The 55,549-nt window shown below is 71.5% G+C and carries 52 protein-coding genes (1 of these 52 cut by a window edge); 22 read left to right on the forward strand and 30 right to left on the reverse strand.

What is annotated here, in order from left to right; all coding sequences use genetic code 11:
* The coding region (locus tag H566_RS25595) for a hypothetical protein (RefSeq protein WP_034410132.1) at positions 1-200 on the reverse strand (200 nt) is incomplete at its 3' end.
* A gap of 160 nt (positions 201-360) precedes the next feature.
* On the opposite strand from H566_RS25595, the gene nikR reads away from it, so the two are divergent.
* Positions 361-879, forward strand: a complete 519-nt coding sequence (gene nikR, locus H566_RS25600) for a nickel-responsive transcriptional regulator NikR (protein ID WP_034411991.1) — start codon at positions 361-363, stop codon at positions 877-879.
* Positions 880-882: 3 nt separating this feature from the next.
* Positions 883-1,155: a hypothetical protein gene (locus H566_RS0115505; RefSeq protein WP_028312149.1), complete on the forward strand. Its 273-nt coding sequence runs from the start codon at positions 883-885 to the stop codon at positions 1,153-1,155.
* Between the two features lie 2 nt (positions 1,156-1,157).
* Here the strand turns inward: H566_RS0115505 and arsC are convergent, their stop codons facing one another.
* The 4 genes from arsC to H566_RS0115525 all read right to left on the reverse strand — a co-directional run bounded on the left by arsC (position 1,158) and on the right by H566_RS0115525 (position 3,726).
* Positions 1,158-1,574: an arsenate reductase (glutaredoxin) gene (gene arsC, locus H566_RS0115510; RefSeq protein ID WP_028312150.1), complete on the reverse strand. Its 417-nt coding sequence runs from the start codon at positions 1,572-1,574 to the stop codon at positions 1,158-1,160.
* A 117-nt stretch (positions 1,575-1,691) separates the two neighbouring features.
* Positions 1,692-2,717 carry an ACR3 family arsenite efflux transporter gene (gene arsB / locus H566_RS25605; RefSeq protein ID WP_034412009.1) on the reverse strand — a complete coding sequence of 342 codons (1,026 nt, stop codon included), beginning with the start codon at positions 2,715-2,717 and terminating at the stop codon, positions 1,692-1,694.
* Between the two features lie 102 nt (positions 2,718-2,819).
* Complete coding sequence (locus H566_RS0115520) at positions 2,820-3,380, reverse strand: ArsI/CadI family heavy metal resistance metalloenzyme (protein WP_028312151.1); 561 nt, start codon at positions 3,378-3,380, stop codon at positions 2,820-2,822.
* 22 nt (positions 3,381-3,402) lie between these two features.
* Complete coding sequence (locus H566_RS0115525) at positions 3,403-3,726, reverse strand: ArsR/SmtB family transcription factor (protein WP_028312152.1); 324 nt, start codon at positions 3,724-3,726, stop codon at positions 3,403-3,405.
* Between the two features lie 203 nt (positions 3,727-3,929).
* Here H566_RS0115525 and H566_RS0115530 point away from each other — a divergent pair, with 203 nt between their 5' ends.
* From H566_RS0115530 to H566_RS25610, 3 genes are all read left to right on the forward strand, one after another.
* Positions 3,930-4,364: a YybH family protein gene (locus H566_RS0115530; protein ID WP_028312153.1), complete on the forward strand. Its 435-nt coding sequence runs from the start codon at positions 3,930-3,932 to the stop codon at positions 4,362-4,364.
* Between the two features lie 90 nt (positions 4,365-4,454).
* On the forward strand, positions 4,455-5,006 hold the full coding sequence (locus H566_RS0115535) for an RNA polymerase sigma factor (RefSeq protein ID WP_028312154.1): 552 nt from the start codon (positions 4,455-4,457) through the stop codon (positions 5,004-5,006).
* A gap of 55 nt (positions 5,007-5,061) precedes the next feature.
* A complete protein-coding gene (locus H566_RS25610) occupies positions 5,062-6,081 on the forward strand; it encodes an anti-sigma factor family protein (protein WP_245591384.1) in 1,020 nt (339 codons plus the stop codon).
* A 58-nt stretch (positions 6,082-6,139) separates the two neighbouring features.
* Here the strand turns inward: H566_RS25610 and H566_RS0115545 are convergent, their stop codons facing one another.
* From H566_RS0115545 to H566_RS0115595, 11 genes are all read right to left on the reverse strand, one after another.
* Complete coding sequence (locus H566_RS0115545; RefSeq protein WP_028312155.1) at positions 6,140-7,696, reverse strand: methyl-accepting chemotaxis protein; 1,557 nt, start codon at positions 7,694-7,696, stop codon at positions 6,140-6,142.
* A 260-nt stretch (positions 7,697-7,956) separates the two neighbouring features.
* Positions 7,957-8,706 carry an HAD-IA family hydrolase gene (locus H566_RS0115550; RefSeq protein WP_034411992.1) on the reverse strand — a complete coding sequence of 250 codons (750 nt, stop codon included), beginning with the start codon at positions 8,704-8,706 and terminating at the stop codon, positions 7,957-7,959.
* Between the two features lie 242 nt (positions 8,707-8,948).
* Positions 8,949-10,025: a class II fructose-bisphosphate aldolase gene (gene fba, locus H566_RS25615; protein WP_051378847.1), complete on the reverse strand. Its 1,077-nt coding sequence runs from the start codon at positions 10,023-10,025 to the stop codon at positions 8,949-8,951.
* A 106-nt stretch (positions 10,026-10,131) separates the two neighbouring features.
* Positions 10,132-10,827 carry an HAD-IA family hydrolase gene (locus H566_RS0115560; protein ID WP_028312157.1) on the reverse strand — a complete coding sequence of 232 codons (696 nt, stop codon included), beginning with the start codon at positions 10,825-10,827 and terminating at the stop codon, positions 10,132-10,134.
* The gene (gene tkt, locus H566_RS0115565) at positions 10,824-12,905 is read right to left on the reverse strand and encodes a transketolase (protein WP_034412012.1); all 2,082 of its coding nucleotides are present in this window, start codon (positions 12,903-12,905) and stop codon (positions 10,824-10,826) included. The genes H566_RS0115560 and tkt overlap by 4 nt, the downstream gene beginning before the upstream one ends.
* A gap of 135 nt (positions 12,906-13,040) precedes the next feature.
* Positions 13,041-13,916, reverse strand: a complete 876-nt coding sequence (locus H566_RS0115570) for a phosphoribulokinase (RefSeq protein WP_028312159.1) — start codon at positions 13,914-13,916, stop codon at positions 13,041-13,043.
* Between the two features lie 39 nt (positions 13,917-13,955).
* Positions 13,956-15,002, reverse strand: a complete 1,047-nt coding sequence (locus H566_RS0115575; RefSeq protein ID WP_028312160.1) for a class 1 fructose-bisphosphatase — start codon at positions 15,000-15,002, stop codon at positions 13,956-13,958.
* A 38-nt stretch (positions 15,003-15,040) separates the two neighbouring features.
* Positions 15,041-16,153 (reverse strand): CbbX protein, encoded by a 1,113-nt coding sequence (gene cbbX / locus H566_RS25620; protein WP_084545177.1) that lies wholly within the window; start codon positions 16,151-16,153, stop codon positions 15,041-15,043.
* Positions 16,150-16,911: a ribulose-phosphate 3-epimerase gene (rpe, locus tag H566_RS25625; protein ID WP_084545178.1), complete on the reverse strand. Its 762-nt coding sequence runs from the start codon at positions 16,909-16,911 to the stop codon at positions 16,150-16,152. The genes cbbX and rpe overlap by 4 nt, the downstream gene beginning before the upstream one ends.
* Positions 16,912-17,195: 284 nt before the next feature.
* The gene (locus H566_RS0115590; RefSeq protein WP_028312161.1) at positions 17,196-17,642 is read right to left on the reverse strand and encodes a ribulose bisphosphate carboxylase small subunit; all 447 of its coding nucleotides are present in this window, start codon (positions 17,640-17,642) and stop codon (positions 17,196-17,198) included.
* A 111-nt stretch (positions 17,643-17,753) separates the two neighbouring features.
* Positions 17,754-19,220, reverse strand: a complete 1,467-nt coding sequence (locus H566_RS0115595) for a form I ribulose bisphosphate carboxylase large subunit (protein ID WP_028312162.1) — start codon at positions 19,218-19,220, stop codon at positions 17,754-17,756.
* Between the two features lie 132 nt (positions 19,221-19,352).
* Here H566_RS0115595 and H566_RS0115600 point away from each other — a divergent pair, with 132 nt between their 5' ends.
* Complete coding sequence (locus H566_RS0115600) at positions 19,353-20,294, forward strand: LysR family transcriptional regulator (protein ID WP_028312163.1); 942 nt, start codon at positions 19,353-19,355, stop codon at positions 20,292-20,294.
* A 69-nt stretch (positions 20,295-20,363) separates the two neighbouring features.
* On the opposite strand, the gene H566_RS25630 is transcribed toward H566_RS0115600, so the two are convergent.
* Both H566_RS25630 and H566_RS25635 read right to left on the reverse strand, forming a co-directional pair.
* Positions 20,364-20,801 carry a BLUF domain-containing protein gene (locus H566_RS25630; protein WP_051378848.1) on the reverse strand — a complete coding sequence of 146 codons (438 nt, stop codon included), beginning with the start codon at positions 20,799-20,801 and terminating at the stop codon, positions 20,364-20,366.
* 235 nt (positions 20,802-21,036) lie between these two features.
* Positions 21,037-22,479: a sensor histidine kinase gene (locus H566_RS25635; RefSeq protein ID WP_034411993.1), complete on the reverse strand. Its 1,443-nt coding sequence runs from the start codon at positions 22,477-22,479 to the stop codon at positions 21,037-21,039.
* A 198-nt stretch (positions 22,480-22,677) separates the two neighbouring features.
* On the opposite strand from H566_RS25635, the gene H566_RS0115615 reads away from it, so the two are divergent.
* The 3 genes from H566_RS0115615 to H566_RS0115625 all read left to right on the forward strand — a co-directional run bounded on the left by H566_RS0115615 (position 22,678) and on the right by H566_RS0115625 (position 24,538).
* On the forward strand, positions 22,678-22,983 hold the full coding sequence (locus H566_RS0115615) for a hypothetical protein (protein WP_051378849.1): 306 nt from the start codon (positions 22,678-22,680) through the stop codon (positions 22,981-22,983).
* A complete protein-coding gene (locus H566_RS0115620) occupies positions 22,983-23,342 on the forward strand; it encodes a hypothetical protein (protein ID WP_245591385.1) in 360 nt (119 codons plus the stop codon). Before H566_RS0115615 ends, H566_RS0115620 begins: the two co-directional genes overlap by 1 nt.
* Positions 23,343-23,659: 317 nt before the next feature.
* Positions 23,660-24,538 (forward strand): cytochrome C assembly family protein, encoded by an 879-nt coding sequence (locus tag H566_RS0115625; RefSeq protein WP_051378850.1) that lies wholly within the window; start codon positions 23,660-23,662, stop codon positions 24,536-24,538.
* A gap of 115 nt (positions 24,539-24,653) precedes the next feature.
* On the opposite strand, the gene H566_RS0115630 is transcribed toward H566_RS0115625, so the two are convergent.
* The 8 genes from H566_RS0115630 to H566_RS0115665 form a co-directional block, all read right to left on the reverse strand.
* Positions 24,654-25,883 (reverse strand): methanobactin export MATE transporter MbnM, encoded by a 1,230-nt coding sequence (locus H566_RS0115630; RefSeq protein WP_084545180.1) that lies wholly within the window; start codon positions 25,881-25,883, stop codon positions 24,654-24,656.
* Positions 25,883-26,785, reverse strand: a complete 903-nt coding sequence (locus H566_RS25640; RefSeq protein WP_034411994.1) for an MbnP family copper-binding protein — start codon at positions 26,783-26,785, stop codon at positions 25,883-25,885. The genes H566_RS0115630 and H566_RS25640 overlap by 1 nt, the downstream gene beginning before the upstream one ends.
* A gap of 49 nt (positions 26,786-26,834) precedes the next feature.
* Complete coding sequence (locus H566_RS0115640; protein ID WP_028312168.1) at positions 26,835-27,863, reverse strand: hypothetical protein; 1,029 nt, start codon at positions 27,861-27,863, stop codon at positions 26,835-26,837.
* An 11-nt stretch (positions 27,864-27,874) separates the two neighbouring features.
* Positions 27,875-28,396: a copper chaperone PCu(A)C gene (locus H566_RS25645; RefSeq protein ID WP_084545181.1), complete on the reverse strand. Its 522-nt coding sequence runs from the start codon at positions 28,394-28,396 to the stop codon at positions 27,875-27,877.
* 99 nt (positions 28,397-28,495) lie between these two features.
* Positions 28,496-28,861: a hypothetical protein gene (locus H566_RS0115650; protein WP_028312170.1), complete on the reverse strand. Its 366-nt coding sequence runs from the start codon at positions 28,859-28,861 to the stop codon at positions 28,496-28,498.
* Between the two features lie 73 nt (positions 28,862-28,934).
* On the reverse strand, positions 28,935-29,354 hold the full coding sequence (locus tag H566_RS29130; RefSeq protein WP_028312171.1) for a DUF2946 family protein: 420 nt from the start codon (positions 29,352-29,354) through the stop codon (positions 28,935-28,937).
* A gap of 68 nt (positions 29,355-29,422) precedes the next feature.
* Positions 29,423-31,522: a hypothetical protein gene (locus H566_RS29135; RefSeq protein WP_028312172.1), complete on the reverse strand. Its 2,100-nt coding sequence runs from the start codon at positions 31,520-31,522 to the stop codon at positions 29,423-29,425.
* A 133-nt stretch (positions 31,523-31,655) separates the two neighbouring features.
* Entirely contained in the window at positions 31,656-33,755 is a 2,100-nt protein-coding gene (locus H566_RS0115665; protein WP_028312173.1) for a TonB-dependent receptor, read from the reverse strand.
* 208 nt (positions 33,756-33,963) lie between these two features.
* Between H566_RS0115665 and H566_RS25650 the strand changes: the two genes are divergently transcribed.
* Positions 33,964-34,815 carry a DUF429 domain-containing protein gene (locus H566_RS25650; protein ID WP_034411995.1) on the forward strand — a complete coding sequence of 284 codons (852 nt, stop codon included), beginning with the start codon at positions 33,964-33,966 and terminating at the stop codon, positions 34,813-34,815.
* Positions 34,816-34,896: 81 nt separating this feature from the next.
* Here the strand turns inward: H566_RS25650 and H566_RS0115675 are convergent, their stop codons facing one another.
* The 4 genes from H566_RS0115675 to H566_RS0115690 all read right to left on the reverse strand — a co-directional run bounded on the left by H566_RS0115675 (position 34,897) and on the right by H566_RS0115690 (position 38,138).
* Entirely contained in the window at positions 34,897-35,241 is a 345-nt protein-coding gene (locus H566_RS0115675) for a hypothetical protein (protein ID WP_028312174.1), read from the reverse strand.
* 212 nt (positions 35,242-35,453) lie between these two features.
* Positions 35,454-36,365: a DMT family transporter gene (locus H566_RS0115680; protein ID WP_028312175.1), complete on the reverse strand. Its 912-nt coding sequence runs from the start codon at positions 36,363-36,365 to the stop codon at positions 35,454-35,456.
* A gap of 190 nt (positions 36,366-36,555) precedes the next feature.
* Positions 36,556-37,092, reverse strand: coding sequence for an HD domain-containing protein (locus H566_RS0115685; protein WP_028312176.1), 537 nt, complete (start codon positions 37,090-37,092; stop codon positions 36,556-36,558).
* Positions 37,093-37,445: 353 nt separating this feature from the next.
* Positions 37,446-38,138 (reverse strand): hypothetical protein, encoded by a 693-nt coding sequence (locus H566_RS0115690; RefSeq protein WP_028312177.1) that lies wholly within the window; start codon positions 38,136-38,138, stop codon positions 37,446-37,448.
* 392 nt (positions 38,139-38,530) lie between these two features.
* Here H566_RS0115690 and H566_RS0115700 point away from each other — a divergent pair, with 392 nt between their 5' ends.
* The 12 genes from H566_RS0115700 to H566_RS0115755 all read left to right on the forward strand — a co-directional run.
* Complete coding sequence (locus H566_RS0115700; RefSeq protein ID WP_028312178.1) at positions 38,531-42,187, forward strand: response regulator; 3,657 nt, start codon at positions 38,531-38,533, stop codon at positions 42,185-42,187.
* On the forward strand, positions 42,184-43,044 hold the full coding sequence (locus H566_RS0115705) for a CheR family methyltransferase (RefSeq protein ID WP_051378851.1): 861 nt from the start codon (positions 42,184-42,186) through the stop codon (positions 43,042-43,044). The genes H566_RS0115700 and H566_RS0115705 overlap by 4 nt, the downstream gene beginning before the upstream one ends.
* A gap of 2 nt (positions 43,045-43,046) precedes the next feature.
* A complete protein-coding gene (locus H566_RS0115710) occupies positions 43,047-43,667 on the forward strand; it encodes a chemotaxis protein CheB (RefSeq protein ID WP_084545183.1) in 621 nt (206 codons plus the stop codon).
* Positions 43,664-44,956, forward strand: a complete 1,293-nt coding sequence (locus tag H566_RS0115715) for a hybrid sensor histidine kinase/response regulator (protein ID WP_051378852.1) — start codon at positions 43,664-43,666, stop codon at positions 44,954-44,956. The genes H566_RS0115710 and H566_RS0115715 overlap by 4 nt, the downstream gene beginning before the upstream one ends.
* Positions 44,953-46,812 carry a PAS domain S-box protein gene (locus H566_RS25655; RefSeq protein ID WP_051378853.1) on the forward strand — a complete coding sequence of 620 codons (1,860 nt, stop codon included), beginning with the start codon at positions 44,953-44,955 and terminating at the stop codon, positions 46,810-46,812. Before H566_RS0115715 ends, H566_RS25655 begins: the two co-directional genes overlap by 4 nt.
* 130 nt (positions 46,813-46,942) lie before the next feature.
* Entirely contained in the window at positions 46,943-47,866 is a 924-nt protein-coding gene (epsC, locus tag H566_RS0115725) for a serine O-acetyltransferase EpsC (protein ID WP_028312182.1), read from the forward strand.
* 435 nt (positions 47,867-48,301) lie between these two features.
* Positions 48,302-50,698, forward strand: coding sequence for an aminotransferase class I/II-fold pyridoxal phosphate-dependent enzyme (locus H566_RS0115730; RefSeq protein WP_211238110.1), 2,397 nt, complete (start codon positions 48,302-48,304; stop codon positions 50,696-50,698).
* 17 nt (positions 50,699-50,715) lie between these two features.
* A complete protein-coding gene (locus H566_RS0115735; protein WP_028312184.1) occupies positions 50,716-50,994 on the forward strand; it encodes an acyl carrier protein in 279 nt (92 codons plus the stop codon).
* Positions 50,978-52,864: an AMP-binding protein gene (locus tag H566_RS0115740; RefSeq protein ID WP_028312185.1), complete on the forward strand. Its 1,887-nt coding sequence runs from the start codon at positions 50,978-50,980 to the stop codon at positions 52,862-52,864. Before H566_RS0115735 ends, H566_RS0115740 begins: the two co-directional genes overlap by 17 nt.
* On the forward strand, positions 52,864-53,379 hold the full coding sequence (locus tag H566_RS0115745; RefSeq protein ID WP_028312186.1) for a gluconate 2-dehydrogenase subunit 3 family protein: 516 nt from the start codon (positions 52,864-52,866) through the stop codon (positions 53,377-53,379). The genes H566_RS0115740 and H566_RS0115745 overlap by 1 nt, the downstream gene beginning before the upstream one ends.
* Before the next feature lie 25 nt (positions 53,380-53,404).
* Positions 53,405-55,045 carry a GMC oxidoreductase gene (locus tag H566_RS0115750; protein WP_028312187.1) on the forward strand — a complete coding sequence of 547 codons (1,641 nt, stop codon included), beginning with the start codon at positions 53,405-53,407 and terminating at the stop codon, positions 55,043-55,045.
* On the forward strand, positions 55,042-55,549 hold the start of the coding sequence (locus H566_RS0115755) for a phytoene desaturase family protein (RefSeq protein WP_028312188.1). It continues 818 nt past the right edge of the window; 508 of the gene's 1,326 nt are visible here — the first part of the coding sequence; the start codon lies at positions 55,042-55,044; its stop codon lies beyond the right edge, outside the window. The genes H566_RS0115750 and H566_RS0115755 overlap by 4 nt, the downstream gene beginning before the upstream one ends.

A 55,549-nucleotide genomic window follows, 5' to 3' on the forward strand; every position in this document is an offset into this window, starting at 1 on the left:
TGGCGGCGCAGGCCGTCGCGGGTGTCGAAGTCGATGCGAAAGGGCCGGGCGAGCCAGTCGGCCTCGGGCAGGTCGGGGCGGCGGGTGCTGACGTCGAGGGTGAGCTCGAAGAGCTCGCCGACGGCTTCGCGGGCCTGCAGGCGCAGCAGGCGCAGGTCGCCGAGCGCGGCGGGGGCGTGGAGCTGGACGGGACGGGGCATCGGGCGGCGGGGCGGCGTGACGAGGCCGCGATGCTAGGAAGCCCCTCCCTCGCATGCGGGAGGGGCGGGCACGCGAGTCCGTGATCTGTCGCACGAAGTGGATGCCGCTCCGTGGCGGGCGAGGCACACTCGGCGCCCAGCCCAACCGTCCGACACCGCCATGGACCGCCTGACCATCTCCCTTCCCGAAGACCTCGCCACCGCCTTCGACCGCCTCATCGCGCGCCAGGGCTACGGCAACCGCTCCGAGGCGATGCGCGACCTCATCCGCCGCGCCGTCGAGAACGACCGCCTCGCGCGCGCCGAGGCGCCGCATTGCGTCGCCAGCGTGAGCTACGTCTACAACCACCACGAGCGCGTCGCCTCCGACCGCCTGATGGAAGTGCAGCACGAGCATCACGACCTCACGGTCGCGAGCCTCCATGCCCATCTCGACCACGAGCATTGCATCGAGACCCTGCTGCTCAAGGGCCCGACCAACGCCGTGCGCCAGTGCGCCGAACGCATCGTGGCCGAGCGCGGCGTGCGCCACGGCAACATCCACGTGGTGCCGCTGGTCGAGGTCGGCGCGCCGCATGTGCATGGCCACGGCCACGCGCATGACCATCCCCATGACCACCCGCACGACCATGGCGATGCCGAAGGCAAGCCGCATGTGCATCTTCGCCCCGGGAGCTGAGCCGTGACCGATGTCGCCCGCCTTGTCGTCGCCGAAATGCTGACCGCGCAATACATCTTTCGCGGCGCCGGCCGCACGCGCGAGGAGGCGCGCCTCGCGCTGCTCGCGGGCTGGAAGCTGCACCGTGATGGCGTGGTCGCGCGGCAGCCGCAGCTCGCGCCGACGCTGCCGCTGCCGGAAGACATGGAGAAGCACTTCCGCATCGACTACGCGGAGTACGAGGCCGGCATCGGCTACCGCGACGGCCAGCCGGTGAGTCGCATCACGGTGGACTGACTTCAGCCGAGCCGCTTGCCGCTGTCCGTCACCACCTCGCCGTCCTCCTTCGTGAACGGCGCCTGCCGGCCCGCAGGCAGCAGTTCCAGCACTTCCTCCGACGGCCGGCACAGCTTGGTGCCGAGCGGCGTGATGACGATCGGCCGGTTGATGAGGATGGGGTGGGCGAGCATCGCGTCGATCAGTTCGTCGTCGGTTTTCGCCGGGTCGGCGAGGCCGAGTTCGGCGAAGACGGCTTCCTTCGCGCGCACGAGGTCGCGCGCGGGCTTGCCGGTGGCCGCGATGATCTTCACCAGTTCGTCGCGTGCGGGCGGCGTCTTGAGGTATTCGATGACGGTCGGCTCGATGCCGGCGGCGCGGATCATCGCGAGCGTGTTGCGCGAGGTGCCGCACTTGGGGTTGTGGAAGATCGTGACCATGTCGTTTGCGGAGTGAGGCGCCGCGAGGGCGCGGGATTGGGCAGTGCGCGCCACGGTCGCGGCGCGCTGGGGGCGGCATCGGCGAACGGCGCCGGCCGGCCGGTGGCGGCGCGCGCGTCAGACCACGCCGCGCGAATACCAGCCGCGCGACGCATTGACGATGCGCACCACCGCCAGCATCACCGGCACTTCGATCAGCACGCCGACCACCGTCGCCAGCGCCGCGCCCGATTCGAAGCCGAACAGGCTGATCGCCGCCGCCACCGCCAGCTCGAAGAAGTTGCTCGCGCCGATCAGCGCCGACGGGCAGGCCACCGAATGCTTCTCGCCCGCGAGCCGGTTCAGCCCGTAGGCGAGCGCCGAGTTGAAGAACACCTGGATGAGGATCGGCACCGCGAGCATCGCGATCACGAGCGGCTGCGCCAGGATGGCCTCGCCCTGGAAGGCGAACAGCAGCACCAGCGTGACGAGCAGCGCGCCCATCGACGCCGGGCCGAGCCGCGCCATCGCCGCGTCGAAGGCCGCCGGCCCGCGCGCGAGCAGCATCCGCCGCAGCGCCTGCGCGATCAGCACCGGCACGACGATGTACAGCCCCACCGACACCAGCAGCGTGTCCCAGGGCACGGTGATCGACGCCATGCCGAGCAGCAGCCCGACGATGGGCGCGAAGGCGAACACCATGATCAGATCGTTCAGCGCGACCTGGCTCAGCGTGAAGTAGGGGTCGCCGTGGGTGAGCCGGCTCCACACGAACACCATCGCCGTGCAGGGCGCGGCCGCGAGCAGGATCAGGCCGGCGATGTAGCTGTCGAGCTGGTCGGCCGGCAGGAAGGGCGCGAACACGCCGCGCACGAACACCGCGCCGAGCAGCGCCATCGAGAAGGGCTTGACCGCCCAGTTGACGAACAGCGTCACGCCGATGCCGCGCCAGTGCGCGCGCACCTGGCCCAGTGCGCCGAAGTCGATCTTCATGAGCATGGGAATGACCATGACCCAGATCAGCAGCCCGACCGGCAGGTTGACGCGCGCGACTTCCATCGCGCCGAGCGCGCGGAAGGGCGCGGGCGCGAGCTGGCCGAGCGCGATGCCGGCGACGATGCACAGCGCGACCCACAGCGTGAGCCAGCGCTCGAAAAGATTCATCGGCGTTGCGGCTTCATGCGTGGCCGCGTCTGCAGGCGAGGCGCAGGCCGGCGCGGCGCTCGCGCCTTGCGTCGGCCGGCGGGAGGCGTGGGCGTCCATGCTTCAGCAGCAGCCGGACGCGGCCTTGACCGGGATGCCGACCGGCTTGCCCTTGGGCGGGCAGCAGGCGGGGGCGTCGGCGGGCGTGGCGGGCGTGGCGGGCGTGGCGGGCGTGGCGGGCGTGGCGGGGGCGGCCGTGGCTGCGGCCGCGCTGTCGGCGCCGGGCGTCGCGCAGGCGCCCGCGCCTTCCTCGCGGAACACGGGGATGTTGCCGAGCGTGTGGAAGTGCTCCCAGGCGTGGCCGTCGGGGTCGATGATCCAGTGCTTCTCGCTGCGGGCGTAGCAGCAGGTGGTTTCGCCTTCGTCGAGCGTGGCGAGGTCGGCGCCGGCGGCGCGTTCGCGCAGGGCGGCGAGTTCGTCGGCGCTCTCGGTCTGGAAGCCGAAATGGTCGAGGCCCTCGCTCTCGCCGCGCGTCGAGATCGCGAAGTTGAGCGGCGGGTCTTCGAGCATCCACTTGGCGTAGTCGGCCTCGACGCGCGCCGGCTCGGCGCCGAACAGCTTCGAGTAGAACTTCAGGCTCGCGTCGAGATTGCCGACGCGCAGATGGACGTGGAAGCGCTTCATGGCGGTGGTCTCCGGGTGGGGATCAGCAGTCGCAGCGCGGCTGCGGCTGGGGCGTGCAGGCCTCGCCGGCGCAGCAGTGCGCGGTGAGGTACTCCAGCAGTTCGTTCATGCGCGTGTAGGCGGCGCGGTAGATGAGGTAGCGGCCGTCGCGCTCCTGCCCGATGAGGCCGGCGTTGGCCAGTTCCTTGAGGTGGAACGACAGCGTCGCGGCGGCGACATCGAGCTGTTCGGCCAGCGCGCCGGGCGTGAGGCCACCGTTGCCGGCGACGACGAGGGCGCGGAACACGCGCAGCCGCACGGGCTGGGCGAGAGCGGCGAGGGCCTTGATGACGTCTTGTTCTTCCATGATTCGATGATTATGGAAATGTGGAAGGCTGGCAAGGCGTCTGTTCGGGTGGGCCGGCGCCTCACGCCGCCGACGGTGCCGTGACGGGTGCCGCGCCGACGCCGCCGGCGAGGCGACGGACGGTGCGGAATAAGCCGCTCGCCGCGCGCGTCTTCCGGGGCAGTGGGGCGGCATCGCGCCGTCGCATCCTCAGGGAGAAAGTCATGCTCAAGCCGCTCGCTGGCGCCGTCGCCGCGCTTGTCTTCACCTTCGCCGCCGTCGCGCAGGCCGCCCCGGCCGATGATGCGAAGGCGCATTTCCAGGCCATCGCCGCCGGCGATGTCGCCACGCTCGGCGCCGGCTATGCCGACGGCGCCACGCTGCTGTGGATCGGCGGGCCGCTCGACGGCGGCTACGCCGGTGCGGACGCCATCCGCGCCACCTGGCAGAAGTTCGCCGCCGCCCAGGGGCCGCTCAAGCTGACGGTCGAGCATGTGGAAGAGGCCGCCAATCCCAAGGGCGCGACCGTGACGGCCAACCTGCTGTTCGAGGGCAAGGCGCCGATCCGCGTGCGCCATGTGCTCGTGTACCGCGAGGGCCGCATCGCAGGCGAGGTCTGGCAGATCGCGCCGGCGCTGGCGATCGGCGCGGGTTACTGACACTGGCGCCCGGCGCTGGACGGCGGCCTCATCGCCGCTGCCGACCGGCCCGCCCTTGCGGACCCGCCACGGACCGCCTTCTTCACCACCATGACCGCTCCCGCCGACCACCTCCTCGCCTGGCTGCCGCGCCTGCGCCGCTACGCGCGCGCGCTCGCCCGCAGCCGCGAGGATGCCGACGACCTCGTGCAGGACACGCTCGAACGTGCCTGGGCGCGGCCGGCGCTGTGGGCCGGCGTGGCCGACATGCGCGCCTGGCTGTTCGGGATCATGCACAACGTCAATGCCGACCGCCTGCGCCGCCCCGGCCTCGATCTGGTCGATGCCGGCGACACGCCGCCCGAGCCGGCCGTCGCGCCCGACGCGCCCGGCCGGCTCGCGCTGCGCGACATGCAGGCGGCGCTCGACCGCCTGCCGCCCGAGCAGCGCGAGGTGCTGCTGCTCGTCACGCTGGAGGAGCTGAGCTACGCCGAGACGGCGCGCGCGCTCGACCTGCCGATCGGTACCGTGATGTCGCGGCTGTCGCGGGCGCGCGAACGATTGCGGCAATTGCTCGACGAGCCGGCGCCCGCGCGACCGGCGCGCGCCGAGGCCACGGCGGCGCGGCTGCGCGTGGTGCGCGGCGAAGGGGATGAAACATGAATCCGACATGCAGCTTCAGCGGCCCGCCCTGCCGTTTCCGTAGCGAGCCTCAGCCATGAATCCGACCGATCCCGCCGCCATCACCGACGACGACCTGCACGCCTTCACCGACGACGCGCTCGCGCCGTTGCGGCGCGCCGAGGTCGAGGCCTGGCTGGCCGCGCATCCCGACGACGCGGCGCGCGTCGCCGCCTGGCGCGAACAGAAGCGCGCGCTGCGTGCGCTGTTCGACCCGGTGCTTGAGGAGCCGATTCCGCCGCGCCTGCTGCGCGCCGCCGCGCCGCGCCGGCCGGCCGCGCGGCGCTGGCCGCAAGCGCTTGCAGCCGGACTCGCGCTGCTGGTTGCCGGCGGCGCGGCGGGCTGGATGGCGCGCGGCTGGAGCGGCGGCGAGGGCGTGCTGCTCGCGGGCCCGCCGGCACGGGGCGGCGGCGTGGCGGGTGGTGTGACCGGCGTCGCGCCCGCCACGGACCTTGCCGTGTCGGCTATTCCCGCCACGCCGGCCGCGCGCGCCGAACTCGCCGCCGACTTCCCGCGCCGCGCGGCGGTCGCGCATGCGGTGTACAGCCCCGAGCAGCGCCGCCCGGTCGAGGTCGATGCCGCGCACGAAGACCAGCTCGTGCAATGGCTGTCGAAGCGCATGGGCAGCCGCATGCATGCGCCGGTGCTCCAGTCGCTCGGCTTCGCGCTCGAAGGCGGCCGGCTGCTGCCGGGGCGTGACCGGCCGGTGGCGCAGTTCATGTACCGCGACGGCGAGGGCCGGCGGCTCACGCTCTACGTGTCGAACAGCATGGGCGCGGTGGCCGGCGGCGACACCACCTTCCGCATCGCGCGCGAGGGCGCGGTGAGCGTGTTCTGGTGGGTCGATGGCGACTTCGGCTACGCGATCTCGGGCGAGGTGCCCGACGCCGTGCTCGGCGCGGGCGCGGCCGAAAGCTGGCGGCAACTCGCGGCGGCCGATGCCCGGAATGGCGCGGGTGCCGGCGCCCATGCCGGCGCCGGTGCGGACCCCGAAAACGCCGGCGGCGGCCAGCCAGCCGAAGCCGGTGCCGCCGCCGGGCGGAAGGCGCCGCGCTGAAGCGGCGCCCGAGGGAAGCGGGCGTGGCCGGCGCCGAACCGGCCCGGCGCCCGGCCGGTCAGTTGTGCCGCAGGCGGAACACCGCCATCGCGTTCACCAGTTGCGTCGCCTGTTCGCGCAGGCTGTCGGCGGCGGCCGAGCTTTCCTCGACGAGGGCGGCGTTCTGCTGGGTGCTCTGATCCATCTGGCGCACGGCCTCGCCCACCTGCTCGACACCCGCGCTCTGCTCCGAGCTGGCCGACGAGATGTCGCCCATCAGGTCGGTCACGCGCTTGATCGCGGTGACGACCTCGCTCATGGTCGCGCCGGCGCGGTCCACCAGCGTCGAACCCTGCTCGACGCGCTCGACGCTCGTCGTGATGAGGTCCTTGATCTCCTTGGCCGCGTCGGCGCTGCGCTGGGCGAGGTTGCGCACCTCGCTCGCCACCACCGCGAAGCCGCGGCCCTGCTCGCCGGCGCGGGCGGCTTCGACCGCCGCGTTCAGCGCGAGGATGTTGGTCTGGAAGGCGATGCCGTCGATCACGCTGATGATGTCGGCGATCTTCTTCGAGCTGTCGTTGATGCCCTTCATCGTCTCGACCACCTCGGCCACGACCTGACCGCCCTTCTCGGCGACCTCGGTGGCGCCCATGGCGAGCTGGTTGGCCTGACGCGCGTTCTCGGCGTTCTGGCGCACCGTGCTGCCGAGCTGTTCCATCGACGCGGCGGTTTCTTCCAGCGCGCCGGCCTGGCCTTCGGTGCGGCGCGAGAGATCGTTGTTGCCCTGGGCGATCTCGGCGCTGGCGCTCGCCACCGTCTCGGCATTGCGGCGCACCGCGCCCACCACCTTCGTCAGCGAGGACTGCATCGCGCCCAGCGCGGCCAGCAGCGGCGTGAACTCGTCGCGCTCGTCATCGCGGACCTCGACCGTGAAGTCGCCGTCGCGCACGCGCTCGGCCACGGCCTGCGACGCGGCGATCCGGCGGCGCAGCAGGTTGGCGAGGTACCACGAGAAGGCCACCAGACCGATCGTGATGCCGGCCGACAGCGCCACCAGCTGGGCGCGCGTCTGCATGGCGGCGTGCTCGATGTCGTTGACTTCCATCGTCAGCACGTCGCTCTGCTTCTTGCGCGCATCGCCGAGCCAGTCCTGCATGCGGGCGAAGGCGGGGATGGTCTTGGCCATCAGCATCTCGAAGGCGGCGTCGCGCTTGCCTTCCTCGACGAGCTTGAGGTTCTCCTCGGCCACGGGCCAGGTCACGGCCTGGAGGTCGAGCCAGAGGCGGCGGAAAGATTCCTTCTCCTCGGCCGTCGGCAGGTCGGCCAGGAAGTCGTCATCGTTCTTGGAGATCTGCTTGCGCTTGGAGATCAGGTCGGCGCCGGCGGCACGGATGTCGGCCGCGTCCTTGACCAGCATGGCCTGGCGCAGATGCAGCATCACCTGGGTCACGCACAGCTCGGTGCTGGCGATGCGCGCGAGCTGCTGCACGCGCACGGTGGCCGTGCGCTGGGCCAGATCGCCCACACGCCCGAGCTGGACCCAGGACGCAACCGCCAGCCCGACGAGGGCCGCGATCAGGAGGAAGGAAACGAGGTAGAGCCGCTTGGCGATGCTCAGGCTTGACAGTGGGTTCATGTGGCGCCGGTCGGAGTGGGGAAATGACGGCCCGCGCTTGTTTTCGGTGACAGCGGAGGGCCGCGGGCGTGTGAAGGCATCGTCCGGGCGCTGCCGTCGCTTCATTGCCGGGAGAAGCGGCGGCTTCCCGAGCAAATCCGGCTTTATGGCGGGGAAGTGCGCCATTCCGGCGCAATTCCGGCTGTGACATCGGCGTATGGGAGGCGATGCAGAAGCTGCATCATGGATTCGGCTTCTGCATTGCGGATTCAGTATACGGATCAAGCCGCCAGCGCCTGCTCCACCGCGCGCAGATCGGCCAGACCGCGCACCACGAGGCCGTCATCGGCCGGGTCGTCGTCGCCGCAGCCCGCGAGCCGCGCCGTCACGCCGTCCACGCGCTGCGGGAAATACACGCTCGGCACATGCAGCACGCGCAGCCCGGCGCCGAGCGCGGCGCGCGCGCCGGCTTCGCTGTCTTCCACCGCGATCGCCTCATGGGGCGCGAGTCTCAGCCGCGCGAGTGCCTCGCGGTAGATGGCGGGATCGGGCTTCTTGGCCGGCACCTCGTCGGCGGTGAGGATCACGTCGAAGGCGTCGCGCGCCTTTGGCAGCAGATGGTCGAGCAGCGCGGTCACGTTGGCGCGCGTGGTGGTGGTGGCGATGGCCAGACGCAGGCCGGCGCGGCGCGCGGCGCGCAGCAGCTCGGCCACCGGCGGGCGCAGCTTGACCTGGCCGCCCGCCACCAGCGCCGTGTAATGCGCGGTCTTGCCGCGATGCAGGTCGGCGACGAGCTGGTCGATGCTGCGCACCTCGCCCCATTCGCAGTCGAGCGACGGCGCGTGGCGCTCGATGAAATGCGCGATGCGCTCGCGCCCGCCCGGCACGCGCAGCAGCTCGCCGTAGAGCTGCTCGTCCCAGTGCCAGTCGAGGCCGGCATCGCGGAAGGCGGCGTTGAAGGCGACGCGATGGCCGTCGCGCTCGGTTTCGGCAAGGGTGCCGTCCACATCGAAGATCAGAGCCTTGAGCATTGCAATTCCTGATGAGGTCGGCCGCCCGGCCCTCGTGGGGCGCGGCGGCGCGCGGTTGGCGGACACAGGTGCGCCGCGCCGCCTTCGGGGGAGGGCGGCGCGGCGCGTGCGGGCCGAGGCCCGCGAACATCGGACGGCGGTCGCGGCGGTTTCCGGGTCCGTCGCGGCCGTCGTCCGGTGCGGGGGGCGGGCGAGATCCGCCCGCGTGATCGGAGCCGGTTCGCACCGGCTGCCGACCGGCGTCAGGCGACGACGGCCGCCTTCTTCAGGTCGTAGCCGGGCACGGCGTAGCGCGCGGCCATCCTGTCGAGGCTCACCGGCTTGATGCGCGAGGCCATGCCGGCGCAGCCGAAGGCTTCGAAGCGCTGCTTGCAGATGCCGCGCGCCGCCTTCTTCGCGGCGAGCAGCGCCTTGCGCGGATCGAACTCGCTGCGCTTCTCGTTGAAGAGCTGGCGCATCGCGCCCGTCATCGCGAGGCGGATGTCGGTGTCGATGTTCACCTTGCGCACGCCGCTCTTGATGCCCCGGATGATTTCCTCGACCGGCACGCCGTAGGTCTCGGCGATGTCGCCGCCGTTGGCGCGGATGATCGCGAGCCATTCCTGCGGCACGCTGGAGCTGCCGTGCATCACGAGGTGAGTGTCGGGAATCGCGGCGTGGATCTCGGCGATGCGGTCGATGGCGAGGATGTCGCCGGTGGGCTGGCGCGTGAACTTGTAGGCGCCGTGGCTGGTGCCGATGGCGATCGCGAGCGCATCCACGCCGGTGCGTTCGACGAAGTCCTTCGCCTGCACCGGGTCGGTGAGCAGCTGCGAATGATCGAGCTTGCCCTCGGCGCCGACGCCGTCCTCCTCGCCGGCCTCGCCCGTCTCCAGCGAGCCGAGGCAGCCGAGTTCGCCTTCCACCGACACGCCGACCGCATGCGCGAAATCGCAGACGAGGCGGGTGACGCGCAGGTTGTAGTCGTAGTCGGCCGGCGTCTTCGCGTCTTCGCGCAGCGACCCGTCCATCATCACGCTCGTGAAGCCCGAGCGGATCGACTGCTGGCAGACGGCCGGCGTGGCGCCGTGATCCTGGTGCAGCACGATCGGGATGTCGGGATGCATCTCGGCGGCGGCGAGCACCATGTGGCGCAGATAGGGCTCGCCCGCGTACTGGCGCGCGCCGGCGCTGGCTTGCAGGATGACCGGGCTGTCGGTCTCCTGGGCGGCTTCCATGATCGCGTGGATCTGTTCGAGATTGTTGACGTTGAAGGCGGGCACGCCGTAGCCGTTCTCCGCGGCGTGGTCGAGCACCTGGCGCAATGACACGAGAGCCATGCTTGTCTCCTGGGTAAGTGAGGCGGTCGGAATGCCGCGTGAAGCGGCATCGGCAATGCGGGTTATGGCGGTTGCGGCGTCTAGCGGCGTTGGCGGCGGCCGCGCTTCAGGCCGCGAGCGGCTGGCAGTCGCGCGTGAGCGCGTGTTCGGCCACGTCGGCGAGGCTGGCGAAGAGGAAGTCGGGCTTCGCGTCGGCGATGTCGAGGCCGCGGTTGTAGCCATGGGGTACCGCCCAGGCCTCGACGCCGGCCGCCCGTGCCGTCGCCACGTCGGTATGCGAATCCCCGAGGTGGGCGGCCTCATGCGGCGCGACGTCGAACTGGCGCAGGCAGTACTCGATGGGCAGGGCATCGGGCTTCTTGCGCGGCAGGCTGTCGCCGCCGATGACGATGCCGAAGCGGCCCTCCAGCCCGAGCGCGCGCAGCAGCGTGCGCGTGTAGCGCTCCTCCTTGTTCGACACCAGCGCCAGCCGGATGCCGGCCGCGTCGAGCCGCGCGAGCATGTCGGCCGCGCCGGGATAGAGCGTGGCCAGCGTGCCGCAGGTGGCGCGGTAGTTCACCTGGAACAGCGGCCACACATGGCGATGCCAGTCGGCCACGCCCGAGCGGCCGAGCCAGGGGCTGGCCTGCTGCAGCAGCTGCATCAGCAGCTCGCTCGCGCCGTGGCCGATCATCTTCGCGATGACGGCCTCCGGTTGCTCGGGCAGGTTCGCCTCGCGCAGCGTGAGGTTGGCGGCGGCGGCGATCTCGCCCGCCGTCTGCGCGAGCGTGCCGTCGAGGTCGAAGGTGATGAGCTTCTTCATGCGCCGGCTCCTTCGCGCACCAGCGCGGTCGCCACGTCGGCCACGGCCGGGCCGGTGATGCCGAATTCGGCAAACAGCGCCTCGGCCGGCGCCGAATCGCCGAAGCGGTCGAGGCCGACGACGGCGCCGTCGCTGCCGACGTACTTCCACCAGCCGAGCGTGATGCCGGCTTCCACCGCCACCTTCGGCACGCCGGCCGGCAGCACGGCGCGGCGCCAGTCGGCGGGCTGGCGGTCGAACACGCTGGTGCTCGGCATCGACACCACGCGCGCCGCGATGCCGCGCTGCGCGAGCAGCGCCTGCGCTTCGAGCGCAAGCTTCACCTCGGAGCCGGTGGCGATGAGGATGACGTCGGGCGTGACAACGCTTGCAGGCCGGCCATCGGCCGGTTGCGCCGCCGTGCCGTCGAGCACCGGCGCCTCGCTCAGCACATAGCCGCCGCGCGCGATGTCCACCACCTGCTCCGGCGTGCGCCGGCAGGCCGGCAGCGCCTGGCGCGACAGCAGCATCGCGCTCGGCCGGTCGGCGTTCTGGAGCGCGACGATCCACGCGGCCGTGGTCTCGGCCTGATCGCAGGGGCGCCACACGTCGAGGCCCGGAATCGCGCGCAGGCTGAAGGCATGCTCGACCGGCTGATGGGTCGGGCCGTCCTCGCCGAGGCCGATCGAGTCGTGCGTGAAGATGTGGATCACGCGCAGCTTCATGAGCGCGGCCATGCGCACCGCGTTGCGCGAATAGTCGGCAAACGCGAGGAAGGTGCCGGCGTAGGGCAACTGCCCGCCGTGCAGCGCGATGCCGTTCATGATCGCGGCCATCGCGAACTCGCGCACGCCGTAGTTGATGTGGCGCCCGCCCGGCTGGCCCTTGCGCACCGCGCCGCAGTCCGGGAAGTCGGTCAGCACCGAGCCGGTCAGGTCGGCCGAGCCGCCGAGCAGCTCGGGCAGCGCGGGGCCGAGCGTGGCAAGCGCGATCTGGCTCGCCTTGCGCGTCGCCACCGCCGCGTCGCTTTGCGCCGACTGCGACAGCAGCCGGAACGCCGTCTCGCGGAAGTCCTCCGGCAGCCGGCCCGCGACGCGGCGGCGGAATTCCGCCGCAAGCTGGGGATGCGCCGCCTCGTACAGCGCGAAGCGCGCCTGCCAGTCGGCTTCGGCCACGGCGCCGTGCTCGCGCGCATCCCAGGCGGCGCGGATGTCGGCCGGGATCTCGAAGGGCGCGTGCGGCCAGCCGATCGCCTCGCGCGTCAGGCGGATTTCCTCGTCGCCGAGCGGTTCGCCGTGGGCCTTGGCGCTGCCGGCGCGGTTGGGCGAGCCGGCGCCGATCGCGGTGCGGCAGACGATGAGGGTCGGCTTGCTCGCGTCGCTGCGCGCGGCGGTGAGGGCCGCGTCCACCGACTCGGCATCCTGGCCGTCGATCGCCCCGATCACTTCCCAGCCATAGGCGCGGAAGCGCGCCGGCGTGTCGTCGGCGAACCAGGGGGTGACCTTGCCGTCGATGCTGATGCCGTTGTCGTCGTACAGCGCGACCAGCTTGCCGAGGCCGAGCGCGCCGGCCAGCGAGCAGGCTTCATGGCTGATGCCTTCCATGAGGCAGCCGTCGCCGAGGAAGACGTAGGTGCGGTGATCGACGACGGTGTGGCCCGGCCGGTTGAACTCGTCGGCCATGAGCTTCTCGGCCAGCGCGAGGCCGACCGCGTTGGCCAGCCCCTGGCCGAGCGGGCCGGTCGTGGTCTCGACGCCGGGCGTCACGCCCACTTCGGGGTGGCCGGCGGTGCGGCTGTGCAGCTGGCGGAAGCGCTTGAGCTCGTCCAGCGGCAGGTCGTAGCCCGTGAGATGGAGCAGCGCGTACATGAGCATCGACGCATGGCCGTTGCTGAGCACGAAGCGGTCGCGGTCGGGCCAGTGCGGATCGGCCGGGTTGTGGCGCAGGTGCCGGTCCCACAACGCGACGGCCATCTCGGCCATGCCCATCGGCGCGCCGGGATGGCCCGACTTCGCCTTCTGCACCGCGTCCATCGCCAGCGCGCGGATCGCGTTGGCCATCTGCTTCGCGTCGCCGCGCGGCGCGCGCCGAACCCGCATTTCATCTGCGGCTTTGACGAAGCGCAGCTGCGTCACGCTGCCGCCGCTGGTCGCGGCATCCGCCGACGCCGAGGCGTGATAGCCCGAGTGGCCGCCGAAGCCGCCGGAGTAGGAGGAGGTCATCGCGTTGCTCCTTCAGGAAAGCTGGGCGCGGCGGATTTCCATGAGCCGCAGGATCATCGGGGTGAGGATGAGCTGCATCGCGATCTCCATCTTTCCGCCGGGGACGACGATGGTGTTGGCGCGGCTCATGAACGAGTCGTGGATCATCGACAGCAGGTAGGGAAAGTCGATGCCGCGCGGGTTCTTGAAGCGGATGACGGTCATGCTCTCGCCCGCCGTCGGGATGTCGCGCGCGATGAAGGGGTTGGAGGTGTCCACCACCGGCACGCGCTGGAAGTTGATGTCCGTCTCGCCAAACTGCGGGCACACGTAGTGCACGTAGTCGTGCATGCGGCGCAGGATCGTGTCGGTCACGGCCTCGGTGCTGTAGCCGCGCTCGTTCTTGTCGCGGTGCAGCTTCTGGATCCACTCCAGGTTGATGATCGGCACGACGCCGATCTTGAGGTCGACATGGCGCGCGAGATCGACGGTGTCGGTCTTCACGCAGCCATGCAGGCCTTCGTAGAACAGCAGGTCGGCGTCGGGCGAGGTGTCGCTCCAGCCGGTGAAGGTGCCGGGCTGCTGGCCGTAGGGCTCGGCCTCGCGTTCGTTGTGCAGGTAGTAGCGCGTCTGGCAGCGGCCGGTGCGGCCGAAGGCGGCGAACTGGCGCTCCAGTTCGTCCCACACGTTGCCGTCGGGGCCGAAGTGGCTGAACGGCCGGTGCTCTTCCTCGGCCTTGGCGATCTCGGCCTTCATCTCGACGCGGCCGTAGCGGTGGAAGGCATCGCCCTCGATGACGGCCGCCTTCACGCCTTCGCGGCGGAAGATGTTGTCGAAGGTGCGCTTGACGGTGGTGGTGCCCGCGCCGCTCGATCCTGTCACCACGATGATCGGGTGCTTCTTGCTCATGCTTCGTCTCCTCGGTTTTGTCTTTTGCGTGCCGCGCCTTCAGGCGTGCGCGTTCACGAACAGCGAGCGGGTCTTGAACAGTTGCAGCGAGACGTTGGCGCTCGTGTCGGCGTGGTACTCGACGATGCGGCCCACCTCGTCGGCCGAGCCGAAGATGAGCGGCACGCGCTGGTGCAGGCCCTCGGGCCGCACGTCGAGGATGGCGTGGCTGCCGGTCACGGCGCAGGCGCCGGCCTGGGCCATCACGAAGGCGACCGGATTGGCCTCGTACATGAGGCGCAGGCGGCCGGGCTTGCGCGGCTCCTTGCCGTCGCGCGGGTACAGGAACACGCCGCCGCGGCTGAGGATGCGGTGGGTCTCGGCCACGAGGCTCGCGACCCAGCGCATGTTGAAGTCGCGGCTGCGCGGGCCGTCGGCGCCGGCCACGCATTCGGCCACGTAGCGCTGCACCGGCGCTTCCCAGAAGCGTTCGTTCGAGGCGTTGATCGCGAACTCGCGTGCCGTGACCGGCACGCGCACCGCGTCGCGGGTGAGCACCCAGGCGTCGCTCGCGGGTTCGAGCGTGAACACCGCCGTGCGGCCGGCGACGGCGACGACGAGCGAGGTGGCCGGCCCGTACACCGCATAGCCGGCGGCGAGCTGGTGGCGGCCGGGCTGGAGGAAGTCGTCGGCCTCGGGCGCGCGGCCCGGCTCGGGGTGCGGCAGCACCGAGAAGATGGTGCCGACCGAAATGTTCGCCTCGATGTTGCTGGAGCCGTCGAGCGGATCGAACAGCACCAGATGCACGCCGTCCGACGACCAGCGCGCCGAGGTGATGGCGTCTTCCATTTCCTCGCTCGCATAGCCGGCCACCGAGCGGCAGGCTTCGAGCGCGTCGCACAGCAGGTCGTTGGTGTACACGTCGAGCTGCTGCTGCACCTCGCCCTGCACGTTGCTGCTGCCCGCGCTGCCCACGAGGCCGATCAGCGGCCCACGGCGCGCCGCGTCGGCGATGAGCCGGCAGCCGCCCGCGAGCGCGAGCATGGTGTCGGTGATCGCGCTGTCGCCGCCATGGCGGTCGAGCCAGTCCTTCAGTTCGTCGCTCATCTTCGTTCCCTCGGTTTGTGTGTAGTCGTTCTGTCGGCTCAGGCGGCTGTGTGCGGGCGCGCGGCGGGCGTGGGGACATCGCCGCCCGCGAACAGGCGGCTCGCCAGCACGTCGGCGGCGGTGAGCGTGGTGAGGTCGTCGGCGGTCAGCTCGCGTTCGCGGTCGGCGAACAGGCGGCCGGCCTGACGCAGCCGGGCGCGGTCGAGCGCGTTGCGCACGCTGCGCGCGTTGGCGAAATGGGGCTGCGGGATGCGCAGGTCGAGGTAGCGCGCGAAGGCCTCCTTCGCGCCGTCGTCGAAGCGATAGTGGCGTTGCGAAAGCATCTTCTCGCCGATGAACAGCAGCTCGTCGCGCGAGTAGTCGGGAAAGTCGAGGTGGTGCGCGATGCGCGACGACATGCCCGGATTGCTCTCGAAGAAGGTGTTCATGCGGTCGGCATAGCCGGCCAGGATCACCACCAGGTCGTCGCGCTGGTTCTCCATCACCTGGAGCAGGATCTCGATGGCTTCCTGGCCGTAGTCGCGCTCGTTCTCGGGCCGGTAGAGGTAGTAGGCCTCGTCGATGAACAGCACACCGCCCATCGCCTTCTTGAGGATTTCCTTGGTCTTGGGCGCGGTGTGGCCGATGTACTGGCCCACGAGGTCGTCGCGCGTCACGGCCACGAGATGGCCCTTCCGCACATAGCCGAGGCGGTGAAGGATCTCGGCCATGCGCATCGCCACGGTTGTCTTGCCGGTGCCCGGATTTCCGGTGAAGCACATGTGCAGCGAGGGCGTCTCGGCTTCGAGCCCGAGGTTGCGGCGCAGCCGGTCGATCACGAGCAGCGCGGCGATCTCGCGCACGCGGTTCTTGACCGGCGCGAGGCCGACGAGGTCGCGGTCGAGTTCGTCGAGCGTGTCCTCGATGCGGGTCTCGGCGAGGACGGCGGCGACGGTGTTGGCGGGCTTGAGGTTGATTGCGGGGGCGTCGCTTGCAAGCGCTTGCGTGGCGGCGCCGGCTTGCGCGCCTTGCCGCGCGGCGGCGCCGGATGCGGCCGCCGCGCCGGGCGCCGTCGTGGCGCCGTTCGCGCCGGTCTTCGCGGCGTCGCCGGTCGGCCGCGACAGGTTCAGCGCCGGGCCGGCGCCGAAGGGCAGGGGATTGCGCGCGTTCATGCGAGGCTCCCGGCGAGGGCGCCGATGCCGGCGGGCAGCGAGACGGTGTCGTCGCCCTCGGCATGGCGCGGCTTGTCGAAGGGCGCGAGCGCGGTGCGCAGCCGGCGGATCGCGTCGGCGCGGTCCGCCGGCTTGAACACGGCCGAGCCGGCCACGAAGGTGTCGGCGCCCGCCGCCGCCGCGCGGCCGATGGTCTCGGCGGTGATGCCGCCGTCAACCTCCAGGCGGATGTCGCGGCCGCTCGCGTCGATCATGCGGCGGGCGCGCTCGATCTTGCGCAGCGAGGCGTCGATGAAGCTCTGGCCGCCGAAGCCGGGGTTGACGCTCATGATCAGCACGAGGTCCACCTTGTCGATCACCCATTCCAGCAGGTCGAGCGGCGAGCCGGGGTTGAACGCGAGGCCGCTCCTGCAGCCCGCCGCGCGGATGGCGCCGAGCGTGCGATCGACATGCAGCGTGGCTTCGGGATGGATGGTGATGATGTCGGCGCCCGCCGCCGCGAAGGCGGCCGCGAGGCCGTCCACGGGCGTGGTCATCAGGTGCACGTCCATCAGCGCCTGGCTGCCGTCGGCGCGCGTAGTGTGGCGCTTGAGCGCCTCGCACACCATCGGGCCGACGGTCAGGTTGGGGACGTAATGGTTGTCCATCACGTCGAAATGGATCCAGTCGGCGCCTGCCGCGATGACCTCGCGGGTCTCGTCGCCAAGGCGGGCGAAATCGGCCGACAGGAGGCTGGGAGCGATGCGGAACTTCGACATGGCGTTTCGTCCGGAAAGGGGCCGCCGCATCGCCCGCGCGGCGGCGGACGAAGGGCGGTGCGGAAGGAAAAGCTGCGGGCGCGCGGGGCATGACGGCGAGGCGGGCTGTCATGCCGCGATCGGGTCCGCAGAAGCGGTGTTGGCCTGACGGAGGCGGGCGGCGCGCAATCGCTTGCACGTGCCGGAGGCGGAGGGAACGCCGCCGGCGGGCGCAGGGAGAGGGCGCCCGGATGCCGGGCAGTGCCGGGGCCGGCATCCGGGCGGCGACCGGCGCCGCCCGCGCGTCAGCCCTGGGCGCCGTAGCGCTCGCGTTCGGGCAGATCGCTCGCGTAGGAGCGGATCGCATAGTGCTGGGTGCGGCCGTTGACCTCGGTGCGCTCGATGTGGAAGCCGGGCTCGACCGCCGGGCGGTTCACGATGAAGCTCATCGTGATCGTCTCGACGTTGCGGGTCGAGTCGAAGGCCATCATGCGGATGTAGTGGTTCGGGAAGGTCTCGCGGCAGGCCTTGAGTTCCATCATCACGCCGGCGGCGTCATGCAGGTCGAACATCGGGTTGCCGAACATCTCCCAGTAGGTGTTGCGCGGATGCGGGTCGTCCGTGTACTCGACGCTCCAGGCGTAGCCCTTCTCCAAGCCGTATTCGATCTGGGCCGCGATCTCCTCGTCGCTGAGGTCGGGCAGGAAGCTGAACTGGCCTTGCGTGAGGCGGCCGGTCGGGTTGGTCATCATGGTTCTGTCTCCTCGGATTCGGTGGTGGCGGGCATCCGCCGCGCGGGCCGGCGCGCCGTGGCGCCGGCCGGGCCGGCGGGGCGTCTGCGCGCCCGGCGTCGGTGGCTTGCGTCAGGCCACGCTCGGCGTCACGGCGTAGTCGCTCGTGTCGGTCGGCGTGTAGTTGAAGCTGATCTCGCCCCAGGTATCGAGCGCCTGCTTGAGCGGCGAGCACCATTGCGCGGCGCGGCGCAGGATTTCCGGGCCTTCGTTCTTGATGTCGCGGCCTTCGTTGCGGGCCTTGACCATGGCTTCGAGCGCCACGCGGTTGGCCGTCGCGCCGGCCTGGATGCCTTGTGGATGGCCGATCGTGCCGCCGCCGAACTGGAGCACCACGTCATCGCCGAACAGGTCGATCAATTGATGCATCTGGCCTGCATGAATACCGCCCGAGGCGACCGGCATGATCTTCTTGAGATCGGCCCAGTCCTGGTCGAAGTACAGGCCGCGCGGCAGGTCCTGGCGGGTGTACGAGTCGCGGCAGACGTTGTAGTAGCCCTGCACCGTGAGCGGATCGCCTTCGAGCTTGCCGACCGCCGTGCCGGTATGCAGGTGATCGCAGCCCGCGAGGCGCAGCCACTTGGCGATGACGCGGAAGCTCACGCCATGCGTCTTCTGCCGCGTGTAGGTGCCGTGGCCGGCGCGGTGCATGTGCATGATCATGTCGTGCTTGCGGCACCAGTTGGCCATGCTCTGGATCGCGGTCCAGCCGATCACCAGATCGACCATCACGATGACCGAGCCCAGCTCCTTGGCGAACTCGGCGCGCTCGTACATCTCTTCCATCGTCGCGGCGGTCACGTTCAGGTAGGAGCCCTTGACCTCGCCGGTGGCGGCGCTGGCCTTGTTGACCGCGTCCATCACGTACAGGAAGCGATCGCGCCAGTGCATGAAGGGTTGCGAGTTGATGTTCTCGTCATCCTTCATGAAGTCGAGGCCGCCCTTGAGGCCTTCGTACACGACGCGGCCGTAGTTGCGGCCGCTCAGCCCGAGCTTGGGCTTGGTGGTCGCGCCGAGCAGCGGACGGCCGAACTTGTCGAGACGCTCGCGCTCGACCACGAGGCCGGTCGGCGGGCCCTTGAAGGTCTTGGCGTAGGCGACGGGAATGCGGATGTCTTCGAGACGCGCGGCCTTGAGCGGCTTGAAGCTGAACACGTTGCCGATGAGGCTCGCGGTCATGTTCGCGATCGAGCCTTCCTCGAACAGGATCAGGTCGTAGGCGACCCACGCGAAGTACTGGCCGGGATTGTTGGGCACCGGCTCGACCTTGTAGGCCTTGGCGCGATAGCTGTCGCAGGCGGTGAGGCGGTCGGTCCAGACGACGGTCCAGGTGGCGGTGCTCGACTCGCCGGCGACGGCGGCGGCGGCCTCGACCGGATCGACGCCATCCTGCGGCGTGATGCGGAACAGGCAGAGCACGTCGGTGTCCTTGGGCACGTAGTCGGCGTCCCAGTAACCCATCTGGCGGTACTTCAGGACGCCGGCGCTGTAGCGCTTCTTGGCATCGGTGATGACGCCCTGATCCACGGCAGTGTTCATGCTGTCTCCTCTCGTCTCGCGGTGTTGCGTTGTCGTTGAGGGGCAGTCTCTGCGTCGTTCCGGTTCAGGAAAAGTCAGAGTTCCTTACCCGTAACGTAAGCTTTGGCTGAACAGGAAACGGGATCGAGTCCGATGAAGAACGTGACTTTCCGGCAGTTGCGGGTGTTCAACGAGGTGGCGCGCCATCTGAGCTTCGCGCGCGCGGCGGAGGAGCTGCATCTCACGCCGCCGGCGGTGTCGATGCAGGTGAAGGAGCTGGAGGAGAACATCGGCATGCCGCTGTTCGACCGCAGCGGCCGCACGGTGGCGCTCACGACCGTGGGCGAGTACGTGCTGGTGTACGCGCGCAAGCTGCTCGGCACGCTGCGCGACGCGGAAGACCTGCTCGCCCGGCTCCAGCGCATCGACGTGGGCATGCTGCACATCGGCATGGTGAGCACGGCGAGCCATTTCGTGCCGCGCCTGCTGGCCGACTTCACGCGCGAGCATCCAGGCGTGGAAGTGCGCATCAGCGTCGGCAACCGCGAGCAGCTCATGGCGATGATGAGCCGCAACGAGGTGGAGCTGGCCATCATGGGCCGGCCGCCCAAGGAGATCGCGGCGCGTGCCGAGCCTTTCGCGGCGCATCCGCATGTGTTCGTGGCGCCGCCCGACCATCCCTCGCTCAACGCCGGGCATCCGCCCTTGCATGCGCTTGCACCCTACAACTTCATCGTGCGCGAGCGCGGCTCGGGCACGCGCGCGACGATGGAGCAGTTCTTCGACGAGGCGCGCTTCACGCCGAGCGTGGCGATGGAAGTGACGGGCAACGAGGTGATCAAGCAGTGCGTGATGGCCGGCATCGGCCTGAGCGTGCTGTCCTTGCACACGCTTGCAATGGAGTTGCAGGCCGGCAAGCTCGCGGTCATCGACGTGGAGGGCGCGCCCATCGTGCGCAGCTGGAACCTCGTGCATGTGCAGGCGCGCACGCTGTCGCCGGTGGCCGAGGCCTTCCGCTACTACGTGCTCGAAAACGGCGAGGCGCTGCTCGCGCACGAGTTCGGCGCGCTGCAGCCGAGGCGGGCGGCGGGCTGACGCCGGCCGGAATTGGAGCAGGCCGGACACGCGGCCCGGCCTGCGCCCCGGCGCCAGGACTCCGGAGCTTCAGGCCGGCCGCAGGCCGATCGAGAAATGGTCGCGGAAGCCGCGCAGCAGCGCGACGGCGCCGTAGTTGTCATGCAGGGCGTCAAGCTTGATCGGTTCCCGGCTGTCGCAGCTGCACACCTGGGGCGCGCAGCTGCCGTCCAGATTGATGAAGCCCATCGACCAGCTGCCGAAGCTGCGCGACTGCACCGTGCTTTCCATGAGCGTAATGATGTCGTGATGGCGCGGGTCACGCTGGATCGAGGCCCATACCTGCTCGACGGCGTCGGCCGGGCCTTCGAGCGCCTGCATGAAATTGCCGTCCCGGTAGAGCAGCACGCCGGTCAACCCGAGCCGGGCATTGCGATCGCGCGATTGGACGAGCAGCGCCGCGAGTTCGGTGTCGGTCAGCGGCGTGCGTGCGCTGCTTACGTAGAGCAGCAGAAGTAGAGGAGTCATTGCAGGAGGGAGAGAAGAAGGCGCCGTGGGCGGCGCTCGCGGCGGATTCTTGCTTGGCAAGCTTTCACGGGGGCGACTTCAACCGGCGGGAGTGTGGTGGTTTCGCGCCGTACGGTGCCGTATTCCGCAATGTGGATCGGGAGAGGCCCGCGAATGCCTGTCCCGATCGCGCACGCCCTCTGAGTCGGCGCGCGCTATCGGGTGAGGCGGGCTGTCGCATCCACTTGCGGGGCCGTCATGGCGGCGCGAGCGGCAGTTCGACCGTGAAGACCGCGCCGCCGCCCGGCGCGCTGTCGGCCGACAGCCGGCCGCCGTGCTGCTCGACGATGCCGTAGCTGATCGACAGCCCCAGCCCCGTGCCCTTGCCGACCGGCTTGGTCGTGTAGAAGGGGTCGAAGATGCGCCCGAGCAGCGGCGCCGGAATGCCCGGCCCGTTGTCGCTGAAGCGCACGCGCACGCGTTCGGCGGGGCCGTGGGCGCCGCCGCCGATCCGGCCCGGCGTGCCCGCGTGACCGCTCGGGTCCGTCGTGCCCGCCATGAACTCCCGTCCCTGCGCATCGAGCAGGCTCGCCGAGATGTCGAGCGCGGGCGCCTCGACGCCGGCCGCGCTCGTCGCGTCCCAGGCGTTCTGGATCAGGTTCATGAACACCTGCATGAGCTGCCCGGGCGAGCCGCGCACGATGCAATCGGCCAGCCCGCGCTGGGTGACGGCAAAGCGCCCGCCCGTGCCCTTGCCGACCCACAGCGCCGCGCGCGCCACGACGTCGTCGAGCGCCACCTCGCGCGCCTCCTCGCGGTCGTCCATGGCCGAGAAGCGCTTGAGTCCGGCCACGATCTCGGCCGTGCGCGTCGCGCCTTCCAGCGTGCCCTCGATCAGCGACGGGAAGTCGGCCAGCGTGCGGTCGATCTTGAGATGGGCGCGCAGCCGTTCGGCCTCCCTTGCGGGCACGCCCGCGTGCAGCGCCGCGAGGTAGTCGCCGAGGCGCTCGCAGTAGCGCTTGAGCGCATGCACGTTGCCGAGCACGAAGCTGATCGGGTTGTTGAGCTCATGCGCCACGCCGGCCACCAGCCGGCCGAGCGAGGCCATCTTCTCGGAATGCAGCAGCTGGGCCTGGGTCTGCTTGAGCGCGTTGTGCGCGTCCTGAAGCTGCTGGTAGGCGCGGCGCAATTCGCCCACCGGCCGACCCACGAACACGAAGCCCGAGCGCAACCCGTTGGCGTCGAAGCGCGACGAGCAATGCACCTCCACCGGCACCGCGCTGCCGGCCGCGTCGCGCAGATGCAGCTCCACCGGCTCGCGCGGCGCGCGCGGCCCGGCCAGCGCCGCCGCCTGCGTGAGGGCGCGCACGGCGGCCTCGTCTTCCGGCCGCGCGAGCAGTTCGGCGAGACGGCGCCCGCGCAGGCCGGCCTCGGTGCTGCCGACGAGGTCGCGCAGCGCGTCGTTGCTGTCCTGGATCTCGCCGCTCTCGGAACAGGCCAGCACGAGGTCGGACATCGCGCTCAGCACGCTGAAGATGAAGCGGTGCGATTCCTCCAGCTGGGCGTTCTTCTGCTCCAGCGCGATCTCGTCCTCGATCAGGCGCGAGTACACCTCGTCCATCTTGTGGATGACATCGACCCAGGCGGCTTCATCGAGGCCTTCGGCGGGCGGGAGCGGCGGCACGGGCGAGGCGGGCATGGTTTGCGGCGGATCAAGAAGTGGCGATGCGACGGCACGGTTTTCGCTGAACTGGCACGCAAGCGGCTCGTCGAGAACTGTTTTGTCAGGTTGGTCCCAAAACCTACAGGACGGTGCGGCAGCCGGAAACAGCGCGAGGCGACGACCTCGTGCCATGGCGCGAACCTCAACCCAGTCTCAAGCCCGGGAGCACCGACGATGGCCACCACCACCTACAAGACCCTCACCGAAACCGCCAAGACGCCCGAGGGCGGCGAGCTTGTGCTGTGCGAAGGCACGCGCAAGGGCAGCTACAACGACGCCTGCCGTGGCACCGTCTTCCAGTGCGAATGCGGCGCCACCGGCTGCCAGCAGACGCATGACCACATGTGCTCGGGCCAGGGCTTCAGCATGAGCGGCAAGTGCTACAAGTGCGGCACGAGCAACAAGTTCAAGGCGCTGGCGATCGGCGCCTATGTCAACCAGGCCGAGTTCTGGGCCAACTACAGCGAAAAGGCTGCGTAATGAACACGACCCCGACCGAAATCACGCCGATGCCCATCAGTGGCGAGGCCACGTTCGTGAAGATGACGGCCGACGGCCGCAAGGTCGAGGTCATCGATGGCTATGTCTGTCTCAACGGGGTGCCCGAAGCGGGCGGCCTGGTCGAGATCGGCGAGCATCCCAACCGCCAGGCCATCCGGTCGGCGGTCCCCGGCGCGACCCATGTGGCCGGTCGCATTCCCCTGCGTCATGACGAGGCCGCCATCGCGATCGGCGCGCTGACGGCTGCCCAGCGCAAGGTCGACGCCGATCCGGTGGCGATCAACGAACGCATCCGCAAGGCGGTGTTCGTTCGCCAGCGCGACCAGGGCGTCGAGTAAACGTCTCTCTCCTCGCGCGCCGGTTGGTCGGGCCGGTGGCGCTTTTTTCTTCGTCCGCCGCGCGCGGATGCCGAAGGCCCGCTTGCGGGCCTTCGTCGTTTGCGGCGCCGGCAGGCGTGGCTCGACGCGGCTGCACGCGGCGGCCGGAAGCCGCGCGCCTCGCCGGGCGCGGCGCGATCCGGCGGCCATGGCGGATTGCGCGTCGGTTTCGCCCGGTTGCAGGCAGGGCGTAGCCGAGCGGCGCGGGGCGGCGGATGTCAAACTCGCCGGCTTGCGTGCCCCGGCGCGCCGACCGTCCTCCCTCCTTCCCTCAGGCAATGCTCACCGCCGAAACCTCCGTCATCGCCCTGCTCTACCTGCTGCTGACCTGGCTGCTCTGGCGCTTCGTCGAGCGCGCCCAACCGCCGGGCGGTGCCGCGATGACGCTGGCGCCGCCGCCCGAGGTGGCGGTGGGGCCGGGCCTGCGGCTGGCGGAGATCGCGGTGGTGATCGGGCATTGCTACGTGCTGTTCGGCGTGATGCTGGCCGATCACCAGCTCGCCTTCAATTTCGCGGCGGCCATCTCCTTCATGGTGCTGGTGGGGTGCGCGGCCCAGCTGGTCAACCAGCTCTTCCTGCCGGTGAACCTCTTTGGCGTGGTGCTGTTTCCGCTCGGCTTCGTGGCGTCGGCGCTGGTGCTGCTGTTTCCGCCGCCGGTGCTCAAGCTCGAGGCGACCTACACGCCGCTGCTCGGCACCCATTTCCTGCTGGCAATGCTGGCCTACGGCGTGCTGTGCGTGTCGGCCATCTATGCCTGCGGCATCTTCGCGCTCGACCGGCTGCTGCATGCGCGCCCGGCCAGCCCGTGGCAGCGGCATCCGGTGATCGGGCCGCTGCTGCGTCTGGCGCCGCCGCTGCTGCTGCTGGAGCGGGTGCTGTTCGGCACCATCCTCGTCGGCTTCGGGCTGCTGACGGCGAGCATCGCGACGGGCGTCGGATTTCATGAGCAGATGTTCGGCCGGCCGTTCCGGCTCGATCACAAGTTCGTGTTCTCGGTGCTGTCGTGGCTGGTGTTCGCGGTGTTGCTGCTCGGGCGCTGGCGCTTCGGCTGGCGCGGGCGGGTGGCGATGCGCCAGGTGTTCGTCGGCTTCGGGCTGCTGTTCCTGGGCTACATCGGGTCGAACTTCGTGGTCGAGGTGCTGCTGCACCGGGGCTGATCCGGCGCCGTGCCGCGCGTGGCCGTGATGACGCAAGGGCGTGACGTCGGGATCGGCGTCACGCCCTTGTTGCTTGTGGCCAGCCCGCAAGGTGCCCGCCGCATGCCTCGGCCCGTCACGGCAGCCAGGACGGCTTGGCGAAGCGCGCGCTCGTGACGAGGGTGTCGTCGGTGAGCGTGCGCAGGAAGGCGACGAGATCGGTCTTGTCCTGGGCGGTCAGGCTAATGTTGCCGATGAGGTCGCTCTTGTACGGATTGCGCCGGCCGTCGCCCGCGAGCGGGCCGTTCGTGACGTTGCGCCCGCCCGCCGCGTAGAAGTCGAGCACCTCCTCCAGCGCCGCGATGCTGCCGTCGTGCATGTAGGGCGCGGTGAGCGCCACGTTGCGCAGGCTGGCGGCGCGGAAGGCGCCCATGTCGGCGGCCTGGGCCGTGAACTCGAACAGCCCCCGGTTCGGATAGGGGAAGGCGCCGGTGCCGCCCATGTTGTACAGGCCGGTGTTGTGGAACGGCGTCTCGACCCTGCCCTGGCCGACGTAGCGGATGTGGTCGTTGAAGTTGAAGCTGCCGTGGCAATGGAAGCACTCGGCCTTCTCGCCCATGAACAGCTGCATGCCGCGCGTCTCCGACTCGGTCAGCACGGCCTTGCCGGCGAGGTAGCGGTCGTAGCGCGAATCGGCGCTCGTCAGGCCGCGCTCGAAGGTGGCGATGGCCTTGATGATGTTGCCGATCGTGATCTGCCCGCTGCCGCCGCCGAAGGCCGCCGCGAACAGCTCGACGTACTTCGCGTCGGCGGCGAAGCGGCCCAGCACCTCGGGCATGTTGGCGTCGGTGATGCCGAGTTCCACCGGATCGGTACCGAACAGCGGCACTTCCATCTGGTGTTCGAGCGTCACGAGCGTCGGATTGGCCCAGGTGAGCGTGGCGTGGAAGGCCGCGTTGGCGAGCGGCTGGGCATTGCGCGGATGGGTCTGGCCGGTCGAGCCGATGGCGAGCGGCCGGCCGTCGGTGAAGGCGCGAGCCTGCTCGTGGCAGCTCGCGCAGCTCTGCGTGCCGTTGCCCGACAGCCGGGTGTCATGGAACAGCGCGCGGCCCAGTTCGAACTTGGCTTCGGTGTAGGGGTTGTCGGCCGGTACCACCATCCGCGGCAGGCCGTCGGCGGCCGGGATGGAGGGCGTGCCGTGGTTGTGCGCGACGCCGCCACCGCCCGAGCCGCCGGCGCTGCATGCGGTCAGCAGCAGCGCCAGCGCGCCGGCCGAACCCAGGCGCCGGTGGCCCCGCGCGACCGCGCCCGCCAGCCGGCGCGGCGCGCCGGCGCGCAACCCTCTTTGCGGATGCGCGCCGCCCATCACTTGCCCGCCGCGATGAACATCGCCTGGCTGGTGCTGCCGCCGCTGATCGGCGCGCCGGTGGCGAGGTCGATCTTCATGTTGGCGAAGATCGCTGCGCAGTCGGCGTCGGTGCCGTCCGACATGCAGCCGGTGGCGCCGCCCTGGTCGAGCGCGAGGTTCACGTCGGTGAACAGCGCGTTGAGGTTGAGCACCACCTTCTGCGAATCGAGGTTGAAGCTCGCGAGCCTGACCGGCATGCGGTTGCTGTTGGTACAGGTGTAGCCGGTGCTGCTGGCCGAATCGGCCGCGCAGCCGGTCGAGCCGAGGTGGGTGTACCAGGCGGTGGCGCTGCCGCTCGGGCGGGTGATGCCGCCGGCCGGATCGACCTCGATCTTGAGGAACTTGCGGCCGTACTGCCACGACCAGGCCATCGCCACCACGTTGAGCGGCGCGGCCGAGGCGGCGTAGTCGCTGTGGTTGACCGATTCGGGCACGCCCACCTCGAACTCGATGCCGGTGTAGCTGCCCGCCGCCACCGTGCCGGTGATGCCGGTGTTGAGCGTCATCGCGGTGCCGCCGCAGGCCGCGGTGCTGCCGTCGTTGAAGTTGAGCAGCGCGACGCCGCTGCTCTGGAAGTCGTTGGTGGCGAGCGTGACCGGCTGGCTCGCGCCGCCGGCGCTGATGAGCCTGACGTTCGTCACGTAGAAGCGCAGGTCGCGCAGCGCCGCCGACACCGCCGGGCTGCCGAGCGAGCCGAGCGTGCTGCCGCAGCGCGCCGGGCCGCCGTTGGCGATGGCGTCGAAGGCGATGGTCACGGTGCGGGGGCTGGCCGGGGCGCCGGCATTGTCGTCGCCACCACCGCCGCAGGCGGCGAGCAGGCTGGCGAGGGTGGCGGCGAGGACGGGGCGAAGAGGTTGCATGCGGTCTTCCCTGGAATGTTGTGGTGGTGATGCAAAGGCTTGCAGCACGTCAGAAGCGCTGGCTGATGCCGGTGGACAGCGCCCAGCGCGGGCTGAGCTGCACGCCGTTCACGCGGCTGTGGACCGGGATCTGGGCGAAGGCATAGACCTGGGTGCCGGCGGCGACGGGCGCCGACAGGCCGGGGCTGAGCGCGAGCGTCCGGCCGCCCGAGTTGTCGGGCTCGGCCTCGGCGCCCGAGTCGCGGGCGCGCAGCTGCCAGTTGAGCTGGAGCATCGGCGCGACCGTCGCGCCCTCGAAGCGCAGGCCGAGGTCGAGACCGAGCTTGTTGCCGGGGCGGAAGCCGTCATGCGCGGCGAGCGCGCTCTCGGTCTGGACCTGGGCGAACCAGCTCAGGTCGCTCGCGGGCAGCAGGCCGCGCCAGTAGCCGCCCAGTACGAGGTCCGTGGTGCCGGTGCCGGGTTGCAGCGCGCGCTCGGCCGGCGTCTGGTCGGCGTTGCGCACGTCGGTGCGGCCGGTGGGCAGCTTGAAGCCGGCCACGAGGCCGACGCTGCCGGCCCCGGCCGTGTCGCCGAGCAGGTCGGACTGCCAGCGGCCCGTGACGCGTGCGTCGCCCATCTGCCGGAAATGCCAGTCCACCGGCTCGCCGTCGGCGAGGTGCTCGTGCACGCGGTCGAGGAAGGGCAGTTGCAGCGACAGGCCCCAGTTGGCGTTGAAGCCGTAGTCGAGGCTCGCGATGACGCGCTGGGTGCGGGTGCGCTGCTCGACCTCGGACGGATCGTCGAGATCGGCCGGCGCGATCGTGCGGCTGCCGCGTTGCAGCCGGTTCTGCTGCACGAGTTCGTAGCGCAGGTCGGCGCGCCAGCCGTGGTCGAGCCAGGCGCCCTGCACCGCGAAGTCGGTGTTGACGAGGCAGAAGGCGCTGCCGCAGGAGGCTTGGGCGGCGGGCGCGGCGGCGAGGCCGGTGGCCAGCAGCAGCGGCGCGAGGGCGCGACGGAGGTGGCGCGGCGCGCTGGCGACAGCCGCGTGGGTGGTGGCGCTGGCGCGCTGGCGGACGGTCGGGAGCTGGGCGGTGCGCATGTCGGGCCGCCTCAGTGCTGGTGCTGCATGTGACCGCCGTCGGCCGGCGTGGTCAGCGCGCGCACCTGGGCGTTCACCTCGATGTTGCGGCGGGTCTTGCCGTCGTCGATCACGAGCGTGAGCGGCACGGTGGCGCCTTCGGTCACGGGCGCCTTGAGCCCCGTGAACATGACGTGCCAGCCGCCGGGCGCGAGGCTCACGGTCTTGCCGGCGGGCAGGTCGAGGGCGGCGACTGGGCGCATCTTCTTCATGCCGCCTTCCTCGACGGATTCATGCAGGTCGGTGCTGGCGGCGATGGCCGAGCTGACGCCGACGAGCTTCGCGGGCACGGGCGAGGTGATGCGCAGGAAGGCGCCGGTGGCGCTCTGGCCGGGCACGGTGGCGCGGACCCAGGCGTCTTCCACGCTGACGGCGGCGCCGGCCCCGGTGGCCGGGTCGGGGGCGTGCGTGCGGATCTGGGCGCGGGCTGCCGGCAGCGCGGCGAGCAGGCCGGCCGCGAGCGTGGCGGCCAGGAGGGAGCGGAAGCGGTTCATGCGGACTCCAGGGGCAGGACAAGGGAGCGCGCCGCCCGGCCACGGGGCCGGACGCGCGCGCAAGGCGGGACGGGAAGGACGCGCGCCGGCGGCGCCGGCTCAGTCGCGCAGGCGGACCGAGCCGTCGGCGCGGGTCAGCCAGGGGCGGGCCGAGAGGTCGGGCGTGGCGAAGGACGGGTAGGGCGGCGCGGCGTCGACGCGCGGTGCGTCGGCGTGGGCGGCGGTCGCTGCCCGCGCGTCACGGAGGGCGTCGGATGCCGTGTCGGTGGCGGCGCGGTCGGCGTCATCGACGGCGCCGGCGCCGGTGGGCGCGAGGGCTGGGGCGGCCGCGCGGGGCAGCGCCTCGTCGGGCGGAAAGCTGACGGGCGCGAAGCCGCCGCCCAGGTGGACGGCGATCGCGGCGACGGCGAGCAGGGCGCCCGCGTTGAGCGCGAGCGCGACCTTGAGGCCGGTGGGAGCGGACATGGAGAACCTCGACTGAGACGGATGCGATCGGTCCCGGCCCGGCAGGCGGGCGCGACGGGACCGGCGATGACGGTCAGGCGAGGTGGGCGGGCGGGGCGCGCGGGTTGGCCGTGCGCCAGATCGACAGCGGCCGGCTGGCGACGAGGAAGAGCGCGGGCAGCGCATGCCGGCCCGCGTCGAGGAAGGCGAAGCCGCCGCTGGCGGGTTCGAGACCGTTGCCGGCGACCGGATGGGCGCAGTAGCCGCAATGGTCGAGCCCGGGGGCGTGATGGCCGTCGTGGTCGTGATCGGCGTTGCCGATGGCCCCGGCCTTGAGCCAGACCGGCTCGGCGCGGCGGCTGCCGTCGGCGCGGCAGACCTCGACCAGCACCGACGCATCGCCCGTGGCCGCGAGCCAGCGCGACACGGTGGGCGCGAGCGCGCCCATCAGCATCGCCAGCAGGGCGAGCCAGAGCGCGACGCGCCTCGCGGCGCTGGTGGGGGCGGCAGACATGGGCGCGGAAGGTAGCACGCTGTCACCGGCATTCGGCTGACGGAAGGCAAGGGCCGGCCGCCGGGGATTCAGGGCGGGCTGGCGAGGCGGCGCAGGGCGCGCGCCCAGTCGCGCAGGTCGGCGAGCGTGCCGGCGAGGCCGGAGCGCGCGGGCGTCGCGGCGGGCTGGGCGGGTGGCGCGAGCTGGGCAGGGCCGGCGGCATTGCCGGGCCGCCTGGCGTTTGCCGGGCCGGCGCCGGCTTGCCCCGGTGGCGCCGGGGCGGCGGGCGCGCTTGCGGCGTCGGGCAGCGGACCGCCGCCCGGCACCGCGCCCATGGACTGGCCCGGTTGCGTGCCGCCGGCGCGCGCGGTCGTGCCGGGCGGCGTGGTCGCCAATGCGCGCGCTGACGCCCCGGGCCGGGCGACGGCGGACGCCGGGCGCGGTGACGGGCGCAGGCTGCTGTCGCGCCGCTTCGGCTGCATGTGGGCCGACCAGTCGGCGGCGTACTCGACCGGAGCCGGATCGTTGAGCGGCGCGCGCGCGGCGTCGAGGAAGGTGACAGTCAGGTCGGCCTCGGCGCCGAGCCGGGTGAAATCGACGCAGGGCGGGCGCCGCGCGGGCGCGGTCGTGGCGACGGCGGCAGCGCCACTGCCGGCGTTGCCAGGGGCGCCGGTCGCGTCCGTGCCGAGCCCGGCCCCTTCCGGCGGCAGGTCGGCGCAATCGGGCACCCAGCCCCATTCGAGCGGCGCGAGGCCGGCGTCGACGGGCGCGAAGCCGCCGCGCGGGCCGGCGCCGCGCACCAGCAGCAGGCCGGCGTGGCGGCCGACCGTGGCCCAGTCGGTCGGGCCGGGCAGACCGGGGCCGGCGACGATCACGTACTGGAGCGCGCGCGGCGGGCTGTCGATCTCGATGTCGAGCTTGCGTTCGTAGCGCTGGATGCCGGGGCGGAACTCGACCGGCTGCTGGAGCTGGCTCACGAGCCTCACCTCGGCCACGCGGCGGTTGCCCGCGAGACGCCAGCGGCCGTCGGCGGTCTGGCGCAGCTCGGTGCTGTCGCGGCCCGATTCGCCGGCGCCGTTGCGCCAGTCGTAGCCCACGCGCAGCAAGCGGCCGTCGCGGCCGCGGCCGAGGATGCGCGGCATGCCGAGATGGAAGCCGGCGTTCTCCGGCGCCAGCCAGCCCTGCGGTGAAAGCGTTTGCACGAGATCGCGGCCGTCATGCAGGAAGCCGGGGTCGAACAGCGCGAGCAGGGCCGGATCGCCGGCCGGGGGCAGCCCGTGGCCGAACAGCGCGTTGAGCCGCGCGAAGCTGGCGCGGGCGGCGGCGAGGTCGACGCCCGCGCCCGCGAGCTGGGCGGCGGTGGGGGCCGGCAGGGCGTCGCGGTCGTCGCGGCGGGCGAGGTCGTCGTCGAGCACGATGCCGGTCACGAGGTCACGGATGCGGGCGCGGCGGGTGGCGTCGTCGATGCTCACGCGCAGCACGGCGAGCGCGCCGTCGAAGCCACGTCCGTCGGTGGCGAAGCGCGCGCGCAGCCAGTCGAAGTCGCGCGCCACGCCGAAGGCGGCGAGCAGCGGGCGCAGCCGGAAGTCGAGCGTGTCGCGCGCGGCGTCGAGTTCGCTGCGGCTCAGGCGCGCGGCGTCGGGCGCGTCGAAGAAGCGCGCCGGCGCGAGGCCGGCGACGTTGCCGAGCACGAGGTCGGACAGCGGCGTGATGGCGATGTGGCGGCCGATGTCCTCGCGCAGCGCGGCGGCGTGGAGGTCGAGGCCGCGCTCGTCGGCGACGACGCTGGCGCGCAGCACGAAGGGCGGGCGCAGGTCGGCGACGGCGAGGCGGAAGCGGCCGGCGTCGTCGAGTCGGGCTTCGCGTCGTTGGCCGGCGGCGTCGCGCAGCAGCACGGTGCCGCTCACCGGGCCACCGGCGGCGACCGTGCCGTCGAGGCAGCGCGTGGGGCAGGGCGCGAGCGGGCGGACGGCGGGCGAGGCAGGCGAGGCGGGCGAAGTGGGCGAAGTGGGCGAGGGCGCGGTGCCGGCCGGTGGCGCGGCGGACGCGGAAAGCGGCGCGGCGGCGGCCGGCGTCGTGGTGACCGGCGTCGCGCTGGCCGGCCAGGCGGGCAGGAGCGTCGCCGGTAGTAGCGCGGGTGCGAGCAGCGCGATCAGCGCCGCGCGCGATCGGAAGGGAAAACGAGGCATGGGTGGCAGGGTCGTCGGCGTGCGCCGGGCGGCCGGGCAAGGCGGAGGAAACGGTCCGCACCAGATGCGCGAAGCCGCGTCGTCACGCCAGCCCCCGCGCGCGGCGCGCGTGACCGATTGCGCCGAACCGCGCTCAGAACATCCACGCCAGCGTCAGCCGCGCCGACCTCGGCTCGACCGGATGGAAATGCCGGTCGGCCACCGCCGCCGTTTCGCCCGGTAGACGCGATTCGTAGAAGTAGTCGATGTCGCTCGCGCGCCGGTCGAACAGGTTGAACACGTCGAGCGTCAGCCGCAGATCGGGCCGCGCGCGCCAGCCGAGCCGCGCCTGCGCCAGCACCGTGCTGGCCGAGCGCTGGCTTCCGTCTTCCACCAGCGGACGCGGGCCGAACCAGCGCCATTGCAGCTGGCCCGAGAACGGCCCGTTCTCGCCGCCGATGCCGAGCGAGCCGGCCTTGCCGATCGCGCCCGGAATGCGGTCGGCGCCCGCCGCCACGCCCTCGCCCACGTAACGCGCGCGCGACAGCGCGAGATCGGCATCGACGATCAGGCCGGGCAGCGGCCGCCAGTTGGCGCTCAGCTCGACGCCGTGGCGCGTGCTCGCATGCGTCGGCTCGGTGTCGCCCGCGTCGCCCACGAACACCAGCTCCGACGCGAGATCGAGCCGCCACAGCGCCGCCGACAGCCGCAGCTCGTCGATGGCCTCGGTGCGCAGGCCCAGCTCGGCGCCCTTGCTGCGCACCAGCGCCGGCACCGCGCCCGCCGCCGTGCCTTCGCGCGGCGACACGCGCGCCACCGTGCCGCGCGCGTCGTTGCCGTGGAAGCCCGTGCCCGCGTTGAGGAAGACCTCGGTCGCCGCCCACGGCCCGGCCACGAAGGACAGCTTGGGCGAGGCCAGCGTCGCGGCGCTGCCGCCGCTGTTGGCGGCGAGGCTCGATGTCACGTCGGCGTCGGCGCGATCGACGCGCAGCCCGCCGATCGCGCGCAGCCAGGGCGCGAGCCTGAGCGTCGTCTCGCCGAAGATGCCGACGAGAGACTGCTTCACCTCGCTTTCCTGCGTGGTGCCGGTGCGCGTGCGCGCCACCGTCGTGTACAGGCCGACGGGTGCGAGTCGGTCGAAGCGCGCCTGCACGCCGAGGCGGTGCGTCGCGGGCAGGCCCAGCAGCGTGCCGTCGACGCTGCGCGCGAGACTGCCGCCGACGGTGGTGCGACGCTCGGCCTGCTCGAACTGGTCGCCGTCGGCGGGGCTGTCGAGCCAGTAGGTGAAGTTGGAATACAGGTTCAGCTTCGAGCGCACGGCATACAGGCTTGCGCTCCAGTCGCCGTCGTCGAGCGCCTGGCGGTGGTTGAACGACAGGCTCGCGCGTGCGCTGCGGCCACCGTCGCTCGGGTCGAGGCTGGCGTAGCGGTCGAGGCCGGCGGCCACGGCGCGCGCGGGGATCTGGTCGGTCGCGGTCCAGCCGGCCTGGCTGTGCATGGCGGTGAGGCTGGTGTCGGCGCCGCCGAGGTGGCGACTCCAGCGCAGCAGGGCGCTGGTGCGGGCGAGGTTCTCGGGCACGCGCCAGGGGCCGTCGGCACGGCTGTGGTCGAGGGCGGCGAGCAGGCTGCCGGCGGCGCCCTCGGCGTCGAGGTCGGTCGAGCCGGCCAGCAGCGCGCGCCGGTAGCCGTAACTGCCGGCGGTGATCTGCGCGAGCCGGGCGGGCAGGGTGTCGCGCAGCGCGAGCCGGGCGCTGCCGGCCGAGGCGAAGTCGCCGTCGTCGGCCGCGTAGGGGCCCTTACGGTAGTCGATGCGGCGCACGAGCTCGGGGATGACGAAGCCGAGGTCGGTATAGCCCTGACCGTGCGCATGCGTGGGCGAATTGACCGGCATGCCGTCAACCCAGGTGGCGAAGTCGGTGCCGTGGTCGAGGTTGAAGCCGCGCAGGAAATACTGGTTGGCCTTGCCGTCGCCGCTGTGCTGGGTCACGACGACGCCGGGCACGAATTCGAGCAGTTCGCCGGTGCGCAGCAGCGGGCGCGATTCGATCAGCGCGCCGGTCACGGCGCCTTCGCTCGCGGCATTGGACGTGCCAACGCCGTTGTCATAGTGGATGCGGAATTCGCGCCGCTCGAGCGTGGTGCTGGCGCCGGGGCCGCCGGGCGCGGTGGTGGCGGATTCGGCGCCCGCGCCGGTCGGCACGACGGCGGCGAGGGTGAGCGCGAGGGGCGCGAGGCGGGCGGGGCAGGTCGGCATGAGGCGGGAGCATCGCGCTGTATGAAGAATCAGATATTGCTCATACACATTCCGTGCCGGCTGATGCCGCGCGGGCGATCGTCGCCGGAGCCGGGAACTTCCGCGCCCCGGCGCACCCAAGCGAGGCCGGCCGCATCAGGCGCCCGCCGACGTCCGACGTCCGACGTCCGACGCCCGTTTCCCCCCGACTTCGCCCGCTCCCATCGCCATGTCCGCCACGCCGCCCGCCATTCTCGGCATCGACTTCAGCTCGGCCCCGAGCCGCCGCAAGCCCATCACCGTTGCGCGCGGGCGGGCCGAGGGCGGGCTGCTGATGCTCGACCGCATCGACGAGCTGCCGACGCTTGCCGGCTTCGAGGCGCTGCTGGCCGAGCCGGGGCCGTGGATCGGCGGCTTCGACTTCCCCTTCGGCTGGCCGCGCGAACTGGCGCTGCACGAGGCCTGGCCCGGCGCCGCCGATGACGACTGGCGCCACCTCATGGCGCACAGCTGCGCGCTCGACCGGCCGGCGCTGCGCGAGCGTTTTCGCGCCTTCTGCGCGGCGCGGCCGGCGGGCGGCAAGTTCGCGCACCGGGCGACCGACCGCCTGGCCGGCTCCAGCCCGTCGATGAAATGGGTGAATCCGCCGGTCGCGTGGATGCTGCACGCGGGCGTGCCCCGGCTGATCGCGGCGGGCGTGAGCATTCCGGGTCTGCTCGCGGGCGATCCGGCGCGTGTCGCGCTGGAGGCCTATCCAGGCGTGCTGGCGCGTTTCGTCACGCGCGACAGCTACAAGAGCGATGACCGGCGTCGCCACACGCGCGAGCGCGCCGCCGTGCGGGCGCGGCTGCTGGCGGCGGCCTGCGCCGGCGAACTGGGGCTGGAGGTGAGACTGAGGCTGGGCGAGGCCGAGGCGGCAGCGCTCATCGAGGACGGCAGCGGCGACCGGCTCGACGCGCTGCTCTGCGCGCTTCAGGCTGCGGCGGCGCGGCTGAGGCCGGGCTGGGGACTGCCGGTGCGGATCGATCCGCTCGAGGGCTGGATCGCCGGGTTGCCGCTGCGCGCCGAGGCGGCGGCCTGAGCCAGCTGGCGCGACGGCGCAGGTCCGCCGCGAGGCCAACCGGCGCCGAGGCACCGACGCAGCCGGCTCGGCAGGCCTGTTTTAGTGCGCGAGCAACTCGGCGCGACGGCGCAGCTCGCGCGCCAGCAGGATCTGGCGCGGCGACAGCGCCACTTCTTCCAGCCGTGCGAGCTGGTCGGGCAGGTTGGCGCGGCAGCGCTCGCGCCAGTGCTCGGGCAGTTCGCTGTCGGTGGCGGTGCTGACGAGCACGCGCGCGGTGGTTTCGGCCGTCTCCCACGGGTCGAGCTTGCCGTAGCGCACCATCAGGCCGCCCACCTGGACGAACTGATCGACCATTTCCGGTTGCTCGGGATGCAGGGCGCAACGCACGCGCATCGCGACGAAATCCCATTTTTGGTGATCGTTCAGCTCGAAGAAATAGCTCACGGCAGTACCTGAAGACGGACGGGTTGAAGGGCGCCGAAGGATCGCCTTGCCGCGCCGCACAACCGTTGAGCGCAATCAATGTCCGTAGATTACGTAGGGGCATTGCTGCCTCTCACGTCTCAGCCCGGCACGGCCGCATCCGGACCGCGCCCGCCCCCCGGATGCCGGTCGTCGCCTCCTCAATGCCGGAGCGGCGCGGCCCGCACACCATCTCAAGACCGGGGCGCGCGCGTGCACACCCACACCGCGCCCATCGTCAGCGCGAAGCCCGCGAGCGCCGTCGCCGACAGCCGCTCGCCGAAAGCCGCGAAGCCCATGACCGCCGCCACGCCCGGCACCAGATAGAACAGGCTCGCCACTTTGGCCGCGCTGCCGGCGCGGATCAGCATCGACAGCATCGTTGCGCCGAGCGCCGAGTTGACGAAGATGAGCCAGCCCATGGTGCCCGCCATGCCGGCCGACCAGTCCGCCGCGAAGCCTTCCAGCCCGGCCGCGAACGGCAGGCTCGCGAGCGTCGCCGCCACGTACTGGATGCAGGCGCCGCTGCGCAGGTCCATGCGGGCGCAGAAGCGCTTCTGGTACAGCGTGCCGAGCGTCAGCCCCGCCAGCGCCAGCACGATCAGCCCGTAGGCTGCCGGCGCCGCACTGCCGTTGCCGAGCTTGTTGGCCACCACCAGCCCCACGCCCGCCAGCCCGGCGCCCAGGCCGATCCACTGGCGCGCCGTCGTGCGCTCGCCCAGCAGCGGCGCCGCGAGCGCGGCGGTGGCGATCGGCATCAGTCCGATGATCAGCGCCGACACCCCGGCCGACACGCCCTGCCTCAGCCCGAAGTACAGCGCGTTGAACTGCACCGCCTGCGCCAGCAACCCGGTGATGGCCAGATGCATCGCCTCGCGCCCGCGCGGCCAGCGCGCGCCGCTCACGACGGCGGCGCCGCCCAGCAGGAGCGCCACGCAGGCAAAGCGCAGGCAGCACACGGTGAACGGCCCGGCGTGGTTGAGGCTCAGCTTGCCGGCTACATAGCCGGTGCTCCACAGCAGGATGAAGGCGCCAGGCAGGAAGCGCGGCGTGGTGAATTGATGGGCGCTGGCGGAAGCGGTCGCGCGGGCCGTCGCGTCGGGCATGGCGGTCTCCGGGCCGCGTCATGGCACGGCCTTGTCGTTGCGTGGTCGGATGGTCCGACCACCGGGTGGCCATGCTGCGACGTACTGCGGCGGCGCACAACGCGGACTTACCTGAAGCCCGCCGACATGAAAACGGCCCGGCAGCCGCGAGGCCGCCGGGCCGTGGAAGCGGCGCCGGGCGCCGTCCTGTTCAGCGCGTCGCCACCGTCGCCAGCGATTCGAGCACGCGGCCAAAGTGATGCAGCGACTGCGTTTCCATCTCGGGCTTGCGCGCCATGTCGTCATAGCGGCGCAGGCGCACCGCGTCGTAGGCGAACTCGTTGTGCATGAAGCGCTCGACCTCGGCCTCGTCCATCGGGCCGCCCTGCTCGACCAGGCTCATCTGCGACGGCGGCGACAGGCTCTCCTCGTAATCGGGCTCGACCGCGCAGAGATAGCGCTTGGCCGCCACGTGCAGTCGGATCGGTTCGAGCACGGCCGGCTCGAACAGGTCGGCCAGCGCGGCCAGCGCGGCCTCGGACGAGCGCGGGCCGTCGGGCAGCAGGCGCAGCAGCGAGGCAATGTCGTGCATGAAACAGGCGGCGATGATCTCCGGAGCCTCGCCCGAGCGCTCGGCGAGCGTGGCGGTCTGGAGCGCGTGCTGGAGATGACTGACCGTCTCCGCTCCATAGGGGGCTGAGCCGTGGTGCGCGTAGAGGTCGAGGATGTCTTGGACGTCTCGAATCATGGCTTTCTCCCGATCAGGAAATGCCCGCGGCCACCGGCCGTCTTGCCGGACGGGCGGGCGGGGTCGAACGCAGGGACTGGGGAAGCGCACGCCGCTCCCGGCGTCGGCCATGCCGGCTGCCGTCGGTCCGGGCGCACGCCGGACACGAAGCGGATGGCGGTGAAAACCTTTCGGTACCGCGCATCGTGCGAATGGCGAGAGTGGCGGCCACGCGGGGCGGCTGCCATCAGCGTTTTCCTGAAGCCGGAGCTGGCACGGCAGCTTGCGCGGGCGCGAGTGCGCCTGCCCCCCGGTGCGGGCAAGAAACAGGCAACAGGCGCAGGTCCGGGCGGTGAGGGTGAGTGCGGCCGTTCTCAGCCGCGCGGGCCGACCAGCCGCAGCTCGTCGCCGCCAGCGGTGAGCGACCAGCCGAGGTCGCGCGCGAGCGCGCCGACATCGTCGAGCGTGAGGCGCAGGTCGGACGGCGTGGCGGGCACGGACAGGGGACGCTCGCCGGGCGTGCCGCTGCGGCGGATCACGATGGCAAGCCGGTCGGCATCGCTGTCGGCATCGAGTTCGATCGCGCCGCCGGGCCAGCCGCCGTCGACGATGGCGAGCAGCGCGGCGGCTACGAGCATGCGCAGCGCGCGCCGGTCGGCGGCGGCATTGCGTTCGAGTGCGTGCGCGGCCACGGCAAGGCTGCGTCCGCGCAGCGCGCAGGGGCCGTGCAGCAGGCCGGCTATCTCGGCCAGCGTCGGGCCGACGGGCGCGGTGGCGGGGCTGTCGTCGAGCCAGGCGACGAGCCGGTGCTGGGCCTCGGCCAGCCGCGCCAGGCCTTCACCGAGCGATTCGACCAGCGCGCCGATGCGGGCGGCATCCAGTCCGTCGCGCCGGGCCCGCGCGCGGGCGCCGCTCAGTTCGAGCTTGAGCACCGTCATGACATTGCTGAGGTCGTGCCGAAGCATCGGCGCGAGCCGCGTGAGCACCACCAACCGAAGTTCGCCCGGCGCGCGCGTCGTCGCGTGATCGGTACTGCCAAGCTGGGTTGCCGCGGAGATCGAAGCCATGGTGAGTCGCGCCCGGATGCTGGTGGATCAATGCCGCGCACCGCCGATGCGCAGTCCGGGCGTTTATCCCATCGCCTCGATCGCGGCGGAAAAGGTTGCAATCGTCTCCATCTTCTGCGGCCTCGCACGGCTGCGGCTGCGTGCCGCGCCGCCCGCCGGCAGGATGACCGGTGGCTGCCGCATGACGCACGGTGTCGTGTCCCGGGATCGAATTGCAACACTCGATGACGCAGGCTCCGCGCGGCGGAAATTCACCGTACCGGGTGAGGGCGCGAGGGCGGTCGTCGCCGCTGCCGCCGCCGACCCGGCAAGCAGGCATGGCTCGGGCGCGCGTCACAGGGGTGGCGTGGCGCGGGCGCCGTCGGGGCGCCGCAGCCGTCATCAACAGGTCCATGACGTCCAACACTTCTTCACTCCCCGCCTTGCACGAGGCGGCCTTCGCACGCGTGCTGGCCCGCAATGTCGGGCTGCCGCTGCTCGTGAGCCTGCTCATGTCGGCGGCGTACATCGCCATCGTCTTCTACATGGTGTCGATGGCGCGCTGGGTCGAGAACGCCGACCGCACGGTCGCGCGCGCCAACGCCGCGCAGAAGCTGCTCATCGACGCCGAGACCGGCATGCGCGGTTTCCTGCTTACGGGCAGCAATGCCTTTCTCGAGCCGTATGCGATGTCGCTGCGCGACTTCGACGCCCAGCTCACCGCGATGCGCGAGTTCAGCCTCGGCGAGCCCGAGCAGATCGCGCGCATCGACCGCATCGCGGCCCAGCACGCGCGCTGGATCAGCTATGCCGACGAGGCCATCGGTCGGCGCCGCGAGGGACGCAGCTTCGACAGCATCTCGGGCTTCGTCGCGTCTGAGCGCGGCAAGTCGATGATGGACGGCATGCGTACCGAGTTCACCGGCTTCATCGGCGCCGAGGAGGCGATGCGCGACCGGCGCAGCGCCCAGTCGTCCGACACCGTGAGCTACGCGGTCGCGGCCACCTTGCTGATCGGCTTGCTCGCCGGTGGCGGCATGGCCGTCAACGGCCGGCGCCAGGTGCGCGCGCTGGCCGATGCCTACGGCGACAGCCTCGATGCCGCCGCCAGCCATGCGAAGGCGCTGGAGCGCGACGCCTGGATGAGCAGCGGCGAGACCGAGCTGTCCGCCGCCAAGTCGGGCGAAAGGACGCCCGAGGCGATCGCCGAGGGCGTGCTGGGCTTTTTCGTGCGGCGCTTCGAGGCGACGGTGGGCGTGGCCTATCTGAGCCGCGACCATGCGCAGTTCGAGCGCGCCGCCGTGCATGCCTTCACGCCCGATGCCTCGCATCCGCCGCGCCTGCTGCTGCGCGAGGGACTGCTGGGCCAGACCGCCGCCGACGGCCTTGCGCGCTTCATCGACGTGCCGCCCGAGGGCTATCTGCGCGTGGGCTCGGCGCTCGGCACGGGCGAGGTGCGCCATCTCGTGCTGTTCGCGGCGCATGGCGATCGCGGCGCCAACCTGGTGGTGGAACTGGGCTTTCTCGCGCCGCCGCACGAGGCGCTGGCCGAGTTCATCGCCACGGTCGAGCAGCGCATCGGCCGCACCATCGACACGGCCGTCTATCGCGAACGCCTGCACGACGTGCTGACCGAAACCCAGCAGCTCAACGAGGAGCTGCAGGCCCAGCAGGAGGAACTCAAGGTCGCCAACGAGGAGCTGGAGGAGCAGTCGCGGGTGCTGCGCGAATCGCAGGCGCGGCTCGAGAACCAGCAGGCCGAGCTGGAGCAGACCAACGAGCAGCTCGACCAGCGCAACCGCCTGCTCAACGCGCAGAAGGACCAGCTCGACCAGCGCAACGCCGACCTGCGCGAGGCCCAGTCGCAGCTGCTCGCGCGCGCCGAGGAATTGCAGCGCGCGAGCCAGTACAAGAGCGAGTTCCTCGCCAACATGAGTCACGAGTTGCGCACGCCGCTCAACAGCACGCTCATCCTTGCGCGGCTGCTGGCCGACAACCCCAAGGGCAATCTCGACGAGGAGCAGGTGCGCTTCGCCGAGTCGATCGCCTCGGCCGGCGACGACCTCATGCGGCTCATCAGCGACATCCTCGATCTGTCGAAGGTCGAGGCCGGCAAGCTCGACATCCAGCCCGAGACGGTGGTGCTGGACGCGCTGCTGGCCGACCTGGAGCGTCAGTTCCGTCCGGTCGCGCGCGACAAGCAGCTGGGCTTCGAGCTGACGCTGGCCGAGGGCCTGCCCGAGACGATCGTGACCGATCCGCTGCGCCTCCAGCAGATCCTCAAGAACCTGCTGTCCAACGCCTTCAAGTTCACCGACGCGGGCACGGTGCGGCTCGATGCCGCGCCGGCCGCCGACGGGCATGTCGCCATCAGCGTGAGCGATACCGGCATCGGCATCGCGCCCGAGCAGCAGAAGCAGGTGTTCGAGGCCTTCCGCCAGGCCGACGGCACGGTCAACCGGCGCTTCGGCGGCACCGGGCTCGGGCTGTCGATCTCGCGCGAGCTGGCCATGCTGCTGGGGGCGCGCATCGAGCTGCGCAGCGCGCCGGGGCAGGGCAGCCGCTTCACGGTCACGCTGCCGCGCGACCTCGCCGAGGCCCCACCGGCCGATCCGATGCTGCGCACCGCCCAGATGGACGCGCTGCGCGAGATGCTCGACGACGACGTGCAGCCGGGCAGCGAGGCTGGCGCCATCGCGGCCGACGGCGAGGCCGGCACGCGCGACCGGCTGGCGGCCGTCGGCATTGGCGTCGGCATCGGCATCGGGCCTGACTCGGCCGAGGTGCCGGATCGGCCAGGCGCCGCGCCCCAGGCCCCGAATGGCGCCGTCCGGCCCGCGCGCCGCCACCATCCCGGCGACGACCGCGCCCGCCTCGTCCACGGCAAGCGCACCGTGCTCATCGTCGAGGACGACCACGACTTCGCCGTCGAGCTGTGCCGCGTCGCGCACGAATTGGGCTTCAACTGCCTCATGGCCGACGATGCCGACGACGCCATCGCCGACGCGCTGCGCTACCTGCCCGACGCCGTCCTGCTCGACATGAAGCTGCCCGACCACGCCGCCCTGACCGTGCTCGAACGCCTCAAGCGCGACAGCGGCACGCGCCACATCCCGGTCCACATGGTGTCGGCCACCGACGGCGGCCAGCCCGGCCTGCCGATCGACGCGATCGGTCCGGTGCTCGGGCCGGGCGACCTCGACGCGCTCAAGGCCGTGTTCGCGCGCGTGGAAGGCCGCTTCGCGCAGAAGGTGCGCCGCGTGCTCGTGGTGGAAGACGACGCCAACCAGCGCGACGCGATGGCCCGGCTCATCGCCGACGCCGAGGTGGAGGTGACCGCCGTCGGCCTCGCCGAGGACGCGCTCGGCGCGCTGCGCGACACCGTGTTCGACTGCATGATCGTCGATCTCACCCTGCCCGACATGGCCGGGCGCGAACTGCTCGCGCGCATGGCCGAGGGCGACATCTGCTCCTTCCCGCCCGTGATCGTCTACACCGGCCGCGTGCTGTCGCGCGAGGAGGAGGCCGAACTGCGGCGCTATTCGCGCTCGATCATCATCAAGGGCGCGCGCTCGCCCGAGCGGCTGCTCGACGAGGTGACGCTGTTCCTGCACCGCGTCGAGCGCACGCCCGCGCCCGCGCGCCAGCAGATGCTGCGCGCCGTGCGCAACCGCGAGCATGTGTTCGAGGGCCGGCGTGTGCTGCTGGTGGATGACGACGTGCGCAACATCTTCGCGCTCACCAGCGCGCTGGAGCACAAGGGCGCGGGCGTCGTCATCGCGCGCAACGGCCGCGAGGCGCTCGCCAAGCTCGACGAGCAGCCCGAGTTCGACCTCGTGCTCATGGACATCATGATGCCGGAGATGGACGGCTACGAAGCCATGCGCCAGATCCGCAAGCAGCCGCGCTTCGCCCGCCTGCCCATCATCGGCGTGACCGCCAAGGCGATGCGCGACGACCAGGAAAAGTGCATCGAGGCCGGCGCCAACGACTACCTCAGCAAGCCGGTCGATCTCGACAAGCTGCTGTCGCTCATGCGCGTGTGGATGCCGAAGGCGGATCGGCCATGAACCTTCGCCCGCCCGTGCCCAATGCCGACGACTTCGTCTATCCGGAAGACGACTTCGACATCGAGCTGACCCTGCTGGTCGAGGCCATCTACCGCAAGTTCAACCACGACTTCCGCAACTACTCCGAGGCCTCGCTGCGCCGGCGCGTGCGTCAGGCCATGCTCGCGCTCGGCTGCCGCACGGTGTCGGCGCTCCAGGAGAAGGTGCTGCACGATCAGGACTGCTTCCCGCGCGTGCTGCAATACCTGACGGTGCCGGTGAGCGAGATGTTCCGCGACCCCGACTACTTCCTCGCCTTCCGGCGCGACGTGGTGCCGCTGCTGCGCACCTGGCCCTCGATCAAGCTGTGGGTGGCCGGATGCAGCACCGGCGAGGAGGTGTACTCGTTCGCGATCGTGCTGCGCGAGGAGGGGCTGCTCGACCGCGCCATCCTCTACGCCACCGACATCAATCCCGAGAGCCTCAAGCGCGCCGAGGCCGGCATCTACCCGGCCGAGAGCATCAAGCACTTCACCGCCAACTACCGCGCGGCCGGCGGGCGCGAGGACTTCTCCGGCTACTACACCGCCGCCTACGACTCGGCGCGCTTCGACCCGGCGCTGCGCCGCAACGTCACCTTCGCCGACCACTCGCTCGCCACCGACAGCGTGTTCTCGGAGCTGCACTACATCTCGTGCCGCAACGTGCTCATCTACTTCAACCGCGAACTGCAGAACCGCGCGCTCGGACTGTTCCGCGATTCGCTCGTGCATCGCGGCTTTCTCGGCCTCGGCTCGCGCGAGACGGTGCAGTTCACCGAGCTCGCGTCCGCCTTCGAGACCTTCGACGGGCCGGCCCGCATCTTCCGCCGGACATGACGATGCCGCTGCGCACCCTCCGCCGTCCGAGCGAGCTGCGCCATGCGCTGGCCGGCGTGCCGCGCACCGTGCTCATCGGTGGCTCGGCGGGCGCGATCGAGGCGCTCGGCGCGCTGCTGCCGCAACTGCGCGCCGGCGTGGCGCTGGCGCTCGTGGTGGTGGTGCATCTGCCGGCCGACCAGCCGAGCCTGCTGCCCGAGGTGTTCGCGCCGCGCCTGCCCTTCGACGTGGCCGAGGCCGCCGACAAGGAGCCGTTGCGCGCCGGTTGCCTGCGCTTCGCGCCGCCCGGCTACCACCTGCTGATCGAGCGCGAGGGCTGCTTCGCGCTCGACCTCGACGCGCCGGTGCATTTCTCGCGGCCGTCCATCGACGTGCTGTTCAGTTCGGCCGCCAGCGCCCTCGGCGCCGACGCCATCGGCGTGCTGCTCTCGGGCGCCAATGACGACGGCGCCGCCGGCCTTGAGGCCATCTGGCGCGCCGGCGGCCTCACCCTCGTCCAACACCCGGCCGACGCGCGCGTGGCAACCATGCCCGACGCCGCGCTCGCGCGTTTTAGGCCCGCCGCCGTGCTCGGCGCGGCCGACATCGGGCGCTATCTCTCGGCGCTGGAGTCCCCGACATGAATCTCGTCCAGCCCCCCGCACTGCCCGCGCCCGAAGGCCCGCCGCCGGCCCGCGCCCAGGTGCTCATCGTCGATGACCGCGCCGAGAACCTGCTCGCGCTCGAAGCGCTGATCCGGCGCGACGACATCGACGTGCTGCGCGCCCGCTCGGGCGATGCCGCGCTCGAACTCGTGCTGCTGCACGACTTCGCGCTCGCGCTCATCGACGTGCAGATGCCCGGCATGAACGGCTTCGAGCTGGCCGAGCTGATGCGCGGCACCGCGCGCACGCGCCACATCCCGATCGTGTTCGTGACCGCCGGCGGGCGTGAGATGAACGCCGCCTTCAAGGGCTACGAGACCGGCGCGGTCGACTTCCTGCACAAGCCGCTCGACGCCCACGCGGTGCGCAGCAAGGTCAACGTGTTCGTCGAGCTGTACCGGCAGCGCGTCGCGCTGCGCGAGCAGCTGGAGGCGCTGCGTCGCAGCCAGGCCGAGCAGGAGGCGCTGCTGTGCGAGCTGCGCGCCACGCAGGATCAGCTGCGCCTCGCCGTGCGCATCCGCGACGACTTCATGTCGATGGCCTCGCACGAACTCAAGTCGCCGCTCACGGCGCTGCGGCTGCAATGCCAGTTGCGCGCGCGGCATCTGGCGCGCGGCAATCTCGACGCCTTCGCGCCGGACAAGCTCGAACGCATGGTCGCCACCGACGGCGAGCTGGTGGACGGCCTCGTGCGTCTCATCGACGACATGCTCGACATCTCGCGCATCCGCAGCGGCAAGCTGTCGATCGAGCCGGCGCCCTGCGACTTCGCCGCCATCGTGCGGCGGGTGGCCGAGCGCTTCGCCGAGCAGCTGCGCGGCTGCGGCGGCTGCGAACTGGCGTTGCCCGACAGCCTGGTCGGACGCTGGGACGCGATGCGGCTGGAGCAGGTCACGACCAATCTGGTGACCAACGCGCTGCGCTATGGCGGCGGGCGGCCGATCGCCATGCGGCTCGCGGTCGAGGGCGGGACGCAAGACGAGGGCGATGCCATGCCCGCCGACCGGAGCGCGGTCGGCTCCGCCGTCGGCGCGCGCGCGGTGCTGACCGTGCGCGATCACGGCATCGGCATCCGCAAGGAGGATTGCGAACGCATCTTCCAGCCCTTCGAGCGCGTCACCGGCGAGCACGGGCGCGGCGGCCTCGGCCTCGGCCTCTACATCGTGCGGCAGATCGTCGAGGCCCACGGCGGGCGCATCGATGTGGACAGCGTGCCGGGCGAAGGTTCGGCCTTCCGCGTCGAGCTGCCACTGGCGGGGCCACGATGAAGGCCGCGACGCAGTCCGGCGCCGCCGGGCGCCCGACGGCCGGCGCGTCGGCCAGCGCGTCGGCCAGCGCGTCGGCGCGGGCGGCGCTGCGCTCGGTCATCGACGCGAGCCGGGGCGACTGGCTGTCGCCGGCGCGCTTCAATTTCGCGGTGCTGTTCACGATCGCGGCCACGGTCGCGCTCGTCGGCCTGTACTGGGCCGCGCTCGACTCGTCCACCCAGCGGCTGCGCGCGGCGGCGACGGCCCAGAGCGAGGTCGATGCGCGCCGGCTCGCCAACGCCATCGCGAGCCAGCTCGACGCCACGCTCGGCGGCATCGACTTCGCGCTCGGCTATCTGCGCGACCGCGGCATCGAGGACGAGCAGCGCTTCCGCGAGACGGCGCGCGTGGTCGAGTCGATGCTGCCGCCGGGCGCGCTGCTCCAGGTGAGCGTGGTGGACGAGCGCGGCCATCTGCTGCACACCACGCTGCCGGGCCGGCCCCAGGCCAGCATCGCCGACCGCGACCATTTCCGCGTCCATCTCGATCCGACGCGTGACGTGATGTACGTGAGCGCGCCGGTGCTGGGCCGGGTGTCGGGCGAATGGACGGTGCAGTTCTCGCGCAAGCTGCTGCGCGACGGGCATTTCGCGGGCGTGGTGGTGTTGTCGGTGTCGCCGCGCTATCTGTCGCGGCGCATGGCTCAGCTCGGCCTCGACGACGACGACATGGCCGGCCTGATCCGCGACGGCGGCGCCTTCGTCGCGCGCGCCGCCAGCCTCGACGAGGTGCTCGGCCACTCGGTGCCGGCCGACCGGCCCTTCCTCCAGCCCGGCGCCCCGGCGAGCGGCGTGTTCAGCGCGCCGAGCGCGGTAAAGCCGGAGATGCGACGCATCTTCGCCTGGCGCCGGCTCGAGAACGGCCTGCCGCTCACGGCGGTGGTGGGCCTGTCGGAGTCCGACGCGCTGGCGCTCGCCGAGGTCGGCGCAGAACGCGTGCGCGGCAGCGCCATCGTCGGTTCGACGCTCACGCTCATGCTGCTCGCGACCGTCATCGTGCTGCTGCTGCGGCTGCGCGCGCGCCAGCAGCAGCTGGCCGAGAGCGAGGAGAGCTATCGCAACCTGTTCGAGAAGAACCGCTCGGTCAAGCTGCTGATCGACCCGGCCACGGGCGCGATCGTCGCGGCCAACCCGGCGGCGGCGGAGTTCTACGGCTATCCGCGCGAGACGCTGGAGAGCCTGAACATCGCCGACCTCAACCCGCTCAGTCCGCAGCAGATGACGCGCGAGCTGGAGGCGGCGCGGCGCGAGCGGCGCAACCACCTGCGGCTCGCGCACCGGCTCGCGTCGGGCCGCACGCGCGAGGTCGAGGTGTACTCGGGCACGCTGGAAATGCACGGCCGGCCGCTGCTCTACGCGATCGTGCATGACGTGACCGACCGCGCCCGGCTCGAATCGCTGCTGCGCGTGGGCGAGGCGCGCTACCGCGCGCTGTTCGAGTCGGTGCCGGACGGCGTGCTGCTGTTCGACGAGGCGGGCGGGCTGCTGTCGTGCAACCGCGCAGCCACGCTGCTGCTCGGCGGCGACGAATGCGCGATCGCTTCCGGCCTGCTGCCGCTGTGCGATGCCGACGGCCAGCCGCTGCCGCCCGAGCAGCAGCCGGTGCGCCGCGTGACCGATCCGCGCTGGGACGGCGGCGTGTACCGCGCCGCGCTGCCCGGCGGGCGCACGCGGCGCATCGCGGTGCGGCGGCGCGCGATGCCGCTCGCGGCCGACGGCGAGCCGCTCGGCGCGCTGCTGTCGGTCGTCGATCTGGAGGAACTCGCCGCGTGGCGCGAGCAGGCCGTGCCCGCCGGGCGTGGCGCGGGCGCGGCGTAAAGTCATGACCGGCGGCGGCGCCCATCGCGCCCGCCGCCAGCGCGACCGGCCCCGCGGCGGCGCGCCCGGCCGCGATCCGGCCGGCGCGGCCGCGAGGCAAGCCCCTCCGACAACCCGCAATCACAAGAAGATGCCGATGGACACGCCCAAGGACCCGACCGCCGACCGCCCGCACTGGGACATCGTCGATATCGTCGCGCGGCTGCGCGAATCGCGCGAAGTCACCCATAACATCCGCCACCGGGGCCGCATCCGCGAATACCCGTCGCGCGAGGCGCTGATCCGCGTGCTCGACGGGCTGTGCGCCGCGCTGTTCCCGACGCATTTCGGCCGCCGCGTGCTGACAGACGCGAGCATCGACTTCTTCGTCGGCCACACGCTCAACGAAACGCTGAGCCTGCTGCGCGAGCAGGTGCGGCGCGGCATGAGCTTCGACGCCGCCCACACCGAGCTGAGCGACGAGGAGATCGCTACCGACGCCGCGCGCGTGACCGCGCAGTTCGCCGCCCGCCTGCCCGAGATCCGCGGCCTGCTCGTGAGCGACCTGCATGCCGCCTACGCCGGCGATCCGGCCGCCACCTGCACCGCGGAGATCCTGCTGAGCTACCCCGGCATGCGGGCGATCATCCATCACCGCATCGCGCACGAGATGTACAAGCTCGACAGCAAGCTGCTCGCGCGCGTGATCGCCGAGATCGCGCACGCGCAGACCGGCGTCGACATCCATCCGGGCGCCACGATCGGCGGCAGCTTCTTCATCGACCACGGCACCGGCGTCGTCATCGGCGAGACGGCCATCATCGGCGAGCGCGTGCGGCTTTATCAGGCGGTCACGCTCGGCGCCAAGCGCTTCGAGACCGCCGACGACGGCTCGCTGGTCAAGGGCAACGCGCGCCATCCGATCGTCGAGGACGACGTGGTGATCTACGCCGGCGCGACCGTGCTCGGCCGTATCACGATCGGCAAGGGCTCGACCATCGGCGGCAACGTGTGGGTGACGCAGAGCCTGCCGCCGGGCAGCGTGGTGACGCAGGCGCAGTCTCGGCACGGCTGAGGCGCGCGCCGCCGCACTTTCGTACACGGCTGGCCGACGCGCCGGCCTCTGGCGCATGGCCGGTGGAGGCGCCGCTCCCTTCCACGTCGTTGGCCGACGCGCCAGTCCCTTCCGCATCGCCGGCCCGCCGCCGTGCGGGCCGCGCCCAATCCGCGTCCCTTCCGCGCCACTTCCCCGCCGCCGGCACCGCACTGCCGCGTGCCGCGCGCGACTTTCCGCAAACCGGTAACCACCCACCCTGCGCACCCGATCCGCATTCGCGCTAGGTTTTTCACCCAATCATTCCCCGGCAAATCACTCCGAATTACCGGCGCCCGCGTGGCGCGAAAATTCAAGACCATTCATTTCCGTCTGAAACAGAATCCGCCAATCCCGTGGCAGCAATTGACAGAATGATGTCAATGCGGCGCTGCGCGGAAAATTGCGGAGCGAGGCATGGAAAAGGATCGGCTTGTGATCGAGACGGTGCGTTCGGTCGAGCATCTGCCGGCTTCGGAATGGGGCGGCGGTTTTGCCATTCCGACACCGATGCGCCGTGAATTTCTCGCGGTGGTCGAGCGGGCGCGCGTCAACGACATCGAAACGTATTACCTCACGCTGCGTTTCGGCGGTGCGCTGGTCGCGCACGCCAACGTGTACGTGTGCGAAACCGACTTTTCGAGTTTCGATCCAAAATTGCCCGCCGATGCGCGCGGCACCGTGAAGCAATGGTTTCCGGGCTTCATGAAATTCAGGATCGTCGAGGTCGGCTATTTCACGATGATCGGCGAAGGGCTGGCGCTGGCCGACAGCCTGCTGCTCGACGACGTGCTGATCGAACTCGAAGCCGAATTGCGCCGCATCGCCGCCGAATCACGCGCCGATTACATCCTCTACCGCGATATCGGCATCGGTCATTACGCGCAATACCGCGCCGCGCTCGCGCCGCTCGGCTATGTGCCGAGCATCGGCTTTCCCAATGCCGTGCTGCCGCTGCGCTGGGACAGCCTCGATGCCTACCTCTCCGCGCTCGACAGCAAGACCCGCCTCAAGCTGCGCAACAGCCTGCGGCTGGAGGAGAAATTCGGCATCCGCCACGAGATCGTGCGCGACTTCGCGCCGCTGGCCGACGAACTGGCGCGGCTCTGGGCCAATGTGAATGCGCGCGCCGCCGATTACAGCCGCGAGCAATTGACGGCGGCATTCTTCGCCGAATGCTCGGAGCAATTGGGCGAATCGAGCGAGATCATCACCTTCAGGCATGAAGGGCGATTGATCGCTTTCATGCTCAATCTGATCGGCGATGACGACTACATCATGCTCGACTGGGGTGTCGATTACGATTTCGAGCATTACCGCGACGCCAATCTGTATCGCGCGGCGAGCGTATTGTCGGTGGCGCGCGCAATCGAGCTGGGCTGCTCGCGCATCGAATTCGGCATCACCAATTACACGCCCAAGATGACGCTGGGCGCCGAAATCCGGCCGCTCGCCTATTTCGTGCGGCATGTGTCGGAGCCGCGTTTCAGCGGCACGCTGGCACGATTGCTGACCGATGCGATCGAAATGCCCGACAACACCGCGCATGCCGCCGGCGAACGCCTCGGTACCCGGCGCGAGGATCTGGCGGCATTCGAGCGACGGATCCGCGAAGACCAGAATCCGCTGCGCGATACCGACATCTTCCAGCGCATCGGTAATTACCAGCGCGCGAATGCGATGCGGCTCGGCGGCATCTACGGCCTGTATCCCGAATTCAATTGCGCGCAGGATTCGGTCATCACCTTCTCGGACAACCGGGAACGGGTGCTGCTCGGTACCAATTCCTATCTCGGGCTGGCCGACGATCCGCGCGTGCGCGAGGCGGCCAAGGCCGCGATCGACCGCTACGGCAGCGGTTGCTCGGGTTCGCCGCTGCTCAACGGCACGCTCGACATCCACAACCGGCTCGAAGCCGAGCTGGCCGACTTTCTCGGCCGCGACGCGGTCGCGCTGTGCAGCACCGGCTACCAGACCAATCTCACGGCGCTGTCGGCGCTGTGCGGCCCCGGCGACGTGGTGCTGATGGACGCGCGCAACCACCGCAGCCTGTACGACGGCGTGCGCCTGTCGGGCGCCGACTGCCTCATCTACCGCCATGCCGACCTCGGCCATCTGGCCAAGCTGCTGCTGCGCAGCTCGGGCCGGCGCCGGATGATCGTGACCGACTCGGTGTTCAGCATGGAGGGCACGATCGCCGACCTGCGCGGCATCGCGGCCCTGGCGCGCGAGCACGGCGCGCGGCTGTTCGTCGACGAATCGCATGCGGTCGGCGTGCTCGGCGCGACCGGGCGCGGCGTGGCCGAGCTGCAGGGCGTCGAGGCCGACGTGGACCTCGTGATGGGCACCTTCAGCAAGTCCTTCGCGGCGCTGGGCGGCTACGTGGCCGGCTGCCGTACGGTCATCGACTACCTCAAGCACAACGGCGGCGGCCACATCTTCTCGGCCAGCCTGCCGCCCTCGGTGATCGCCACCGTGCTGGCCGCGCTCGACATCGTGCGGCGCGAGCCGGAACGGCGCGCCCTCGTGCTCGACAACGCCGCCTACATGGCGGGCGAGCTGCGCGCCATCGGCTACGACGCGCCCTTCCATGGCGCCCAGATCGTGCCGGTCATCCTCGGCAACTACACGCTCGCGCTGTCGGCCTACAAGCGCTTCATGGAAGCCGGCGTGTACGTCAACCCGGTCGGGCCGCCGGCCGTGCCCGAGGCCGCCGCGGGCTTTCGCACCAGCTACATCGCCACGCATCGGCGCGCCGATCTCGACCGCGCGCTCGACGTCTTCCGCCGTCATTTCCCCGACATCCGGCGTTGAGCCGGGAGGAGCCATCCATGGAGTACCAGACCCGCGTGATCCAGCTCGTGACCGAGGCCTTGCAGACGGCGAAGACGGTGACGCCGTCCAAGCTGCTGGTCGAGGAGCTGGGCTTCGATTCCATCGGCCTGCTCGAACTCATGGCCTCGGTCGAGGACGAGTTCGACATGATTGTCACGCTCGACGAGGCGCGCGCCATCCGCAGCGTGCAGCAGCTCATCGACGCGGTGCGCCGCCATCTGGCGACGCTGGTGGCGCCACAGGCGGCGGGAGGCGCGCATGTCTTCGCGGGTTGAAGCGGGCGCGGCGCGCGGCGCGGATGACGCGCGTGCCGCCGCGCCGGTGGCGCCGCGCGCCGCCTCGCGCGTGACGCCGGACGGCTTCTGGCGCCGGCTGCGCGAGTCGGACGGGCGCGGCATCCACGTGATGACCGAGGGCGCGCCCGAGCCGGTGTTCCTGCCCTACACGCGACTCGCGGCCGACGCGCCGCGCATGGCGGCGCTGCTGCGCGAGGTCGGCATCGGGCGCGGCGACGCGGTGCTGCTGTGCGCCGAAACCACCCCGCACTTCCCGCTGGTGTGGCTCGGCCTCATGTGGCTGGGCGCGACGCCGGTGCCGCTGCCGCCGCGCAACGCGCTCGCCAACGCGGGCCGCTTCGAGGAACGCATCGGGCCGATCCTGCCGTGGTTCGGCGTCTATCTGCACGGCGCCGGCGACGCCACCGTGCTGCGCGCCCTGGCCGCCGAGCTGGCGCCGGCACTGCGGCTGGTCGAGATCGGCGAGCTGGTCGCGCGGCTCGGCAAGGGCGCGCCGCCCGCCGCGGCCGACCTGCCCGACGCCGCCGCCTGCATCGTGGCGAACACGCTGACCGAGCCGGCCAACGCCGCCTGCTATCACGAGCTGGACATCGACATCGGCGACTTCGCCGCCCAGTCCGAACAGCCCGCCGACCTGGCCGACGACGACATCGCCTTCATCCAGTTCACCTCGGGCAGCACCAGCGCGCCCAAGGGCATCCGCGTGACCCAGGCCAATCTGCGCGCCAACCTCGACGCGATCGGCGCGCGGCTCGACCTCGGGCCGGAACGCGACTGCATGGTGAGCTGGCTGCCGCTCTATCACGACATGGGGCTGATCGGAAAATTCCTCATGTCGCTGCACACGGCCATGCCGCTCGTGCTCATGCCGCCCGCGATGTTCGTGCGCCGGCCGCTGCATCTGCTGGCGCTCATCGAGCGCCATCGCGGCACGATCTGCTCGATGCCCAACTTCGGCTACGACCTGCTGCTGCGCCGCGCGGCGTCGGGCAAGGCGGTGCCGCATCTCGGCTCGATGCGCTGGTTCGGCGTCGGCGCCGAGCCGGTGCGGCTCGCCACGGTGGCCGGCTTCGAAGGGGTGTTCGGCGCCCACGGGTTGCGCGAGGGCGTGGTGTCGCCGTGCTACGGGCTGGCCGAGGCCACGCTCGCGGTGTCGATCGAGGCGCCGTTCGACGGCTATCGCTCGCTGCGGCGCGGCGACCGCTGCCATGTGACCTGCGGTCCGCTGGTCGATGGCTTCGAGGTCAGGCTGCGCGAGGGCGACGGCGCGCTGCTCATTCGCGGCCCGTCGGTGGCACGCACCGCGCTGGTCGCCGGCGAGGTGAAGCCGATCGTCGATGCCGAGGGCTTCTACGACACGCGCGACATGGCCGAGATCGTCGACGGCCGGCTCGTCATCCTCGGCCGCACCGACGAGATGTTCGTCATCAACGGCGAGAACTGGTTTCCCTACGACATCGAGGCCGTGGTGCGCGACGCCTGCGCCGACGTGCAGCGCGTGGCGTGCATCCAGCTGCCGCACGCGGCAGGCGAGGAAGGGCACGGCGTCACCCTGTTCTACGAGCGGCGCGGTGCAGGTGGTGGCGCGGGCGGTGATGCCGGCGCCAGCGCCGCCGCAGCCGGCATCGGCGCAGCCACGGGCACGAGTGCGGCCGACGCTGCGCGCGAGCTGCGCATCCGCCAGCTGCTGCTGGAGCGTTTCGCGCTGCCGGTGCGCGAGGTGGTGGCGCTCGACGGCAAGACCATCCCGGTCACGCCGAGCGGAAAGATCCAGCGCGTGCGCCTGCGCGCGCTCCACGAGCAACTGCGGACGGCCGCCGCCCGCCCGCGCGAGGAGAGCCCGGCGTGATGACCTTCCTGCAACGTCGCGCCTTCCTGGGCGCCGGCTCGCTCGCCGCCACGCTGGCGCTGCTGCCCGGCACGGCGCGCGCCGCCGTCGCCAGCCTGAGTCCGAACGCGACCGCGATCCTGACCCGCGTGGTCGATGTGCTGCTGCCGGCCGACCGCACGCCGGCCGCCTCGGCACTCGGCACGCCGCAGTACGTGATCGCCGGCCTGCTCGCGCGTGGCGACGACGGCGGCGCCGCGCTCGAAGCCGGCCTCGGCGCGATCGACCAGCTCGCGCTTGCGCGCTTCGGCAGCGGCTTCCTCGCGCTCGACGCGGCGCGCCAGACCCAGGTGGTGGACGTGGTCGCCACCGATCCGGCCTTCGCCGCGCTGTGGGGCGGCATCCGCTCGCTCGCGGTCTTCCACTACTACGCCCAGCCCGTCGCCTGGCTCGACATCGGCCTGCCCGGTCCGAGCATCGACTGCGGCGGCCATCCCGACCCCGACGCCGAGGCCTGCCGCCCGCGCGGCGCCTGACCCGGGCTTGCAAAGGATTGCATCCATGGCGGAATCCCTGTCCTCCTTCGACGACTTCCAGCCGGCGACGCCCGCCGGCGCGCGGCCCACGCCCCTGTACGACGTGGTCATCATCGGCGGCGGCATCGCCGGCGCGGTGTATGCCGACCGGCTCGCCGGGCGCGGCCTGCGCATCCTGGTGCTGGAGAAGGGCGCGAACTATCCCGATCACCGCCGGCAGTTCGCCGAGAGCGAGCTGGCGATGTGGGAGCGGGTCTGGCCGTCGTCGCAGTACGAGGTGACGGGCGGCGCCTTCGGCGGCGCGCCCAACTTCGGCCTCGGCGTGGGCGGTGGCTCGCTGGTGTGGACCAACGTCTGCTTGCGCTTTCTCGAACACGACTTCCGCATGCGCTCGACCTTCGGCGCGGTGGACGGCGCCGACCTCGCCGACTGGCCCTTCGACGCGGCCACGCTCGCGCCCTGGTACGCGGCGGCCGAGAACCTGATGGGCGTGTCGGGCGCGCCGCTGCCCTGGCCCGGCCAGCGCCGCCAGCCCTACCCGACGCCGGCCTTCGACTACTACCGCTCGTCGCGGCTCATCGACGGTGGTCTGAGCCAGCTCGGCATGCGCGGCGCGCCGGGGCCGGTGGCGATCTCGTCGCGCGCCACCGCGAGCCGGCCGGCCTGCGTGCATTGCGGCTTCTGCCGCTCGTCCTGCCGCATCGACGCGCGCTTCCAGGCCGACCGAGCGCTGCTGTGGCCGCTGGTGGCGCGCGGCAGCGTCGAGCTGGTGTCGCGTGCCGAGGTGCTGCGCCTCGTCACGGGGCGCGACCGGCGCGTCGTGACCGGCGCCGAGTACGTCGATCTGCAAAGCGGCACGCGGCGCGGCGTGCGCGGCCGGATCTTCATCGTGTGCAACAACCCGATGGAGCTGCCGCGCCTCTTCCTCAACTCCGCCGGCCCCGGTCATCCGAACGGGCTGGCGAACACGAATGACCTGGTCGGACGCCATCTGTTCGGCCACATCGGACTGGTCGGCATGGGCGTGACCGACCAGTGCGTCAACGGGGGCATCGGCTACAACATGGGCAACATCGTGTCGCTCGACCATGCGGTCGCGCGGCGCGGGCAGTCGCACGTCGGTGGCTACGTCATCGAGTCGTTGAACGGCGCGGGCGCCGGCGTGGTGGCGGTCGATCCGCTCGGCACGCTGCGGGGCAGCCAGCTCAAGGAAGCGATGCGTGGCTACGACCGCAGCCTGTATTCGGTGGTGTTCGGCGAGGGGCTGCCGGTGCGGGACAACCGCATCACGCTGTCGTCCTCGCGCGTCGATGCCCACGGCATGCCGCAGGCGCATCTGCACTACGCCTGGCACGCGAACGACCTCGCGGTCTGGAACGCGGCCGGCGCCACGCTCACGAAGCTGTTCCGCGCGGCGGGGGCGGGCACGGTGCACCTCACCGCCAAGCCCTTCGAGGCCCATCTGGCCGGCACGATGCGCATGGGCGACGACCCGCGCACCAGCGTGGTCGACCGCTGGGGCAAGGTGCACGAACTGGCCAACGTGGTGGTGGGCGGCTCGGCCCAGTTCGTGACGGGCAGTTCGGTCAACCCGACGCTCACGCTGGTGGCGCTGGCCCTGCGCGGCGCCGACCGGCTGGTGCGCCGCTTCGGACTCGCGTCATGAACCTGCACGACCTTCGCCTGCCGGCCTCGGTCGATGCGGTGGTGGTGGGCGCCGGCCTCGGCGGCCTGGCCACCGCGATCCGGCTGCGCCAGCTCGGACTGTCGGTGCTGGTGCTCGAGCGGCTCGACCGCATCGGCGGCCTGTGCGGCACGTTCCAGGCCGACGACGGCCTGCGCTACGTGATCGCCTGCAACGATTTCGGCAAGGGGCTGCTCGGCGACCTGGCCGAGCTGGGCATCGAGCACCATTTCGAGCGCAGCGCCACGCGCATCGTCATGCCCGAGCGCGACTACCGCTTGCCGCCCGATCTGCGCACCGTGGCCGGACTGCTGCCGCATCTGGGCTCGATCCTGCGTTACGTGCGCGGCCTGCGGCGTGCGCGCACGGCGCCGCCGGCCTCGCTCGCGGCGCTGGTGGCGGACTGCGGCATCACCGGCCGCGCGGCCGATCTGCTGCTGTTGCCGGCCTATCTGATGGGCGTGTCGCCCGAGGACTTCCGCGTCG

It is taken from the genome of Derxia gummosa DSM 723 (assembly GCF_000482785.1).
Taxonomy (GTDB): Bacteria; Pseudomonadota; Gammaproteobacteria; order Burkholderiales; family Burkholderiaceae_E; genus Derxia; species Derxia gummosa.

Excerpts from the sequence above, each read along its gene's own strand:
- H566_RS0115745 (WP_028312186.1), top strand. The coding sequence starts at position 52,864 with ATGACCTTCCTGCAACGTCGCGCCTTCCTGGGCGCCGGCTCGCTCGCC.
- H566_RS0115520 (WP_028312151.1), bottom strand. The coding sequence starts at position 3,380 with ATGAAGCGCTTCCACGTCCATCTGCGCGTCGGCAATCTCGACGCGAGC.
- H566_RS0115620 (WP_245591385.1), top strand. The coding sequence starts at position 22,983 with ATGAACACGACCCCGACCGAAATCACGCCGATGCCCATCAGTGGCGAG.
- H566_RS0115650 (WP_028312170.1), bottom strand. The coding sequence starts at position 28,861 with ATGTCCGCTCCCACCGGCCTCAAGGTCGCGCTCGCGCTCAACGCGGGC.
- H566_RS0115740 (WP_028312185.1), top strand. The coding sequence starts at position 50,978 with ATGTCTTCGCGGGTTGAAGCGGGCGCGGCGCGCGGCGCGGATGACGCG.
- H566_RS0115730 (WP_211238110.1), top strand. The coding sequence starts at position 48,302 with ATGGAAAAGGATCGGCTTGTGATCGAGACGGTGCGTTCGGTCGAGCAT.
- H566_RS0115530 (WP_028312153.1), top strand. The coding sequence starts at position 3,930 with ATGCTCAAGCCGCTCGCTGGCGCCGTCGCCGCGCTTGTCTTCACCTTC.
- H566_RS0115535 (WP_028312154.1), top strand. The coding sequence starts at position 4,455 with ATGACCGCTCCCGCCGACCACCTCCTCGCCTGGCTGCCGCGCCTGCGC.
- H566_RS29135 (WP_028312172.1), bottom strand. The coding sequence starts at position 31,522 with ATGCCTCGTTTTCCCTTCCGATCGCGCGCGGCGCTGATCGCGCTGCTC.
- H566_RS0115590 (WP_028312161.1), bottom strand. The coding sequence starts at position 17,642 with ATGATGACCAACCCGACCGGCCGCCTCACGCAAGGCCAGTTCAGCTTC.
- H566_RS25630 (WP_051378848.1), bottom strand. The coding sequence starts at position 20,801 with ATGACTCCTCTACTTCTGCTGCTCTACGTAAGCAGCGCACGCACGCCG.
- epsC (WP_028312182.1), top strand. The coding sequence starts at position 46,943 with ATGCCGATGGACACGCCCAAGGACCCGACCGCCGACCGCCCGCACTGG.
- H566_RS0115715 (WP_051378852.1), top strand. The coding sequence starts at position 43,664 with ATGAATCTCGTCCAGCCCCCCGCACTGCCCGCGCCCGAAGGCCCGCCG.
- arsB (WP_034412009.1), bottom strand. The coding sequence starts at position 2,717 with ATGAATCTTTTCGAGCGCTGGCTCACGCTGTGGGTCGCGCTGTGCATC.
- H566_RS0115640 (WP_028312168.1), bottom strand. The coding sequence starts at position 27,863 with ATGCGCACCGCCCAGCTCCCGACCGTCCGCCAGCGCGCCAGCGCCACC.
- H566_RS29130 (WP_028312171.1), bottom strand. The coding sequence starts at position 29,354 with ATGTCTGCCGCCCCCACCAGCGCCGCGAGGCGCGTCGCGCTCTGGCTC.
- H566_RS0115710 (WP_084545183.1), top strand. The coding sequence starts at position 43,047 with ATGCCGCTGCGCACCCTCCGCCGTCCGAGCGAGCTGCGCCATGCGCTG.
- H566_RS25610 (WP_245591384.1), top strand. The coding sequence starts at position 5,062 with ATGAATCCGACCGATCCCGCCGCCATCACCGACGACGACCTGCACGCC.
- H566_RS0115600 (WP_028312163.1), top strand. The coding sequence starts at position 19,353 with ATGAAGAACGTGACTTTCCGGCAGTTGCGGGTGTTCAACGAGGTGGCG.
- H566_RS0115595 (WP_028312162.1), bottom strand. The coding sequence starts at position 19,220 with ATGAACACTGCCGTGGATCAGGGCGTCATCACCGATGCCAAGAAGCGC.
- nikR (WP_034411991.1), top strand. The coding sequence starts at position 361 with ATGGACCGCCTGACCATCTCCCTTCCCGAAGACCTCGCCACCGCCTTC.
- H566_RS0115545 (WP_028312155.1), bottom strand. The coding sequence starts at position 7,696 with ATGAACCCACTGTCAAGCCTGAGCATCGCCAAGCGGCTCTACCTCGTT.
- H566_RS25655 (WP_051378853.1), top strand. The coding sequence starts at position 44,953 with ATGAAGGCCGCGACGCAGTCCGGCGCCGCCGGGCGCCCGACGGCCGGC.
- H566_RS0115685 (WP_028312176.1), bottom strand. The coding sequence starts at position 37,092 with ATGATTCGAGACGTCCAAGACATCCTCGACCTCTACGCGCACCACGGC.
- H566_RS25640 (WP_034411994.1), bottom strand. The coding sequence starts at position 26,785 with ATGCAACCTCTTCGCCCCGTCCTCGCCGCCACCCTCGCCAGCCTGCTC.
- H566_RS0115560 (WP_028312157.1), bottom strand. The coding sequence starts at position 10,827 with ATGAAGAAGCTCATCACCTTCGACCTCGACGGCACGCTCGCGCAGACG.
- H566_RS0115680 (WP_028312175.1), bottom strand. The coding sequence starts at position 36,365 with ATGCCCGACGCGACGGCCCGCGCGACCGCTTCCGCCAGCGCCCATCAA.
- H566_RS0115705 (WP_051378851.1), top strand. The coding sequence starts at position 42,184 with ATGAACCTTCGCCCGCCCGTGCCCAATGCCGACGACTTCGTCTATCCG.
- H566_RS0115525 (WP_028312152.1), bottom strand. The coding sequence starts at position 3,726 with ATGGAAGAACAAGACGTCATCAAGGCCCTCGCCGCTCTCGCCCAGCCC.
- H566_RS25635 (WP_034411993.1), bottom strand. The coding sequence starts at position 22,479 with ATGCCCGCCTCGCCCGTGCCGCCGCTCCCGCCCGCCGAAGGCCTCGAT.
- H566_RS0115700 (WP_028312178.1), top strand. The coding sequence starts at position 38,531 with ATGACGTCCAACACTTCTTCACTCCCCGCCTTGCACGAGGCGGCCTTC.
- H566_RS0115690 (WP_028312177.1), bottom strand. The coding sequence starts at position 38,138 with ATGGCTTCGATCTCCGCGGCAACCCAGCTTGGCAGTACCGATCACGCG.
- H566_RS0115615 (WP_051378849.1), top strand. The coding sequence starts at position 22,678 with ATGGCCACCACCACCTACAAGACCCTCACCGAAACCGCCAAGACGCCC.
- rpe (WP_084545178.1), bottom strand. The coding sequence starts at position 16,911 with ATGTCGAAGTTCCGCATCGCTCCCAGCCTCCTGTCGGCCGATTTCGCC.
- H566_RS0115625 (WP_051378850.1), top strand. The coding sequence starts at position 23,660 with ATGCTCACCGCCGAAACCTCCGTCATCGCCCTGCTCTACCTGCTGCTG.
- H566_RS0115630 (WP_084545180.1), bottom strand. The coding sequence starts at position 25,883 with ATGGGCGGCGCGCATCCGCAAAGAGGGTTGCGCGCCGGCGCGCCGCGC.
- H566_RS25645 (WP_084545181.1), bottom strand. The coding sequence starts at position 28,396 with ATGAACCGCTTCCGCTCCCTCCTGGCCGCCACGCTCGCGGCCGGCCTG.
- H566_RS0115575 (WP_028312160.1), bottom strand. The coding sequence starts at position 15,002 with ATGAGCGACGAACTGAAGGACTGGCTCGACCGCCATGGCGGCGACAGC.
- H566_RS0115665 (WP_028312173.1), bottom strand. The coding sequence starts at position 33,755 with ATGCCGACCTGCCCCGCCCGCCTCGCGCCCCTCGCGCTCACCCTCGCC.
- H566_RS0115735 (WP_028312184.1), top strand. The coding sequence starts at position 50,716 with ATGGAGTACCAGACCCGCGTGATCCAGCTCGTGACCGAGGCCTTGCAG.
- H566_RS25650 (WP_034411995.1), top strand. The coding sequence starts at position 33,964 with ATGTCCGCCACGCCGCCCGCCATTCTCGGCATCGACTTCAGCTCGGCC.
- tkt (WP_034412012.1), bottom strand. The coding sequence starts at position 12,905 with ATGCGGGTTCGGCGCGCGCCGCGCGGCGACGCGAAGCAGATGGCCAAC.
- H566_RS0115550 (WP_034411992.1), bottom strand. The coding sequence starts at position 8,706 with ATGCTCAAGGCTCTGATCTTCGATGTGGACGGCACCCTTGCCGAAACC.
- arsC (WP_028312150.1), bottom strand. The coding sequence starts at position 1,574 with ATGGTCACGATCTTCCACAACCCCAAGTGCGGCACCTCGCGCAACACG.
- H566_RS0115570 (WP_028312159.1), bottom strand. The coding sequence starts at position 13,916 with ATGAGCAAGAAGCACCCGATCATCGTGGTGACAGGATCGAGCGGCGCG.
- fba (WP_051378847.1), bottom strand. The coding sequence starts at position 10,025 with ATGGCTCTCGTGTCATTGCGCCAGGTGCTCGACCACGCCGCGGAGAAC.
- H566_RS0115750 (WP_028312187.1), top strand. The coding sequence starts at position 53,405 with ATGGCGGAATCCCTGTCCTCCTTCGACGACTTCCAGCCGGCGACGCCC.
- cbbX (WP_084545177.1), bottom strand. The coding sequence starts at position 16,153 with ATGAACGCGCGCAATCCCCTGCCCTTCGGCGCCGGCCCGGCGCTGAAC.